Below are 54,255 nucleotides of genomic sequence, written 5' to 3'. Positions count from 1 at the left end.
CGGTGCCGCGGCGGATCAGGTCATACGCCTCGGCGATGAGCTGCATGTCGGCGTACTCGATGCCGTTGTGCACCATCTTCACGAAGTGACCGGCACCGTCGTGGCCGATGTGCGTCACGCACGGCTCGCCCTCGGCGACCGCCGCGATCGAGCGCAGGATCGGACCGAGCGTGACCCACGACTCGTCCGACCCGCCGGGCATGATCGACGGGCCCAGCAGCGCACCCTCCTCACCACCGGAGATCCCGGCGCCGACGAAGTTGATGCCCGTCTCACGCACCGCCTTCTCCCGGCGGATCGTGTCGGTGAACAGCGCGTTCCCGCCGTCGACGATGATGTCGCCCGGCTCGAACACATCCACCAGCGCATCGATCACCGCATCCGTGCCGCCACCGGCCTTCACCATGATGATCGCCGTCCGCGGCTTCACCAGCGACGCGGCGAACTCATCATACGAGAACGCGGGCACGAACCCCGCCTCCGGATGCTCCGCGAGCAGCGTGTCGGTCTTCTCGTGGCTGCGGTTATAGACCGCCACCGTGTTGCCCTCACGACTGGCGAGATTGCGGGCCAGGTTCGACCCCATCACCGCCAACCCCACCACACCGATATTCGCGGCAGGCGCAGCAGCCGCGTCGGGACCCGTCGGCTCCGGCGCCGGACGGGACACCTCCTCGGGGCGCGGGGCACCCTCGTGCTCACGCGTCGCGCCGGGCTGGTCATCGCGATCGGTCGAAATGTTCGTCTGCGCCGCGGGCTCGTTCGAAGACACACGCACTCCTGTGGGATCGGGGAGGGGAGGATTCCAGCCTAGAGTCTGGCGCACGCGTGTTACACGGGATGGGCGTGATCCTCACCGCGCCCCGACGTCCGTTGTGCGTCGGAGATCAGTCCTTGCGGTAGTTCGCGCGGCCCATCGACCAGAGCGCGCCCGCCGTGAGGAGTGCGCCGAGGGCGGCCATCGCGCCGATCAGCCAGAGCAGCGCGTGAGAAAGAAAGCCGTAGTCCATCGGGGTCCTCCGTGGGCGGAACAGGGTGCGGTCCTCATCGTAGCGGGAGTCGCAGGCCTCTCGCGGGGTGGTCGCGCGCGGGCATCCTGAGCCTCGGCTTCGGCGCCATCGTCCCGGCTGGTAGACTCGACCCTTGAACTTCGGCGAGGGATGCCTCGCACCCGCCTGACCGGCGGGATGCGGCATCCGTGATCGACGCGGTGGAGCAGGCCCATGGCTTTCCTCACGCGTGTGCGTTCGAGTCGAGAAACCCCCAAATACCTGGGCCCGCCACCTGAGCGGACCCGCGATCAGAACGGGCTCACGCCCGCGAGGAGAAACCATGTCGACCGAGACCGACACCAAGGTCCACGCCGAAGTCCGCGAGAACTTCGGAAAGGGCTTCGCCCGCCGCCTGCGCGCCGCCGGCAAGATCCCCGCCGTCATCTACGGCCACGGCACCGACCCGCTGCACGTCGCGCTGCCCGGTCACCAGATGGCGCTGCTTATCCGCCGTGCCAACGTCGTGCTCGAGCTCGACGTCAACGGCAAGGAGCAGCTCACACTGGTCAAGGACGTCCAGAAGGACCCGGTGCACCAGATCATCGAGCACATCGACCTCCTCGTCGTGAAGAAGGGCGAGAAGGTCCAGGTCGACGTTCCCGTCGTCGTTCTGGGCGAGCCCTTCGCCGGCACGATCGCCAACCTCGACGCGACGACCATCGCGCTCGAGGTCGAGGCGACCCACATCCCGCAGAACATCGAGGTCGACGTCGAGGGCCTCGAGGACGGCACGCACATCACCGCCGCCGACCTGAAGCTCCCGAAGGGCGCGACGCTGATCGCCGACCCCGAGACGCTCGTCGTCGCCGTCTCGGTCCCGGCCGCGACCCTCGCCGCCGAGGACGAGATCGCCGAGGCCGACGCCGAGGTCGCCGCCGAGCAGTCGGAGGAGGCCGAGCAGGCCGCCGAGGGCGCGGCCGCGTCCGAGTAAGGACTCACCGCAGCATCCGTCGAAGCCCGTCCCCGATAATCGAGGGGGCGGGCTTCGCCGTCGGAAGGGGAGACATGGCACAGGCGTGGCTGATCGTGGGACTGGGCAATCCCGGACCGCGGTACGAGCTGACCCGTCACAACGTCGGACAGCTCGTCCTCGACGAGCTGGCCGCCCGGCGCGGTGAGTCGTTCAAGGCCCACAAGGCGAACGCGCGCGTCGCCGAGACCTGGCTGCGCCCCGGGGGAGTGAAGCTCATCCTCGCCAAGCCGAACACCTTCATGAACGTCTCCGGCGGCCCGGTCGCGGGGCTCGCGAAGTTCTACGGCGTCGAACCCGGGCAGGTGGTCATCGTGCACGACGAGCTCGACATCCCGTTCGACACCATCAAGCTCAAGACCGGCGGCGGACACGGTGGGCACAACGGCGTCCGCGACGTCGCGAAGGCGCTCGACTCAGGCGACTTCGCGCGGGTGCGCGTCGGCATCGGCCGCCCTCCCGGCCGACAGGATCCCGCCGACTGGGTGCTCGATCCGTTCGGCGCCGCGGAGCGCAAGAACCTGCCGATCCTGCTCGGTGACGCCGCCGACGCCGTCGAGCAGCTCGTCGAAGAGGGACTGCTCGCCGCCCAGCAGAAGCACCACTCGCCGCGCTCCTGACGCGGCGCGCGGTCAGCCGCCGATACCCGTGCCGGCTCCGAGCCCGGCCGTGAGCAATCCCTGCAGCACCGCGAAGAACACGATCGGACCCAGCGCCGCCATGACGATCGCCGCGATCGCCCAGCCCCGGCCGCGATCCTTCACCAGCGCGATGATGCCTTGCACGAGCGCCCACACGCCGAGCGCCGTGCCGACCCAGAACGACACCTCGGCCAGCAGGACGTACTCGCGCACGGGTGCGAGCACCGACCAGTCGAAGTCGGCGGTGAACGGGCGCTCGGCGATCTCGCGCACGGCTCCGAGGCCGATGGCGAACGCGGAGATCCCCGCGCCGAGCGCGGCCCCCACAGTGGCCACGGTCGCGAGGACGAACGCGACGATGCCGAGCCCGCGCCCCGATGAACGGCGAGCGGATGCCGCGCCGGGCGCGCTCCATGCCGCGCCCGGGTGCACGCCGGGGGCGGGCGCCGGCGTGCCGTAGCCGGCCGGAAGTGCGTAGCCGGCCGGAGCGGCGTAGGCGCCGCCGGCGGGCGACGCCGTGCCGCCCGGCGCCGGGGCGGGCGCGACCGCCGATGGCGCACCGAACGGAGGAGCGGACGGCGCGGCCCACGCGGTCGGCGCTGCCGCCGGGGGAGCCACGGGGGGAGCCGGAGGGGCCGCGGGGGACGCCACGGGAGGGGTGGGCTCGGGTGTCGGCGGGGTCGTCTGCTCGGCGGGGTCGCTCACGCGCTCATCCTATGAGGCGCGGGCCGCGGCCCCCGACCGCTCTGCTGCGCCCGCCCGGTGTCGGCGCCCGCGCGTAGACTCGTCCGGTGACAGTTCCCGGGATCGTGCGCGCCCTCGAACAGGCTGAGTCGTTTCGGGATGCTGTCGCCGCAGCATCCGTCGACGCCGACTTCTCGCTGGTCGAAGGTCTCGACGCACCGCTGCTCTCCGCCCTCCTCGAGCGTCGCCGCGGCGCCGGCAAGCCGCCCGTCATCCTGCTCATCACACCGACGGGTCGGCGGTCCGAGTCGATCGGGCCGGCGCTGGGCGCGCTGCTGCCCGGTGCCGACGTGCTGCACTTCCCAGCCTGGGAGACGCTGCCGCACGAGCGGCTCAGCCCGAGCCCCGAGATCGTCGGCAACCGGCTCGACGTGCTGGGACGCATCGCGCGCTGGGACGGCGAGACGCCCCTCGTAGTGACGGCTTCGGTGCGCGGCGCGATCCAGCCGCTCGCGGCCGGCCTCACCGACGTGCCGCCGATCGACCTCGTCGTCGGCGGCCGCGGGCACGAGCTGGGCGGCGTCTCGCTGCGCCTCATCGAGCTGGCCTATCACCGCGTCGACATGGTGTCCCGTCGCGGCGAGTTCGCGGTGCGCGGCGGCATCCTCGACGTCTTCCCGCCGACAGCGGCCCACCCGTACCGCATCGAGTTCTTCGGCGACGAGGTCGACCAGATCCGCGCGTTCTCGGTCGCCGACCAGCGGTCGCTGCCCGGCGAGGTGCGTGAGGTGTCGCTCATCGCGAGCCGCGAACTGCTGCTGACCGACGCGGTTCGCGGCCGCGCGCGTCAGCTCAAGGATGAGTTTCCGGGGCTCGCCGGCATGCTCGAGAAGATGTCGGAGGGCATCCCGGTCGAGGGCATGGAGTCGCTGCTTCCCGCCGTCGTCGACCGGCTGGTCACCGTCGTCGACTACCTGCCCGAGGGCGCGGCCGTGGCCCTCGTCGACCCCGAGCGCGCCGTCACGCGCGCCATCACGCTCGGCGAGACCAACCGGGAGTTCCTCGAGGCCGCGTGGAGCGCCGCGACAGCCGGTGCCCAGACCCCCATCGACCTCGGGGCCGGCGACTTCCTCACACTCCCGGCGCTGCGCGAGGCCGCACACGCGCGCGACGACGTGTGGTGGACGCTGAGCGCGTTCGATTCCGGAGAAGCGGATGCCTCGGCCGAGGGCCTGCTCGACATCGACGTCGCCCTCGAGGCCGCCGCGGCGATCCGCGTCGCCGCTGCGCCGGTGCCCTCGTTCCAGGGCAACGTCGACGGCGCGACCGCGCACGTGGGGGAGCTGCTCGCCGACGGCTGGCGCGTCGTGGTCGCCGCCTCCGGTGCGGGTCTCGTCGAGCGTGCGCGCGATGTTCTCGCCGAGCGCGGGATCGCGGCCCGCAAGGTGGACGAGGTTCTCGCCGCACCCGAGCCCGGCGTCGCGCACCTGGTGGTGTCGGTGCTCGAGCGCGGCTTCGAGGTGCCCGATGCCAAGCTCGCCGTGCTCACCGAGACCGAGTTCTACGGCCGCACGATCGGCGGCGACCAGCGCGTCGTCAAGAAGCTCGCGTCGCGCCGCAAGAATGTCGTCGACCCACTGCAGCTCAAGCCCGGCGACCACGTCGTGCACGTGACCCACGGCATCGGCAAGTTCGTGGAGCTCACACAGCGCGAGGTGTCCAGCGGCGGCCGCAACCCCGTGAAGAGCGTGCGCGAGTATCTCGTGCTCGAATATGCGCCGTCCAAGCGCGGCTACCCGGGCGACAAGCTGTTCGTCCCCACCGACCAGCTCGACCTGCTCTCCCGGTACGTCGGCGGCGAGGCGCCGAGCCTGTCGAAGATGGGCGGCAGCGACTGGGCCGCGGCGAAGGGGCGCGCGCGCAAGGCTGTGCGCGACATCGCCGTCGAGCTCGTCAAGCTCTACTCCGCCCGCATGGCGGCGAAGGGCTACGCATTCGGGCCCGACACCCCGTGGCAGCGCGAGCTCGAGGAGGCGTTCCCGTTCGCCGAGACGCCCGATCAGCTCCAGACGATCGACGAGATCAAGGCCGACATGGAGAAGCCGATCCCGATGGACCGCCTGCTGTCGGGCGACGTCGGGTTCGGCAAGACCGAGGTCGCCGTGCGTGCAGCGTTCAAGGCGATCCAGGACGGTAAGCAGGTCGCGATGCTCGTGCCGACCACGCTTCTCGTGAAGCAGCACTTCGAGACGTTCACCGAGCGCTTCGCCGGATTCCCGGTCAAGGTCAAGGCGCTCTCCCGCTTCCAGACCGACAAGCAGGCGCGTGAGGTCGTCGACGGGCTCGCCGACGGCACGGTCGACATGGTCATCGGAACGCACCGCATCCTCACCGAGAAGGTGCTCTTCAAAGACCTCGGCCTCCTGATCGTCGACGAGGAGCAGCGGTTCGGCGTCGAGCACAAAGACCAGCTGAAGAAGCTCAAGACCAACGTCGACATCCTGGCGATGAGTGCGACGCCCATCCCGCGCACGCTCGAGATGGCGGTAACCGGCATCCGCGAGATGTCGACGCTGCAGACCCCTCCCGAGGACCGGCATCCGATCCTGTCGTATGTCGGCGCCCGCAACGACAAGCAGATCGCCGCGGCGATCCGTCGCGAGCTGCTGCGCGAGGGCCAGGTGTTCTTCGTCCACAACCGCGTGCAGTCGATCCAGCGGGTGGCCTCCGAGCTCGCCGAGCTCGTGCCGGAGGCGCGTATCGCCGTGGCGCACGGTCAGATGGGCGAGCACGCCCTGGAGGAGGTGGTCGACGCCTTCTGGGAGCGGCGGTTCGACGTGCTCGTGTGCACCACGATCGTCGAAACCGGTCTAGACATCTCCAACGCGAACACGATCATCATCGACCGTGCCGACAAGTACGGCCTGTCCCAGCTCCACCAGTTGCGGGGCCGGGTGGGCCGGGCGCGCGAGCGCGCGTACGCGTACTTCCTGTACGACGAGCTCAAGCCGCTGTCCGAGACGGCTGCCGACCGCCTCGAGACGATCGCCGTGAACAACGACCTCGGCAGCGGCATGCAGGTGGCGCTGAAAGACCTCGAGATCCGCGGTGCCGGCAACCTGCTGGGCGCGGAGCAGGCCGGCCACATCGCCGGGGTGGGTTTCGACCTGTACCTCCGGATGATCGGCGAGGCGGTTTCCGCATTCCGCGGCGATGACGTCGAGGGCCCCGCCGAGCTCCGGCTCGAGCTGCCAGTCCAGGCTCGCATCCCCGAGTCGTACATCGACAGCGAGCGGCTGCGCCTCGAGGCGTACCAGAAGCTGTCGGCCGCGGCATCCCTCTCCGCCAAAGACGATGCGATCGACCTCGTCGTCGAAGAGCTCACCGACCGCTACGGTGAGCCGCCCGCCGACGTCGAAGGACTCCTCGCCGTCGCGCGCCTGCGGCGCCGTGCCGCGCGGGCGGGTCTCGCCGACGTGGTCGCGATGGGTCCCAACCTGCGGATCGCACCGGCGAACCTGCCCGACTCGATGCGCGTACGGCTGCAGCGGCTCCACCCGAAGGCCAAGCTCCTGCAGGGCGGCGAGGCACTGGTCGTGCCCCTGCCGACCGCCGGAGGGGAGCGCGTCGCCGATGCCGACCTCATCGCGTGGGTGGGCCAGCTGCTCGAACAGCTGTGGCCGGTGCCGCAGGCTGCCGAGGCATCCGCCGCGGCGAAGTCATCCGGCTGACGCGGCAGCCGGCGTGCCGTGGTTCGCGGCGGTCGCCGTCGCCGTGCCGCGCGGCGGCGCCCACGAGCGAGCGCAGCGCGTCAGATGACGCCCTGGGCGAGCATCGCATGTGCCACGCGCGTGAATCCCGCCGCGTTCGCGCCCACGACGTAGTCGCCGGGGCGGTCATAGCGCTCCGAGGCGGCGAACGCGGCGTCGTGCACGTCGGCCATGATCGAGCGCAGCTTCTCCTCGCTGTGCGCGAAGCTCCAGCGCTGCCGCGCCGCGTTCTGGCTCATCTCGAGCGCCGACGTCGCCACACCGCCCGCGTTCGCGGCCTTTCCGGGACCGAACAGCACCCCTGACTCCCGGAACGCCGCAACGGCGCCGGGCGTAGACGGCATGTTCGCACCCTCCACGACGGCGCGCACGCCGTTGCCGATGAGTGCCGAGGCATCGAGCTCGTCGAGCTCGTTCTGGGTCGCCGAGGGCAGGGCGACGTCCATCGGGACCTCCCATGGCCGAGCGCCCTCGACGAATCGCGCGGTCGCGCGGCGCGCGGCGTACTCGGCGATCCGGCCGCGCTCGATCTCCTTGACCTGACGGAGCAGGTCGACGTCGATCCCGGCGTCGTCGACGACGTAGCCCGACGAGTCCGACGCGGTGACCGGGATGCCGCCGAGCTGGTGGACCTTGTCGATCGCGTAGATCGCGACGTTGCCCGAGCCCGACACCCCCACACGGCGGCCGGCGAGCTGCTGGCCGTGCACCGCCAGCATGTTCTGCACGAAGAACACCGCGCCGTAGCCGGTGGCCTCGGTGCGCACCTCCGCACCGCCCCACTGGACGCCCTTGCCGGTGAACATGCCCGACTCGTGGCGGTTGGTGATCTTGCGGTACTGGCCGAAGAGGTAGCCGATCTCGCGGGCGCCGACGCCGATGTCCCCGGCCGGCACGTCGGTGTGCTCGCCGAGGTGACGGTAGAGCTCATTCATGAACGACTGGCAGAAGCGCATGATCTCGCCGTCGGATCGGCCATGCGGGTCGAAGTCGCTGCCGCCCTTGGCGCCGCCGATGCCCTGGCCGGTGAGCGCGTTCTTGAAGATCTGCTCGAACCCGAGGAACTTGATGATCGACAGGTCCACGGTCGGGTGGAACCGCAGACCGCCCTTGTACGGCCCGAGCACCGACGAGAACTGCACGCGGAACCCGCGGTTGACCTGGAGCGTGCCCCGGTCGTCGATCCACGGGACGCGGAACATGATCTGGCGCTCCGGCTCGACCAGGCGCTCCACGATGCCGCCGGAGACGAACTCGGGATGCCGCTCCAGCACCGGCACGATCGAGTCGAGCACCTCGTGCACGGCCTGCTGGAACTCGAGCTCGTGGGGGTTGCGGGCCTGCACGGTGTCGAACACGGTGCGGACGGCGGACGGCAGGGCGACGAGAGTGTCGGTCACGGGTGGAGCTTTCTTCGGGACTGATCGGTGGCCGCGTCGCCGTGGGGGCCGTGCCCGCGGGTGGGCGGGCATCCGGGCGATCCGCGGGGTGACACGGGACGCCGGGGCAGGCGCGGGAGAGCGCGCCGGAGACGGGCGGTTCCAGCCTACGCCCGCCGGAGTGCCGGGTCTCGGCGTGTGACGTTCCGGGCCGCTACGCTGGCACCGATCGAGGAGGAACGATGCGGTTCGAGCACCTCGGGGCACAGCCCCGCATCCATCCCGACGCCGTGATCGCGGCGACCGCGGTGATCAGCGGAGACGTCGAGATCGGCGCCGACTGCCAGGTGCTGCACGGCGCCGTCATCACCGCCGAAGGCGGTGCGATCACGCTCGGCACGAACGTCATCGTCATGGAGAACGCCCTCATCCGCGCCACCTCGACGAATCCGGTGCACATCGCCGACCATGTCCTCGTGGGGCCGATGGCCAGCGTCTCGGGAGCCGTCGTCGAGGACGAGGTCTTCCTCGCCACCGGCACGCGCGTTTTCAACGGCGCGCGCATCGGAGCGCGCAGCGAGGTGCGGATCAACGGGGTCGTGCACCTGCGCACGACCCTGCCGGCGGAATCGACGGTGCCCATCGGCTGGGTCGCGATCGGAGACCCGGTGCAGATCCTCCCGCCGGACCGTCACGAGGAGATCTGGGCGGCGCAGCGCGAGCTCGACTTCCCCGGCTACGTCTTCGGCCTCGATCGAGAGACGCCCGACCTCATGGTGCAGCTCACCGAGCGCTACGGGCGCAGCCTCGCCCGGCACGTCGACGACCGCCGGCTCGACTGATCGCGCAGGGACGTTCGGGATGCCGCGGCCGCAGCATCCCTCGCAGATCGCTCTTCAGTCCCAGACCCCGCGGCAGTCGCGGCACTCGAATTCGAGGCGCTCGACCCAGCCGTCATCGAAGTCGCGGCGTCGTTCGAGCTCGATGCGGAACCACCGGGGCTCGCTCGCGCGCACATCCAGCGACCCGCAGTCGGGACATACTTCGGCTACGACGATCCGTGCCATGCGGCCACGGTAGCCCCGGCGGCCCGGATGCGCGGAAGCGACGCGCGTGTCAGCCGGTGTTCTGCAGTCCGGCCGCGACACCGCTCACCGAGAGCAGCAGCAGGCGCTGCTGCTCAGGATCGACCGGCGCGCCTTCGGGAGTGTCGCGCAGGGCGCGCAGCGCGCGCAGCTGCAGCAGCGACAGCGCGTCGACGTACGGGCTGCGCATCTTCACCGCACGCTGCAGCACGGGCTTGTTGCCGAGCAGCTCCGTGCCTCCGGTGACGCGGATGACCCACGAGCGGGTGAGCGACATCTCCTCGCGCACGAGGGCCGCGAGATCGTCGCGGTCGCCCAGCTCGAGGTAGTGGCGCGCGATGCGATCGTCGGCCTTGGCGAGGCTCATCGCGACGTTGTCGATCAGCGTGCGCAGCAGCGGCCACTCGTCGTACGCCCGCTGCAGCAGCTGCTCGTCGCCGACGGCCTCCAGCGCGGTGCCGAGCCCGAACCAGCCCGCAAGATTGATGCGCGCCTGCGTCCACGCGAAGACCCACGGGATGGCGCGCAGGTCCTCGAGCGACTCGACCGACAGGCCGCGTCGCGCCGGGCGCGAGCCGAGGGCGAGCAGGCCCACCTCCTCCATCGGCGTCACCCGGGCGAACCACGGCGCGAAGCCGGGCGCCTTCACGAGCGAGAAGAACCGTGCTCGGGATGCCTCGTCCAGCGTCGCCGCGACCGAGGCGTAGCGCTCTGCCGCGGCGCGGTTGCGCTCCTCGTTCGAGGGGGACGACGCGAGCAGGATGGCAGCGGCGACCTGGTCGATGTGCCGCATCGCGATGGCGGGGTCGCCGTAGCGGGCGAAGATGACCTCGCCCTGCTCGGTGAGCTTGAACCTGCCGTCGACGGAGTGCGGCGGCTGGGCGAGGATCGCCGAGTTCGCCGGACCGCCGCCGCGGCCGAGCGCGCCGCCGCGCCCATGGAAGAGCGTCAGCTCGATGCCCTGCTCCTGCGCCCAGGCGGCGATCGCGGCCTGCGCCTCGTACAGCGCGAGGTTCGCGGCGACCGGCCCGACGTCCTTCGACGAGTCGGAGTAACCGAGCATGACCTCGAGCCGTCGGCCGGTCGCCGTCAGGCGCTCGGCGAAGGCGGGGTGCTGCACGATCTCGGCGAGGATGCGCGGCGCCGCCTGCAGGTCGGCGAACGTCTCGAACAGCGGGACCACGTCGAGCACCGGCACGTCGCCGTCGGGTCCGGCCGCGTATCGCGCGAGACGATGGACCGCGGCGAGGTCGTCCGCGGACTGCGTGAACGACACGACGTAACGCCCGGCCGCGCGGGGGCCGTAGCGCTCTTGCAGGAAGGCGATCGACCGGAAGACGTCGAGCACCTCCTCGGTCTGCTCGGAGCGGGGCCCGGCGGCGTCGAGCTCGGCCAGAACCTTGGCGTGCACCGCGGAGTGCTGCCGCACCTCGAGCTCGGTCAGGTGGAAGCCGTACGTCTCGACCTGCCAGAGGAGCTGCTGCAGGTGGCCGTACGCCTGCCGGGCCGCCCCGGCCCGCACGAGGGAGTCCTGCACGATGCGCAGATCGGCGAGGAACTGCTCGGGGTCGCGGTAGGCGAGGTCGGCGTCGCGCTCGCGCGTGGCCGTCAGCTTGCGCGCGAGCAGCAGCATGATGCGGCGGTGCGGCTCGTTCGGGGAGCGCTTCGCGATCTCAGCCGCGGCCTCGTCGTCGGCCGCCGCCAGCCGCTGCCAGAGCGCGACGAGCGCGGCGCTGGGTGGGGTGGTGGTCGCGTCGAGGGTGAGCGTGCGGCCGATCCGGCTCGCCGCGCGCTCCAACCCCAGCAGCACGTGCTCGCTGGCGATCTTCGCCGCGGTGCGGGTGACGGATGCCGTCACGAACGGGTTTCCGTCGCGGTCGCCGCCGACCCATGAGCCCACCCGCACGAACGGGCGGACCACAGGAGCCCGGCCGCCGGCCGCCGGGCCCTGGAGCGCGTCGTCGACGCGCCGGTACACGTGCGGGATGGCGGTGAACAGCGTGTCGTCGAACACCGCCATGACAGCCCGCACCTCGTCGGTCGGTGACGGCTTCTCGGGCCGCAGCGGCGCCGTGCGCCACAGGGTGTCGATCTCTTCGAGCATGCGCCGCTCGGCGCGTCGCTGGTCGGCGCCGTTGCGGAGCGAGGCGTCGTGCTCCTCGAGGAGCGCGGCCAGTCGCCGGATGCTCGTCGACACCGCGCGGCGGCGGGCCTCGGTCGGGTGCGCCGTGAACACGGGGTGGAATCTCAGCGCTTGCAGTCGCGCGAGGGCGGTGTCGTCGCCCACCTCGGCGGCCAGTCGCATGAAGGCGGCGGCGACGGAGTCGGTCGCGCGCTCACGGTCGGGGCGACCGTCGCGCTCGCGAAGGACGCGGACGCGCTGGTGCTCCTCGGCGAGATTCACGAGGTGGAAGTAGGCCGTGAAGGCACGGGCGACTTCGTCGGCCCGCTCGACCGTGAAGGAGTCGGCGATGGCGGCGGCCCGTGCGAACGCCTCGGGCGTCTCGTCCGTGTACGCCTGGATCGTCGCGATGCGCAGTCGCTCCACGTCGTCGTAGAGGCCGGGCGACCCGCTCTCGCGCAGCACCTGCCCGAGGAGCGATCCGAGCATGCGCACATCCGCGCGCATCTGCTCCGGGATCTCCTGCTCGGCCTCGAAGCGTCCGACGAGGTCGATCGCTTCGGTCTGGGTGAGTTCGCGCATCCGTCCACGCTACTGGCGTCGGACCGGACCGCCGTCCGTGTGGGCGTTGTGTGACGTCCGCGGCGGCGTGGCGGGCCGCCGATAGACTGGCCGACGGTGTGCCGGGAAGTCTGGTCGGCGATGCGCCGCCGCGCCGACCGACCACTCCGATGAAAGGACCCGCGTGTCCCTGCTCCGCTCCGCCCGTTTTCCGGCCATCGTGCTCCTGGCCTCGGCGATTCTCGCCCTCGTGCTGGCGAATTCTCCCCTCGGCCCCGCGATCGCGGAGGTGAAAGGCGCCTACGTCGGCATTCCGGGCGTCTTCGAGATGTCGGTGGGCCACTGGGTGCAGGACGGCCTGCTCGCGATCTTCTTCTTCATCGTCGCCGTCGAACTGCAGTTCGAGCTCACCAACGGCGAATTGAACTCGGCGCGCAAGGCGATGCAGCCCGCGATCGCCGCAGCGGGCGGTGTGGTGGTGCCGATTGCGGTGTTCCTGCTGTTCGCGGGCGGATCGGAAGCGGTCGACGGCTGGCCGATCCCGACCGCGACCGACATCGCCTTCGCCCTGGGCGTGCTCGCCGTCTTCGGAAAGGGTCTGCCGTCCGGCATCCGGATCTTCCTCCTGGCCCTCGCGATCCTCGACGACATCGTCGGCATCATCTTCATCGCGGTGCTGTTCACCGACGACGTGAATGTGGGGCTGCTCGCGCTCGCTGCGGTGGCCGTGGCGATCGTCGGCGTCCTCAGTCGCCAGCTCGACAGGCGCAACCGGCTGCCGATCGCCATCGTCCTGGTGCTCCTGTCCGTCACGACCTGGGTCCTCGTGTATCTGTCCGGCGTGCACGCGACGATCGCGGGCGTCGCGCTCGGCCTTGCGATGGCGCAGCGGCCCGCCCTGCACGTGCGCCACGCGCTGGAGCCGTGGGTGAACGGCGTCGTCCTGCCGCTGTTCGCGTTCTCTGCCGCCTTCGTCGTGATTCCGTCGGTGAGCCCGTCGCAGCTGTCGCCGGCGTTCTGGGGTGTGCTCGTCGCGCTGCCGGTGGGCAAGATCATCGGCATCTCCGTGGCCGGCTGGATCTCGCTTCGGGTCGGCAATCGCGGCGCCGCGCCGCACCTGTCGCTGCTCGATCTCATCGCCGCCGGCTCCCTGGGCGGCATCGGCTTCACGGTGTCGCTGCTGCTGTCGGAGCTCGCGTTCGCGGACGACCCGCTCGTGCGAGACGAGGCCACACTCGGTGTGCTCGGCGGCTCGATGATCTCGATCGTGCTCGCGGCGATCCTGGTGGCTCAGCGCGCGCGTCACCATCGCCGCGCGGCGCCGACCGCCGACGACGAGCTGCCGCCGCCCTCCAGACACGAAGGACAGATCGCATGACCGACGCGACGCCCCTGACCGATCCGCTGCGGGAGGCGGCAGACACGATGCGCGCGGTTCGCGACCGGTGCGTCTGGACGCAGCAGATCGACCACCGTGCGCTGGTGCCGTACCTGGTCGAGGAGAGCGCCGAGCTGATCGACGCCGTCGAGGAGGACGACCGTGCCGAGCTCCGCGAGGAGCTGGGCGACCTGCTGTGGCAGGTGCTCTTCCACGCCGAGATCGCCTCGCGCGATCCCGCCGACCCGTTCGACATCGACGACGTCGCGCGCGGGCTGACCGAGAAGATGGTGCGGCGGCATCCGCACGTCTTCGGCGACGCCGTCGCGAACACGCCCGAAGAAGTGCTCGTGCACTGGAACGCCGCGAAGGCCGCCGAGAAGAGCGCGCGCACCAGCGTGCTCGACGGGGTCAGTGAGCGGATGCCGAGCCTGGCGCTCGCGCAGAAGCTCCTGGGCAAGGCGGCCCAGGTCGACGGCGCGCCGGCCCCGCCCGCCGGCGGGCAGGTTCCGTCGTCCGAGGCCGCGCTCGGCGACGCACTGCTCGCCCTCGTGGCGACGGCGCGCTCGAACGGCTGGGACGCCGAGCGGGCCCTGCGCGAGCGTCTGCGCGCGCTGTCGTCCGCCATCCGCGCCGCCGAGACCGACTGAGGCCGGGCCCCGGCGCGCCCGCCCCGCGCCCCCGCGCCCCGCGCCCCGCGCCCCGCGCCCCGCCGTTGTTCGCGAGACTGCATTCGTGCGCCGAGACTGCAGCCTCGGCGTGCGCTCTCGGTGCACGGATGCAGTCTCGCCGAATGCGGGCGGCGGACGCGGGGCCGGGGGGGGACAGAGAGAGAGGGAGAGAGAGGCGGACGACGGGCACGCCGCGGGACCTGGAAAGATAGAGCCGTGGCATCCGTGAACCCGCCGCGCGGTATGCGCGACTTCCTCCCCGCCGACAAGGCCCGCCGCGAGCGCGTGCTCGCCGTCATCCGTGACCGCTACCGGGTGCACGGGTTCGACGAGATCGAGACCCCCGTCATGGAGGAGTACGCCCGCCTCCACGCCGGCATCGGCGGCGACAACGAGAAGCTCGCCTACAACGTGCTCAAGCGCGGCCTCGACGCCGACGCCGTGCGCGCGGCCGCCGACGACCTGTCGCAGCTCACCGACCTGGGCCTGCGCTACGACCTCACGGTGCCTCTCGCGCGCTTCTACGCGAGTCACCGCGGCGAGCTGCCCACGGTGTTCCGCTCGATCCAGATCGCGCCGGTGTGGCGTGCCGAGCGCCCGCAGAAGGGCCGCTACCGGCAGTTCATGCAGTGCGACATCGACATCATGGGGGATGCCTCGGCCCGCGCCGAGGCGGAGCTCATCGTCGCCACCCTCGACACCCTCGACGCCCTGGGCCTCGAGGGCGGCAGCGTGCGCATCAACGACCGCCGAGTGCTCGACTGGATGCTCGACAGCTTCGGCTTCGTTCCCGACGAGCGTCCCGGGGTGCTCATCACGATCGACAAGCTCGACAAGATCGGCCCGGCCGGCGTGGCCGCCGAGCTGCGCCAGCGCGGGGCCACGGCATCCGCCGTCGACGCGTTCGAGGCATTCCTCAGCCGCCCAGTGACGCTCGAGCACAGCCCGTTCGGCGAGCGTCAGGTCCGCAAGCTCCTGCCCGCCGACGCGCCGGACCACGTCGTCGCGCACCTGGTGGGCATCGGAGACGCGGTCGCGGCAGCGCGGGGCGCGGCCACGACCGATGGGGCGGTGGCCGACATCCCGCTGGTGTTCGACCCGTTCCTCGTGCGCGGGATGGGGTACTACACGGGCACGATCTTCGAGCTCGCGCACCCGTCGGCCGACTACTCGCTCGGCGGCGGCGGGCGCTACGACGGCATGATCGGCCGCTTCCTCGGCCAGGACGTGCCGGCGGTCGGCTTCTCGATCGGGTTCGAGCGGATCGTCGACCTGGTCGACGCGGCCGCCGGCGACACCCGTCCCGCCGTCGTGCTCGTGCACGACCGCGACGTGCCCGAGGCGGAACTCCTCGCGCACAAGGCCGCGCTCGTCGGGGCGGGCTCGCGGGTGCGTCTGGAGCACCGCACGAAGAACCTCAAGGCGCTTCTCGAGCGCGCGACGGCCGACGGCTACACGGCGTTCGCGACGGTGTCGGCCGCGGCCGCGCCGGGATCGCTCGAGCTCAAGCCGCTCGGCTGACCCTGAGTCGCAGCATCCGGTAGAGGACTCCCGCGATCACGACGACGGCGCCGCCGACCACGCTCTGCCATGGCAGCGTGAGACCGAGGATGACGCATCCGGCGGCCCCGACGACCTGCAGCGCGCGAGGGTACCGGCGTGCACTCGCGCCCTGGCGGAACGCCGCGAGGTTGGCGACCAGGTAGTACAGCAGCACGCCGAACGACGAGAACCCGATCGCACCGCGGAGGTCGACGAGCGCGACGGCGACGATCACGATGCCGGCGATCGTCGCTTCGGCTCGGTGGGGCACATGCCAGCGCGGGTGGGCGGCAGCGAAGAACCGGGGGAGGTCGCCCTCGCGCGCCATGGCGAACGCGGTGCGTCCGATGCCCGCGATGAGGGCGAGGAGAGCGCCGAGGGATGCCGCGGCCGCCCCCACCCGGACGACCGGCGCCGCCCATGCCCAGCCCGACGCGGCTGCGGCCGCAGCGACCGGCTCGCTCGACGCGGCCGTGGCGTCGGGGCCGAGCGTCGAGAGCACGGTCACCGCGACGAGCGCGTAGACGACCAGCGCGCCCACGAAGGCGAGCACGATCGCGCGAGGGATGGTCCTGGCAGGATCGCGCACCTCCTCGCCCATCGTGGCGACGCGGGCGTAGCCGGCGAAGGCGAAGAACAGCAGCCCGGCGGACTGCAGGATCCCGTAGGCGCCGTCCGCCCACAGTGCCTGGGGGCTGAGCCAGTCCACGCTGTCGGGCGCCGCGCCGCCCGCGGCGACCGCCACGGCCAGCACGAGCAGCACCACGATGACGATCGCGCGCGTCGCCTGCGCCGTGCGCGTGACGCCGAACCAGTTCACCGTCGCGAGGGCCACGACCGCGGCGATCGCGATCGGCCGCTCCCATCCGGGTGGTGCGGCGTACGCCGCGAACGTCAGCGCCATGGCGGCGCAGCTGGCGGTCTTGCCGATGACGAATCCCCACCCGGCGATGAACCCCCACCACGGCCCGAGCTCCGCGCGCGCGTAGGCGTACGTGCCGCCCGAGGTCGGGTGCACGGCGGCCAGCTGCGCCGACGACGTCGCGTTGCCGAAGGCGACGACGGCGGCGATCGCGAGTCCGACGAGAAGGCCGCTCCCGGCGGCCGCGGCCGCAGGTGCGAAGGCGGCGAAGACCCCGGCGCCGATCATCGACCCGAGGCCGATGAACACGGCGTCGCCGAGACCGAGGCGGCGCTGCAGGGACGGGCTGGTCACGCCGGGCACCCTAGCGCACGCCCGTGAATGCGTGGCCCGCGTCAGCGCGCGGCCTGTGCGGTGACGCGCTTCTTCTCGCGCACATAGACCTCGCGCCGGACGCGCGCGACGACCTCGCCCGAGGCATCCGTGATCTCCGTCTCGAACCATTCGAGCACCTTCGCACCTCCGCGGGCTCGTTCGCGCAGTTCGTCGGCCTTCGCGCACGGCACCTCGAACCGGGCGGTGAGCACGCCGCGACCGGGCTTGACGAACTCGATCTCGCCGCGCGTGTCCCACACGACGTAGTCGCGTCCGAGCTGGTGCATGACGAGCATGAAGAAGTACGGGTCCGTCATCGCCGACATCGAGCCGCCGAACGCCGTCTTCACGTAGTTGCGGGTGATGAGGTTCACGTGGAGTTCGACGGTGGCGCTCGTCCAGTCGTCGGCGAACCTCTTCACGCGGATGCCGCTCCAGAGGTTCGGGGCCCACAGGCTCATGCCGAGGGCAAGGCGACGAGGAGTGATGCGCATGCCGGCCATGGTGCCAAAGCCACCGCAGGGATGCGGCATCCGTTGTCGCCCGGCGACAAACCTCGCCGCTGAGTCCCATCCACTGTTCTACTTGTTATAGAATAGTCGCGTGCTCATCCGAATCGATCCCAGCAGCGACGAGCCCATCTTCGCGCAGGTGGCCGCCTCGGTGCGGGCCGACGCCGCCACTGGACGGGTCCGTCCCGGCGACCGGTTGCCGTCCGCGCGCGATGTGGCCGACGCGCTCGGGGTCAACCTGCACACCGTGCTGCGTGCCTACCAGGATCTGCGCGACGAGGGCCTGGTCGACATGCGTCGCGGGAGAGGGGCTGTGGTGACGGATGCCGCGACCCCGCTCGCCCAGCTGTACGACGACATCGCCGCCCTCGCGCGCCGCGCCCGCGCCCTCGGGCTGTCGCCCGACACCCTCGCCTCTCTCATGAAGGAACACCGATGACCCCTCCCGCCGCCTCGGGCGATGTCCGCCGGGCTCGCCGCACCTACGCCGTCGTCGCGGTGTGGATTCCCGTCCTTCTGACGACCGTGGCGGTGACCCTCCTGCTGACCTGGCTGCCCCAGGTGCCGGCGACGGTTGCGACCCACTGGGGCCGCGGAGGCGAGCCCGATGGGTTCGCGCCCGCGTGGTCGGTGCCGCTGCTGACGGCCGCGGTCGGCTTCGGGCTCGCCGCGCTGTTCGGCGTGATCGCGCTCGGCACGCGCAGGTCGGGCGAATGGGGGCCGACGCTGCGGTTCCTCGGCGCGCTGTCCTGCGGCACCATCGCCTTCCTGCTCGTGCTGGTGACGGTGTCGTTCGCGATGCAGCGCGGCCTCACCGATGCGAACGACTCTCCGAGCATCGGTCTGCCGCTGATCGTCGGGCTGATCTCCGGTGCGGTCGCCGGCGCGACGGCATGGTTCGCCCAGCCTGCGGTCACCGTGAGCGGCGGCTCGGTCGACGCCCCCGCCTCAGCCGTCGCCCTTGCCGAGGGGGAGCGGGCCGCGTGGCTGCGCACCACGACGATGTCGCGTCCGGCGATGACCGCGATCGCGGGGGTCACCCTGCTGATGGCCGTCCTCGCCGCCGTGTTCGGCGTCTCCGGGGGAGAGCTGTGGTGGCTGTTCGCGGCGCTCGCACTCCTGTTCGCCGTGCTGGCCGCGACGACCTTCGTCCTCCGGGTGAGCGTGACCGAGTCGGGTCTGCGTGTGCGCTCCCTCGCCGGTGTGCCCCGATTCTCCGTTCCGCTGGCGGAGATCCGGTCCGTCTCGGTCGTGCGCGTCGACCCGGCCGCGGAGTTCGGCGGCTGGGGCTTCCGGCTGGGGCTCGACGGTCGATTCGGCATCGTCCTCCACGCCGGCGAAGCCATTCAGGTCGAGCGGCGACACGGGCGTCCGCTTGTGGTGACGGTCGACGACGCACACACCGGGGCGGGACTGCTGGCCGCGCTCATCACCCGCGCGCAGACCGCGCGCCCTTGACGCATGCCCCCGACCGCTTGTTGGCTGGGGGCATGAGCGACCCGACCCCCGAGCTGTGGCGCCGCGTCGACGCCTATCTGACCGAGACCCTGGTCGGGCACGATCCCGGCCTCGAGCACGCGGTCGCCGACCAGCGGGCGGCCGGTCTTCCTCCCATCGAGGTGGCGCCGGTCAACGGCAAGTTCCTCCATCTGATCGCCCGCATCAGCGGGGCCCGACGCGTGCTCGAGATCGGCACGCTCGGCGCGTACTCGACGATCTGGATGGCGCGGGGCATCCCGTCGGACGGCAAGGTCGTCACGATCGAGGCCGAGCCCCGCATCGCGGAGGTCGCGCGTGCGAATCTCGAGCGCGCCGGCGTGGCGGAGAAGGTCGAGGTGAGGCTCGGACGGGCAGCTGACGTGCTGCCGACCCTCGAGGGTGCTGAGCCCTTCGATCTGGTGTTCATCGACGCCGACAAGGAGTCCAACACGATCTACCTCGACTGGGCGGCGCGGCTCGGACGGCCTGGCACGGTCGTCGTGGTCGACAACACCGTGCGCGGGGGAGAGGTGGCCAATCCCGCCACCGAGAACCCGCAGATCATCGGCGTGCAGCGCGGCCTCGAGATGCTCGGCCGCGACCCCCGCTTCGACGCCACGGCGTTGCAGACCCTCGACCTCAAGGGATACGACGGGGTGGCGCTCGCCGTCGTGGTGTAGCCACCCGGGGTAGAACGGCGCCCCATGACGCCGGCGCCTGTGGCGCGGCATCCCGGTCACTAGACTCGGACGCGGACCGACGACGCTCCGAAGAACCACCCTCCACAAGCAAGGAGTCCCCCTGTGGCACTTATCGAGGCTGTAGGCGCGCGCGAGATCCTCGACTCGCGCGGTAACCCGACCGTCGAAGTGGAGGTGCTCCTCGACGACGGAATCGTCCAGCGTGCAGCCGTCCCCTCCGGCGCGTCCACCGGTGCCTTCGAGGCATACGAGCTGCGTGACGGCGACAAGAGCCGCTATGGCGGCAAGGGCGTGCTGAAGGCCGTCGCCGCCGTCATCGACGAGCTCGGCCCCGCGATCGAGGGCGTCGATGCGAGCGAGCAGCGCATCATCGACGAGATCCTCATCGAGGTCGACGGCACCGACAACAAGTCGCGCGTCGGCGCGAACGCCATCCTCGGCGTCTCGCTCGCCGTCGCCAAGGCCGCGGCCGATTCGGCCGACCTGCCCCTGTTCCGCTACCTCGGCGGACCGAACGCGCACATCCTGCCCGTCCCGCTGTTCAACGTCATCAACGGCGGCGAGCACGCCGACAACGGCATCGACATGCAGGAGTTCTTCCTCGCGCCCATCGGCGCCGAGACCTTCTCCGAGTCGCTGCGCTGGGGCACCGAGGTCTACCACGTGCTGAAGGGCGAGCTGAAGGCCGCCGGCTTCGCGACGGGCCTCGGCGACGAGGGAGGCTTCGCCCCCGACCTGCCCAGCAATCGGGAGGGCCTGGACTTCCTGGTCAAGGCGATCGAGAAGGCCGGCTTCACGCCGGGCTCCGACATCGCGCTCGGCCTGGACGTCGCCGCCACCGAGTTCTTCAACGACGGCGTGTACCGCCTCGACAACAAGGACTGGACGGCCGCCGAGCTCACCGAGTACTACGTCGGTCTGGTGAACGACTACCCGATCGTCACGATCGAGGATGCGCTCGCCGAGGACGACTGGGACAACTGGAAGGCCCTCACAGAGGCGCTCGGAACCAAGACCCAGCTCGTGGGCGACGACCTGTTCGTCACCAACCCGGCGCGCCTCGCCGACGGAATCGCGCGCGGCGTCGCGAACTCGCTGCTCGTCAAGGTCAACCAGATCGGCACGCTCTCCGAGACGCTCGACGCCGTCGACATGGCGCACCGCGCCGGCTACACGGCGATGCTCTCGCACCGCTCGGGTGAGACCGAAGACACCACGATCGCCGACCTCGTGGTGGCGACGGGTGCGGGTCAGATCAAGAGCGGCGCGCCCGCCCGCAGCGAGCGCGTCGCGAAATACAATCAGCTTCTGCGCATCGAGGAGGAGCTGGGCGACGCGGCGACGTTCATCGGCCGCGCAGCCTTCCCGCGCTTCCAGGGCTGACACGCTGACGAGAGGGGGAGCCGTGGCGAAGACGACGGCTCCCCCTTCCCATCCCTCGCGGCGCCGCCCCGATCGCGGCCCGGTCGACGTGCGGCAGTGGCTGGGCGGCATCCGCCTGTCCGGCTTCATGGTCATCATGCTCGGCCTCGTCGTCCTGGCGGCCTTCGTGCTCGTGCCGACGATCGGCACCTACGTCGACCAGCGACAGCAGATCGCGGCGCTCGAAGCGGCCGTCGAGGTGAGCCGTCAGGAGGTCGCCGACCTCGAGGCGCAGCGCGACCGCTGGGCCGATCCGGCGTACATCACGACGCAAGCGCGAGAGCGGCTCTACTACGTGCGTCCCGGCGAGGTCGTCTACCTCGTCGACAACGACCTCCCCGCCGAGCTCGTGCCGCAGGAAGAGGATCCGGTGAGCGACCAGGTGGAGCAGACGCGCACCGACTGGATGTCGCAGCTCGTGCGCTCGGTGACGTCGGCCGGACTCGCCCAGGCGGTGAAGGCGCCCACCGTGGGCGTGCCCGACGAGCAGCCGGCCCCGACGCCGACCGGCGCGCCCTGACGCCGATCGCAACTCTCCGCCCGGCCAGCCTCATCGACAGGCATCCCGATCAGCGCCTTGCCAGGAGCCCCCGCTAGCCTGTCGACGTGACGACCTCGCCGTACCCCCCTGCCACCGATGCCGACCTCGCCGTCCTGCGTGAGCAGCTCGGCCGGCCGGCCCGTGGCGTCGTCGGCATCGCTGCGCGGTGCGTGTGCGGCAACCCGACCGTCGTCGCCACGTCGCCACGGCTGCCCGACGGCACGCCGTTCCCCACGTTCTACTACCTGACCCACCCCGCGGCCACCGTCGCGATGTCGGTGCTCGAAGCCGAGCACACGATGCGCGAGCTGAACGATGCGCTCGTCGAGGACGAGGAGCTCGCCGCAGGCTACGCGCGCGCGCACGAGGCCTACCTGCGCGATCGCGCCGCCTACGGCGAGGTCGAGGAGATCGCGGGCATCTCGGCCGGCGGCATGCCGACCCGCGTCAAGTGCCTGCACGCCCTCGCCGGGCACGCCCTCGCAGCCGGACCCGGTGTCAACCCCATCGGCGACCGCGCCCTCGCCCTCTCGTCGTGGTCGCCCGACCGCTGCGTCTGCGCCCAGCCCGGGGCGGCCGGATGAGGCGTCGCCTCGTCGCGGCGGTGACCGCGGCCGCCGCGGCGCTGACGCTCGTCACTGCCGCGCCCGCGGCCGCCGTCGTCACGCCCGAGGTGCCGGAGGAGGATCCGGTGCGCGCCGCGGAGTACTGGCTCGAGGACTACGGCATCGACCAGGCGTGGGAGAAGACCCGCGGCCGGGGCGTCACGATCGCCATCATCGACACCGGCATCGGCAAGGGGCCGGTCGAGTTCGAGGGCGCGGTCGTCGACGGGACCGATGTCTCGGGGGTCGGAACGTCCGACGGACGCACGCCGGTGGGCGCGGTCGACTCCAACCACGGCTCGTGGGTGGCGTCACTCGCGGCCGGGCGCGGCACGGGCGAGGACACCGGCATGATCGGCGTGGCCCCCGAGGCGGAGCTGCTCTCGGTGTCGGTCGGGTTCGGGTCGTCGGCGACGAAGTCGTTCACCGAGCAGATCGCCGAGGCCATCCGCTGGTCCGTGGATCACGGCGCCGATGTCATCAACATGTCGCTCACCACGAACGTGCCCGACTGGGACGAGAGCTGGGACGACGCCTTCCTCTACGCGTTCCAGAACGACGTCGTGGTGGTGGTCGCAGCCGGCAACCGGGGGAGTGGCACCACCCGGGTGGGTGCCCCGGCCACCATCCCCGGCGTGCTGACGGTGGGCGGCGTCGATCCCGACGGCAAGGCCAGCGTCGACGCCTCGACTCAGGGGATCACGATCGGCGTCTCGGCGCCGAGCGAGGAGCTCGTCGGTGTCTCGGCCGACGGCCGTCTGGTGCTGTGGAACGGCACCAGCGGCGCCGCGCCCATCGTGGCGGGAATCGCCGCTCTGGTGCGGGCGGCCCACCCCGACCTCGACGCGAACAACGTGATCAACCGCATCGTCGAGACCGCCCGTCCGCCGGCCGGTTCTACGGCGAACCACGATCCGCTGTACGGCTATGGGCTGGTGGATGCCGCGGCCGCCGTGTCGGCGAAGGTGCCGGCCGTCGACGCGAACCCCATGGGCAGCCTCTCCGAGTGGATCCGCCTGTACCGCCGCGCGCAGAGCGATCCCGTCCCGCAGCAGCCCGTCGAGCCCGTCACAGTGCCGCCGTTGCCGCGTCCGGACAGTGCTGAGCGCGCCGCATCCCCCCTTCTGCCGTCGGGTCAGACCCTGCTCTACGGGACCCTCCCGCTCTCGGTGGCCACGGCGGCGGCTATACTGGTGGCGCTCGGCGTCACCGCAGCTGTCCGACGCATCCGATTAACGTCCCGCGCGCCGAGCCGCTGACACAGGAGGAGCCTCCAAACGTGACCAACACCGTGCCCAAGATCCTCATCGTCGGTGGCGGATACGCAGGCTTCTACACGGCCTGGAAGCTCGAGAAGCATCTGCGCAAGGGTGAAGCAGAGGTGACGATCGTCGACCCGCTGCCCTACATGACCTACCAGCCGTTCCTCCCGGAGGTCGCGGCCGGCTCGATCGAGGCCCGCCACTCGGTGGTGGCTCTGCGCCGCCACCTCAAGAAGACCACCGTGGTCGCTGCGAAGGTCACCGGCATCAACCACGCGAACAAGGTCGCCACGATCACGCCGATCGCGGGCGACCCGTACGAGTTCGAGTACGACCAGATCGTCGTGACCGCCGGCGCCGTCTCGCGCACGTTCCCCATCCCGGGCATCGCCGACAACGCCATCGGGCTCAAGACGATCGAAGAGGCCGTCGCGATCCGCGACCGCCTGATGTCGAACTTCGACAAGGCTTCGGTCCTGCCCCCCGGCCCGGAGCGCGACCGCCTGCTCACGGTCGTCGTGGTCGGCGGCGGCTTCGCCGGCATCGAGGTGTTCGCCGAGCTGCGCTCGCTCGCCTCGTCGCTGGTCAAGAGCTACCCGCAGCTCACTTTCGACGACACGCACTTCCACCTCATCGAGGCGATGGGCCGCATCATGCCCGAGGTGTCGCTGAAGACGAGCGAGTGGGTGCTGAAGGACCTCGCCAAGCGCGGTGCGTACGTGCACCTCGACACGCAGGTCACCGGCGCAGTGGACGGCAACATCGAGCTGTCGACCGGCGAGACGATCCCGAGCGACCTCATCATATGGACCGCGGGCGTCATGGCGAACCCGACGGTCGTGCGTGGCGGCGACCTCCCCATCGAGGAGCGCGGCCGCATCCGCACCCGCGCCGACCTGCGCGTCGGCTCCGACGAGGAGATCGTCGAGGGTGCCTGGGCGGCGGGCGACGTCTCCGCCGTGCCCGACCTGTCGGGTGGCGGCGTGGGCGGCTACTGCGTCCCCAACGCGCAGCACGCGGTGCGTCAGGCGAAGCTCCTCGCGAAGAACATCGTCGCGGTCCTCCGCGGAGAGGTTCCCCGCGAGTACTTCCACAAGAACCTCGGCGCCGTGGCCGGCCTCGGCCTCTACAACGGCGTCTTCCAGTCGGGCAACCTCGCCCTCAAGGGCATCATCGCGTGGGTCGCCCACCGCGGCTACCACGGCCTGGCGATGCCGACGTGGGAGCGCAAGTGGCGCGTGCTGTGGGGCTGGTGGAACAACCTCTGGCTCCGCCGCGACCTGGTCAACCTGTCGACGGTGCAGAACCCGCGCTACGTGTTCGAGGAGTTCGCTGCGCGCCCGCGCCCGCCGCAGCCTGCCGTCACACCGCCGGCTGAGCCGCGCGAGCAGGGGAAGCGCGCCGACCAGCCCGCGAAGGTGACGGCCGACAAGGCGGCCGCCGAGAAGGCGACCGCCGAGAAGGCGACCGCCACCCGCTGACGCCGCGCCCGGCACTGCCGGGCGGTAGCGTGGAGGCGTTCGCTCCGGCGGGCGCCCCCGTAGCCCAATCGGCAGAGGCAGGCGACTTAAAATCGCTTCAGTCTGGGTTCGAGTCCCAGCGGGGGTACGTGCTGCTCGACGCGTTGACCGACGACCCCTCGATCGGCCTGTGCTGGTCGGCCTGCGTCCTCGACGCCGGTTCGGGCGAGGTGCTCGCCGCGCATCGGTCCGACCGCGTCCTGTCTACGGCGAGCATCGGGAAGGTGCTGCTGCTGCTCGAGCTGTCGCGCCGCTTCCACGCCGGCGAGCTCGACCCGTCGGCTCCTGTCCGCCGCGGCGGCGAGACGATCGCCGACTCCGGGCTGTGGCACGTCATGGATGTCTCCTCCCTCGCCGCCGCGGACGCCGCCCGGCTCGTCGGCGCGGTGAGCGACAACCTCGCGACAAACGTTCTGCTCGACATCGTCGGGCTGGACGCCGTCGCCGACCTCGCCGGGACGCTCGGGCTCCGTCGGACAGCATTGCTCGACCGGGTGCGCGATGAGCGCGGGCCGCAGCATCCGCCCGCACTTTCGTACGGATCGGCCGCCGAGCTCGCCTCCCTCGTCGCGGCGATCGAACGCGGGGACGCCGTCTCTCCCGACGTGAGTGCCCAGGTGCGGGGCTGGCTGTCGCTGGGCACCGATCTGTCGATGGTCGCCTCGGCGTTCGGGCTCGATCCGCTCGCGCACCGCGACGTCGACCGCGGAGTCGCACTGTGGAACAAGACCGGCACCGACAGCGGCGTCCGCGCGGACGTGGGCGCGGTGCGATCGGGGGACCGCGCGATCGCGTACGCCGTGCTCGCCGAGTGGGAGTCCGGCGCAGACCCTTCGGTGCGCGACACCGTCCTCGACGCGATGCGCGAGATCGGACGGCGCCTGCGGTCGGGTCTGGCGCGCGACACATCCACAGGACGTCCGGCGCAGGCGAGCCCCGGGCCCTAGGCTGGTGCGCATGTGCGCGCACCCGAAGCGGGCCGTATGAGCCTCGACCTGCTGTCCTCAGCCACTGCGACGGAGCCGTGGAAGGAACCCGCGTCCTTCTGGGGCGGCCTGTCGCGTGCCGTCCGCGACGTCTCCGGTCCGGTCGCGACGCTCAGCCTGCCGGCCCTCCGCTACAACGCGCTCGACATGGTCGTGCGCGCCGGTGGCGTGCCGATCCGAGTGGCGAGCAAGTCCGTGCGCGTGCGCGAGGCGATCGACGCGACGCTCGCGATGGCGGGCTACCAGGGGATCCTGGCGTTCACCCTGCCGGAGGCGCTCTGGCTGGCAGAGGCGCACGACGACGTGGTGGTGGGATATCCGACCGCCGACCGGGCTGCCATCGCCTCCCTCGCGGCCGACGAGCGGGCAGCGCGTCGCGTGACGCTGATGGTCGACGACCTCGCGCAGCTCGATCTCATCGACGCCGTCGCCGCACCGGGAACGCGCCCCGAGCTGCGCGTCGCGATCGATGCCGACGCGTCGTGGCGGGCTCCGGGACTCGGCCACATCGGCGTCTTCCGGTCACCCGTGCATGAACCGGGAGAGGTTGCCGCGCTCGGCCGCGGCATCGCCGCCCGCCCGGGGTTCCGGCTCGTCGGACTCATGATGTACGAGGCGCAGATCGCCGGCCAGGGCGACGACACCGGCTCGGGCGACGGCGTGATCCGCTGGATGCAGCGCCGCTCGTCCCGTGAGCTGCTGGAGCGACGGGCCGAGATCGTGGCGGCATTGCGCGACGTCGCCCCGCTCGAGTTCGTCAACGGCGGCGGCACCGGCTCGCTCGAGTTCACGGCATCCGATCAGTCCGTCACCGAGCTCACTGCAGGGAGCGGGCTGCTCGCGGGCCACCTCTTCGACGGCTACCGGTCGTTCGAGCTCGCGCCGGCCGCCGCGTTCGCGCTCGAGGTCGTGCGCAAGCCCGCGCCCGACGTCGCGACCGTGCTCGGCGGCGGCTGGATCGCCTCGGGCCCGCCGGTCGCCTCGCGGCAGCCGCTGCCGGTGTGGCCGCAGGGCCTCACGACCCTGCCGCGCGAGGGAGCGGGCGAGGTGCAGACGCCGCTCAAGGGCGCTGCCGCCCGCGATCTGCGCGTGGGCGATCGCGTGTGGTTCCGTCACTCCAAGAGCGGCGAACTGGCAGAGCGGGTCGACCGGTATCACGTCGTCGACGGAGAGCACCTCATCGGCGAGGTGCCCACGTATCGCGGCGAGGGAAAGGCGTTCCTGTGACGCGTCCAGGCGGTAAGTGGCAGAACTGGGGCCGCTCCGAGTCGGTGCGCCCGCGCCGGGTGGAGTTCCCCCGCACGTCCGACGCGGTGCAGCGCGCGGTTGCGGCGGCGGCACGGCAGAGGCTGCCCGTGAAGGCGGTCGGCGCCGGCCACAGCTTCACTGGAATCGCCGTCGCGCCCGGGGTGCTGCTCGACCTCGCCGACCTGAGCGGCATGGTGGCGGTCGATGTGGACCGGTCCCGGGTCACGTTCCACGCAGGCACCCGCCTGCACCACATCCCGGAGCTCCTCGCCCCGTACGGCCTCGCGATGGAGAACCTGGGCGACATCGACCGCCAGTCGATCTCCGGCGCCATCTCCACCGGAACGCACGGCACCGGCGCGCGCTTCGGCGGGATCGCGGCCCAGATCGTCGGCGCCACCCTGGTGACGGCGTCCGGCGATCTGCTGGTCGTCAGCGACATCGAGAACGCCGATCTGCTGCCGGCGGTGGCCCTCGGCCTCGGGGCGCTCGGAATCCTGGTCGACGTGACCGTGCAGTGCGTGCCGGCGTTCGTCCTGCACGCCGTTGAACAGCCCGAAGATCTCGAGGTCGTGCTGAACGAGCTCGACACGCGCGTGGCCGAGGCCGACCACTTCGAGTTCTACTGGTTCCCGCACACGGATCGGGCCATGACCAAGACGAACACCCGCCTGCCTGCGAGCGCCCCGCGGCACCCGCTCCCGGCGGTGGGCAAGTGGGTCGACGACACACTCGTCGGCAGCGGGCTGCACCAGGTGGCCTGCAGCGTCGCGCGGGCCATCCCCGCGACCATTCCGCCGATCAATCGCCTGTCGGTCAAACTGTGGGGGGATCGCGAATTCACGGATGCCTCGTCCCGCGTCTTCGCGACCTCCCGGTCGGTGCGCTTCCGTGAGATGGAGTACGCGCTGCCCGTCGCGAATGTGCGACCGGCGTTCGACGCCCTCCGCGCGCTCTTCGACGAGCGCGGCTGGCGCATCTCGTTCCCTGTGGAGGTGCGCTTCGCCGCGGCAGACGAGCGGTGGATGTCGACCGCGCACGGCCGGGCATCGGGCTACATCGCCGTCCACCGCTACTGGCGAGAGGATCCGACGGAGTACTTCGAGGCCGTCGAGCAGGTCATGCTGGGCTTCGGCGGTCGTCCGCACTGGGGCAAGATGCACACGCTGGATGCCGCGATCCTGAAGGAGCGCTACCCGCACTTCGGCGACTTCGTGGCGCTGCGCGATCGCCTCGACCCGGAGCGCGTGTTCGCCAATCCCTACCTCCAGCGCGTCCTCGGTGAGTAACGGCTGAGAGTCCGAGGAACCGGGACAGACGGCGACGGCCGCCCTCGCTAGGATGAGGGAAACCTCGAACGGAGTATCCGGCTATGTGGGAATGGCTGATCCCGGTCCTGATCGTTGTGGCTCTCGCCGCGATCGTCGGGATCTACCTGTGGGCCACGTACAACTCGCTCGTTCAACTGAACGTGCGGGTCGATGAGGCGTGGAGCGACATCACCGTCCAGCTCAAGCGCCGCGCCGACCTGCTGCCGAACCTCATCGAGGCGGTGAAGGGCTACGCGGCGCACGAGAAGGCGGTCTTCGAGAACGTCACCCGTGCGCGGGCCGAGACGCTCTCGGCCGGCGGACCGGCCGAGGCGGGCGTGGCGGAGGGGCACATGCAGCAGGCGCTCAAGTCGCTGTTCGCCGTCGCCGAGGCATATCCGCAGCTGCAGGCGAGTCAGAACTTCCTGCACCTGCAGCAGTCGATCGTCGACACCGAAGACAAGATCCAGGCCTCGCGCCGGTTCTACAACGGCGGCGTGCGCGAGCTGAACACCAAGATCAAGGTGTTCCCGAACAACCTCTTCGCGCGCAACCTCGGCTTCCACGAGCGCGAGTTCTTCGAGGTCGTCGACGGCGCCGCCATCTCCGAGCCGCCGCGCGTCCAGTTCTGACGCGGTGCGGATCGGGCCGCGGAGTGTCCCCGACCCGCGCTAGCGTCTCTTCATGGCCCACCGGCTGACGCGCGAGCAGGCACGGCGCGTGGCTGTGCGCGCACAGCTGCTGTCGGCGGATCGGCCCGCCGGGATCGTCGAGACGATCGACGCGCTGACGGTCGTGAACATCGAGCCCACAGCGGCGATCGCCCCGAGCGCCGATCTCATCCTGTGGTCGCGCCTCGGGTGGCCTTACCAGCCCGCCGATCTGGTTCGTCTCGTCGAGGAGGATCGCGCCGTCTTCGAATGGGGCGGTTTCTATCGCACCATGGCCGACCTGCCGCTGCTGCGACCCGAGATGGCGAAGCGCCCGCGATCGCGCGAGGCGAGGGAGTGGCTGGCTGCCAACGACGTGTTCCGGCGCGAGGTGATGGCGAAGCTGCGGGCAGAGGGCCCGCTCCGTCCGGCCGAGATCGCCGACACCGCGCAGGTGTCCTGGCGCTCGTCCGGGTGGACGAACAACCGCAACACGCTGCAGCTGCTCGAGATGCTCGTGCTCCGCGGCGACGTCGCCATCTCGTCGCGTGACTTCGGCGGCCGGTCGTTCGACCTGGCCGAACGCGTCTATCCGGCCGGTCTTCCGGTGCTCTCACCCGAGGACGCGGCGCGGGAGCGCGCAGAGCGACGCCTCACGTCGTTCGGCGTCGCGCGCGCGAAGAGCCTGTCGCAGCCGATCGAGCCGATCGACGTCGGCGGGGTCGGCGAAGAAGCGGTGATCGATGACACCGCGGGCACGTGGCGACTCGATACCGATGCGCTCGCCGCACTCGACGACTTCGTGCCGCGCACGGCGCTGCTGTCGCCGTTCGACCGGCTCGTCTTCGACCGCAAGCGGCTGGAGGAGATCTTCGGGTACGAGTACCTGCTCGAGATGTACAAGCCTGCGCCGAAGCGACGCTGGGGCTACTTCGCGCTGCCGATCCTCCACGGCGACCGGTTCGTCGGCAAGCTCGATGCCAAGGCCGACCGCAAGGCCGGTGTGCTGCGGGTCTTCGCCGTGCACGAGGACACGCCTTTCGACGCCGCGACCACCGACGCGGTTCACCGCGAGATCCACGACCTCGCCCAGTGGCTCGGCCTCGAGGTGCAGGGGCTGCGCGAGGCGTGATCAGCGCACGGCGAGGATCATGTCATCGCCCGAGAAGCGGATCGATCCACGCAGCGCCCACTCGTCGGCGCGATAGGTGAAGCTCGCCGACTCGCCGCCGCGGGTCGTGCCGGAGGCGGTCGCGACGATCACGCCGCCGGTGGCGTCGAAGCCGGCGGCGTTGTCATGCAGGGAGACGGCCGGGCGCTTGTCGATCCGGAACGCGATCGAGTCGAGGGCGGCGAGGTCCGCCGCCCAGGGAACCCGCAGACCGCAGTTGTCCGGGACGCTCGCCGTCGCGGCCGCACACGCCTCCGCATACGCGTCGACCTGCGCTTGCGCGAGCGCGGTCGCCCCGGGGGACAGCGCGGCGTCCATCGTGACGGCGATCGGCTCATCGGTGCCCACGGCCGCCGTCGCCGTCCCTGCCAGGATGCCGCGCGGTGCCGCCTGCACCTCGTAGACGGCGGGCAGCAGCCTCAGTTCCGCTGCTGCGGGGGCGAGGGCCCCACCGACCCACACCGAGTCGCCGGCGGGCGCGGACGCGAGCATCGTCTCCGCCTGGAGCACACCCAGGTGGTCTCCGGTGAGCTCCCACCCGTCGCCGCCGTCGCGCATCGTGAAGTTCAGCGTGCGCCGGTCGTCGCCGAGCAGTGCTTCCGCGTGCACCGCGGCCAGGCTGTCGTCGTCGATGCGCACCTCGAGGATCTCCGGGTCGGAGACATAGGAGGCCGCACCCGCGAAGGCGTCGCGGAGGAGGGACTCCGCGTCTGCTCCGAGTTCGCCGCCACGCAGGCCGGCGATCACCGCGAAGTCGCCCGTCTCGAGGGCGCGCAGGTAGGTCTCGGCGGCGGCCTGAGCCGTGGGCGGGCGGCTGGTGAACCACCACACCCCGGTCGCTGCGAGCGCGAGCACCGCAATGCCGCCGACGATGCCGACGACCACTACGCGCTTCACCTCTCCACGCTAGCCCCCGGGCTCGTCGGCGGCGAGCGCGACAGGCTCGCCGGGCCCCGCGACGTGGCGCTCTGCCTCGGGCAGCACATCGGCGAGGTCGTCGACGGCGTCGCCCCACCGCGAGATCGAGATGTGCTCCAGCGACTGCCAGCGCGCCGCGTCCCGCAGCTCGTCGGCGACGCGGGCCGCGGCATCCGGCGGCCTTCCGTGCTCCCACCACGCCGACTGCACGCGCAGCGTCGATGCTGCCCGATCGGCCTTGAGGTCGATGCGGCCGACGAGGTCGTCGCCGACGAGGAGGGGCAGGGAGTAGTAGCCGTACCGGCGCTTCGGCGCGGGTGTGTAGATCTCGATGCGGTACTCGAAGTCGAACAGGCGCTCCGCGCGGTCGCGGAACCACACCACGGGATCGAAAGGCGTCAGCAGCGCCGTCGCATCGACGCGACGGGGGAGGGCGGCGTCGCGGTGCACCCATGCCTTGGCCGGTCGTCCGGCGGTCGTCCACCCCTCGACGGTCACCGGGAGCAGCTCGCCCGTGTCGGTGAGATCGGCGATCGCATGCAGGATCGCGGGGCGGTCGGCGATCCGCCAGTAGTCGGCGAGATCGGCGGCCGTCGCCACTCCGTACGCGGTCGCCGCACGGCGGACGAGCTCGCGGATCGCGTCTTGGCGCGCGACCGGCGCAGCGAGCACCTCGGCGGGGATCACATCGGCCGCCAGACCGTACCGGCGCTCGAAACCGCGCCGACCGGCGATGGCGACCTCACCGAACATGAACAGGTACTCCAGCGCGTTCTTCACGTCGTCCCAGTCCCACCACTGGCCGCGGGCGCCCATCGGCGCGTCGCGCTCGATCTGCGCCGGGCGCAGGGGGCCGCGGTCGACCAGCTCGGCGCGCACCCAGTCCACCGTCTTGCGGTGGGTCTGGAACCAGCCGTCGGGCTTCGTGCCGTACTTGGCCCGCAGATCGTCCATGCGGAAGCGGAACAGTGCCCAGTCGGCAGCGGGGATGAACGCCGCGACGTGCGCCCAGTACTCCACGTACGGCGGGCGCCGGGCGAAGAGCAGGCGGTCGAGTGCCGCAGGATCATAGGAACCCAGTCGAGAGAAGAGCGGCATGTAGTGCGAGCGCGCGAAGACGTTCACCGAGTCGATCTGCAGCGTCGCCATGCGCGCCAGAGCAAGATTGAGCTGCCGCGTTCCCGCCACCGCCGGCCGCGGCCGCGCGAAGCCCTGGGCCGCCAGGGCGATGCGGCGCGCCTCCGCCGCACTGAGGGTCGACTTCACGCGCGAGAGCTTAGCCGGGAGTCCGGACACCGGCGTCGTGGCACCTTCACGCACCGACGGGGCACATGACTCGCGCGGCATGCGACGCGCCTAGACTGGCGGAATGAGCGGCTCCGACGACAAGCCACGCGGCTCGCTGTTCGACGCGTTCCGCGACCGGAACCGGGTCGTCTCGACCGAGCTGTCGGGGACGATCCCGCGCGGTCTGCGCATCGCCACCGCCTACTCGTGGCGCTTCCTCGTCGTCGCCGCCGCCATCGGCGTTGCCGTGTGGCTCGTCATCCAGCTGAAGCTGCTGGTGATCCCGCTCCTGGTCGGCATCCTGGTGACGGCACTGCTGTGGCCGGTCTTCAGCTGGATGCTGCGGCATCGGGTCCCTCGATGGCTTGCGATCGTCATCTCGGTCGTCGGCACGCTCGCTGTGGTGGGCGGCCTGCTGTGGCTGGTGGCCTGGCAGATCACCCGCCAGTGGTCGGATGTGCAGGCGAGCACCGTCGAGGCCGTCGACAATTTCCGCACCTACCTGGTCCAAGGGCCGATGCACCTCACCGAGGAGCAGATCGACGGCCTGCTCGCGCAGGGGTGGGGCTTCCTGCAGGAGCAGGCCGAGCTCGTCTGGTCGGGCGCGCTCGCCCTCGGCAGCACCCTGGGCCACGTGCTCACCGGCGGCATCCTGGCGTTCTTCATCCTGCTGTGCCTGCTCGCCGACGGCGCCGGCATCTGGCGGTGGACGCTTCGGCTCTTCCCGCGCAAGGCGCGCCGCGCCGCCGACGGCGCCGGGCGTGCCGGCTGGGTGACGGTCGTCAACTACGCGCGCACACAGCTCCTCGTCGCCACGATCGATGCGGTCGGCATCGGCCTGGGCGCGTTCCTCCTCGGCGTTCCGCTGGCGATCCCGGTCGCCGTCCTCGTCTTCCTGGGCGCGTTCGTGCCGATCGTCGGTGCCGTCGTCACGGGAGCCATCGCCGTCTTCCTCGCCCTCGTCTACAACGGTCCCTGGATCGCGCTGTGGATGCTGATCGTCGTGCTCGGAGTCCAGCAGCTCGAAGGCCATGTCCTTCAGCCGCTCCTGATGGGCTCGGCTGTCAAGGTCCACCCGCTCGCCGTCGTCCTGGTGGTGGCCGGCGGCGCCATGATCGCCGGCATCCCCGGCGCCCTGTTCGCGGTTCCCCTCGCGGCGTTCGTGAACGTCGTGGCGGTCTACATCGGCCAGCGGTCGTGGGAGACGGGGGTCAGACCCACGGGCGACCTCATCTGGAGCACCGTCCCGCGCCCGAGCAGGAGACCTACGTGAGCACGACCTCGCCCGCTGCGCGCCACCTGGCCGCGCCGACCCCCGCCGATTTCGCGGATGCCGCGGCCACGCTCGACGGCGTGATCGCGCACACGCCGCTCGACGAGTCGCTGCACCTCTCCGAGCTCATGGGCGTTCCGGTGCACCTCAAGCTCGAGAACCTCCAGCGCACCGGGTCGTTCAAGATCCGCGGCGCGACCTATCGCCTGTCGCGCCTGACCGAGAAGGAGCGTGCGCGCGGTGTCGTCGCCGCCTCCGCGGGCAACCATGCTCAGGGCGTCGCTCTCGCCGCGAAGTCGCTCGGCATCCCCGCGACGATCTTCATGCCGCTGGGCGTTCCGGTGCCCAAGCTGCTCGCCACCCGTGGCTACGGGGCGGACGTCGTGCTCGAGGGAGCCACCGTCGAGACGCCGCTGCGCCTGGCCGCGGAGTTCGCCGAGCGCACCGGCGCGGTGTTCATCCACCCGTTCGATCATCCCGACGTGATCGCGGGTCAGGGCACCCTCGGGCTCGAGCTCATGGACGAACTCCCCGACCTCGACACGATCGTGCTGGGAATCGGCGGGGGCGGCCTGATCGCCGGCGTCGCGGCGGCCGTCAAGGCCCGCGCCGCGGCGGAGGGACGCACGGTGCGGGTGATCGGCGTCCAGGCCGAGAACTCGGCGGCCTACCCGGAGTCGCTCGCGGCAGGGCATCCGGTCGACGTCGCGACCCGCCCCACGATCGCCGACGGCATCGCTGTGGCCCGCCCGGGCGACCTGCCGTTCGCGATCATCCGCGACCTCGTGGACGACGTCGTCACCGTCTCGGAGGACGACATCGCGCGCGCCCTCCTGGTGCTGCTGGAGCGGGCGAAGCAGGTCGTCGAGCCCGCCGGCGCGGTCGGCGTCGCCGCGATCCTCGCCGGGAAGGTGCAGGCCGCCGGACCCGTCGTCAGCGTGCTGTCGGGAGGCAACATCGATCCCCTGCTGCTGCAACGGGTCGTCGCACACGGGCTGTCGGCCTCGGGCCGCTACATGACGCTGCAGATCCCGCTGCCCGACCGCCCGGGCCAGCTCGCCCGAGTCTCGGAGCTGCTCGCGCAGGCGGGCGCCAACGTGATCGAGGTGCTCCACACCCGCCACGGGCAGGGGCTGCAGATCAGCGAGGTCATCCTGCAGCTGAGTGTCGAGACGCGCGGCGAAGAGCATCGAGCCCACGTGATCTCGGTGCTCGAGCAGGCCGGCTATCTGCCGACCGTCATGCCGGACTGACCGGACGGCTACTGGCCGGTGTAGGTCTCGACCTTGACGATCTCGACCGTGATCTCGCGGCCGTTGGGCGCCGTGTACGCCGTCGTCTCGCCTTCCTTGCGCCCGAGGATCGCGGCTCCGAGAGGAGAGGCTTCGCTGTAGACGTCGAGCTCGGACCCCACCGCGATCTCGCGGTTGCCGAGCAGGAAGACCTCCTCGCCGCCGGCGACGATCGCCGTGATGACGGTGCCGGGCTCGACGACGCCGGTCGACTGAGGAGCCTCCGACACGGTGGCGGTCTTCAGCAGGTGCTGGAGTGTGCGGATGCGCGCCTCCTGCTTCCCCTGCTCGTCCTTCGCCGCGTGGTAGCCGCCGTTCTCCTTGAGGTCGCCCTCTTCGCGCGCGGCTTCGATGCGCTTCGCGATCTCCTCCCGGCCGGTGGTCGAGAGGTGCTCGAGCTCGGCGGCGAGGCGGTCGTAGGCATCCTGTGTGAGGAAGGTCACCGGGGCATCGCTGGACACGTCTGACTCCTTCGGTCTGCGGGGAGGGTCGATATGTCAAACGCCCCGGCTCTCGGCCAGGGCGCGTATCGACTGCGGTCGGCCCAGACTACGTCACCCAGCAGGAGTTGACAAAACCTGTCGTCGCCTCGGCCGTCGTGCGGATGACCTCGCGCAGCGCCCGGGAGTGGCTCTGTCCGGCAGGGATCTCGACCACGCGCCACCCCACGACGCCGTGCTCCTGGTCCTGCGCCTCGATCGCGCAGGCGACCGAGCGTCCGGGGGGAGCGGTGATCTGGAAGCTGAGCACCACTGAGTGCGCGTCGACGACCTCGAACCCGGTCGCGTCGGAATCGACGGCGTCGAGCGACCCCGAGACGGTCATCCAGCCGAAGAGTGCGACCAGCGCGACGGCCACGGCGATCCCGGCGCCGACGATCCAGCGCCGCGCGGGGGAGCGCGTGCGCCCGTAGCGCTCATCGAGCATCTGCTGTGTCGTCATGGCCGGTCCGTCAGGAAGATTAGGCTGGACTTCCAGGCTATGCGCTTCCGACCGCGGTCGCGGCCACCCGCACCGCCCGATCGGGGCAGAACGAGGGAATCCCCATGCACGACGCACTCGCCGCCCTCGCACTCGCGGCAGCGACCGCGACCCCGACGCCCACGCCGTCGATGATCGACCCCGCCAAGGTGACGCCGGGCGCGTGGGGCTTCGTGATCACGGCGTTGGTGGCGGTCGTCACGATCGTTCTGGTCTGGGACATGATCCGTCGCATCCGGCGCGGTCGCGTGCGGGCCGACCTCCTCGACGAACTCGAGGCCGAGCGTCAGGCGGACGGTGCGGTCGAGGCGACCGAGACCGACGACGCGAGCGTCGACCCCGACGAGCCGACCGGCGGCGCGCAGCGCTGAGCCCGGCATCCCACCGTCCGATCGGTTCGGGATGCCGCGCCCCGGCCCGCTCGGGTCAGCCGGGCAGCCCGAGCGAAGGCGAGAACGGGTCGACGGCGATGATGAGGCACGCAGCCCAGTGGCAAAGGAACGCCAGGACCGTGCACACGTGGAAGATCTCGTGGAAGCCGAAGTGGCCGGGCCACGGATTCGGGCGCTTCATCGCGTAGACGACCGCGCCGCCGGTGTAGAGCAGGCCGCCGACGGCGACGAGGATCATCATCGTCGCGTTGGCGCGCAGCAGATCGGGCAGGTACATCACCGCCGCCCAGCCGAGCGCGAGGTAGAGCGCGACATAGAGCCAGCGCGGAGCGTTGATCCAGAAGACCCGGAACAGGATGCCCAGCAGGGCCCCTGACCATACGACGATCAGCAGGATGGACCCCTGCTGCGGGGGGAGCGCGAGCACGGCGATCGGCGCGTACGTGCCCGCGATGAGGAGCACGATGTTCGCGTGGTCGATGCGCTTGAGCACCGCCTTGGTCGACGGGCTCCAGTTGAAGCGGTGGTAGAGCGCGGAGTTGCCGAACAGCAGCAGCGATGTCGCCATGAAGACCGCGCAGGCCCACTTCGCCGGACCGCCCTGGGCGACCGCGATGAGGATGATGCCCGCGACGATCGCCACAGGGAAGGTGGCGGCGTGGATCCATCCGCGCCAGGAGGGCTTGATCTCAGGGTTCGCGGCGTCGACAGCTGCGGCGTCCATCAGCGGAAGCTCGGGGACCTCTGGGCCCCGGGGGAGGCGGCTGCGACGGATCATCCATCAAGATTAGGCCGGGCGGCATGCCGTGAGCGGAACATACGCGGTCTCGCGGCGCCCGGCACCGAGTGCCACGCTAGGGCGGCGTCCGGGTGGAAGGTAGCGTAGGCGTGTGGCGCGCACACGGTCGAACGAGGGCAGGGGGCCTCTCTACCGTCTCTACATCAACCGCCTGCGCCGCCGGCTCGAACCCGGCTCCGTGCCGCGTCACGTCGCGATGATGATCGACGGCAACCGCCGCTGGGCGAAGCAGCTCGGCTTCGACTCCGCCGCCCACGGCCATCGCGCCGGCGCCGCGAAGATGCACGAGTTCCTCGGGTGGTGCGACGACGTCGGCGTCAAAGTCGTGTCGCTGTACCTGCTGTCGACCGACAACCTGCGCAAGCGGGACTCCCGCGAACTCGCCGATCTCGTCGAGATCATCGCGGAGCTCGCGCACGAGCTGTCGCTCGAGCCCGACTGGCGCGTCCAGCCCGTCGGGCGCCTGGACCTCCTGCCTGCCGAGCTCACCCGCGTGCTCGCCGAGGCGGATGAGCGCACGAGGGACCAAACCGGCCTCCACGTCAACCTCGCCGTCGGGTACGGCGGCCGCGGCGAGATCGTCGACGCCGTGCGCAGCATCATCGCCCAGCATGACGAGGAAGGCGGTTCGCTCGAGGAGCTCGCGGCGAGCCTCACACCGGAGCAGATCGGCGAGCACCTCTACACCGGCGGTCAGCCCGACCCCGACCTCGTCATCCGCACCTCGGGGGAGCAGCGGCTGAGCGACTTCCTGCTGTGGCAGTCCGCGCACTCCGAGTTCTATTTCGTCGAGGCGCTCGGCCCCGACCTCCGCGAGGTCGACTTCCTGCGGGCGATCCGCGACTACTCCAGCCGCGATCGTCGCTACGGCAGCTGATCCCGCCCGCACCGGCGCGACCCCGCGTGCGGGCACCGCGTGCCATGATGTGTCAGTGACGGATCTGGATACGTATCTGGCGTCGTTCGATGGGGAACCGGGGTATCTCGACTGGGCTGCGTTCGGACCGCTCTCTCCGGTCGTGCGCGCGGAAGCGCAAGCCGACACCGAGCTCCTCGGCTCGGGGCGCCGCACCAGCATCCAGCTGGTGAACGACCACGCGCGCGAGGCGCAGGAGCTCGTCGCCGGTCTGATCGGCACGGATGCCTCGCAGGTGGTCCTGCAGCCATCGACCACCTACGGCCTGATGCAGGCCATCTACGGCCTCGCCGGCGGACTCATGGTCGGACGCGGCGAGTTCCCCAGCCTCACCGTTGCCGCCACGCGGGCCGCAGCTTCCCTCGGCTCGATCGCCGTGCAATGGCTCGATCCCGTCGACGGCTGCATCACGCCCGACCTCGTGCGCTCCTCGCTCAGCGACGACACGCGCGCGCTCGCCGTGAGCCTCATCGACTTCCGCACCGGCTATCGCGCCGACCTGCCCGCCCTCCGCGACGTTCTCGGCGACCGGCTGCTCATCGTCGACGCGATCCAGGGCTTCGGCACGATCGACGTCGACTACACGGCGGCCGATGTCGTCTGCTCGAACGGGTACAAGTGGCTGCGCGCGGGGCGGGGCACCGGCTTCGCGTGGTTCGGCGAGCGGGCGCTCGAGCGCATCGCACCGGTCCTCTCGGGGTTCGCGGGGATCGACGGCGACCTGCCGCTCGACGTCGTGCCCCCGCCGTCGGCCTCCGCCCGGGCATTCAGCGTCAGCGGGATCGACACGCTGGCGGCTGCCCGCCTCGCCACGTCGCTGCAGGAGCTGACCGAGGTCGGCGTCGCAACCGTCGAGGCCGAGCTCATGGAACGCACGCGCACCGTCATGTACTACGCCGACCGCTACGAGGTGCCCGTGATCACGCCGCGCGAGCCCGAACGCCGCGGCGGGATCGTCACCCTCGCGCCCGCGCCGCAGGACGCGGCTCCTCTCGCGGCGTCGCTCGCCAACCACGGCCTCACCGTCACGGTGCGCTCCGGGCTCGTCCGCGTCTCGCCGCACGTCGGCACCGGCGCCGACACGCTGCGACTGTTCGGCGACGCGCTGGCCGCGTTCTCGTCCGCACGCGTGTGGTGATGCCGGGATGCTGCGACCCGCGGCATCCCGGAAATTCACCTGCTCGACACGTTCGTGCGCGTGTCGTGCACGGGTCCGGACATGGCGCGGACGTACGTTCATCACATCGGGCAAGGCGCCCGTTCGAGTCGGCCTTTCGGACCACGACTCGTGACCCATGGTCGACTCGTGACTGCCGGGTTCTCCACCCGGGGCGGGAGTGGGTTGTGACCACACGAGCACCACACGAGCAGTACCGTCAGGACGTCGCACAGGCCGCGGATCTGGAACAGGATCTCCGCACCTACGTGCTCGACACCTCCGTGCTGCTGAGCGATCCGCGGGCTTTCTTCCGCTTCGCCGAGCACAACGTCGTGATCCCCGTGGTGGTGATCACCGAGCTCGAGGGCAAGCGGCACGATCCCGAGATCGGGTACTTCGCGCGTCAGGCGCTCCGTCATCTCGACGAGCTGCGTGTCGAGCACGGTCGCCTCGACTTCCCCGTTCCCGTCGGCGAGGGCGGCACGCTGCGCGTTGAGCTCAACAACACCGACGCCGGCGTCCTGCCGTCGGGCATGCGCCTCGGAGACAACGACAGTCGCATCCTCGCCGTCGCGATGCACCTCGCGTCCGACGGGCAGGAGGTGACGGTCGTCTCGAAGGACCTCCCGATGCGCGTCAAGGCCGCATCGCTCGGCGTGACCGCCGAGGAGTACCTCGCCGAGCAGGCGGTGGACTCGGGGTGGACCGGCATCGCGACGATCGACGTCTCGGGCGACGACATCAGCGATCTGTACGAGAGCGAGGTCGCCAGCAGCGACCAGGTCCGCGGGCTGCCCGTCAACACCGGTCTCATCATCCACTCCGAGCGCGGATCGGCGCTCGGCCGCGTGACGAGCGCGGGGGCGTACAAACTGGTGCGAGGCGACCGCGAGGTGTTCGGTCTGCACGGCCGTTCGGCCGAGCAGCGGATCGCCATCGATCTGCTGACCGACCCTGAGGTGGGGATCGTGTCGCTCGGCGGTCGCGCCGGCACCGGCAAGTCGGCCCTCGCTCTGTGTGCGGGGCTCGAGGCGGTGCTCGAACGGCAGCAGCAGCGCAAGATCATCGTCTTCCGCCCGCTCTTCGCGGTGGGCGGGCAGGAGCTCGGCTACCTGCCCGGCGATCAGCAGGAGAAGATGAACCCGTGGGGCCAGGCGGTCTTCGACACCCTCGGCTCGGTCGTCTCGTCGAACGTGCTGGAGGAGGTCGTCGAGCGCGGGCTGCTCGAGGTGCTCCCGCTCACGCACATCCGCGGGCGGTCGCTGCACGACGCATTCGTGATCGTCGACGAGGCGCAGTCGCTCGAGCGCAACGTGCTGCTCACCGTGCTCAGCCGCATCGGCCAGAACTCGCGGGTCGTGCTCACCCACGACGTCGGGCAGCGCGACAACCTCCGGGTCGGCCGGCACGACGGCGTCGCATCGGTCATCGAGACGCTCAAGGGGCACGGCCTGTTCGGCCACGTCACCCTCGTGCGATCGGAGCGCTCCGCCATCGCGGCCCTGGTGACCGACCTGCTCGAAGCGGGTGAACTCGCCTGACGATTCGGAAGGGGCCGGGATGCTGCATCCCGGCCCCTTCCGCATGTCCGGACTGGTCGGCCATGCCTTCCCATCATGAGAAGAGTCTCATTCCCCACGTGGATCCTGCGCAGGGCGTTCTGTCAGCATGGAAGAGGTGCATTCGTGGCACCGGGAGGGAAGGCGCACGCGTGGAGAGTCTGACGCGGCTGGCTGTCGGCGGCATGACCGTCGTCGCTGCGAGCGTCGCCGTGATCTGCGCCGTCGCCCTCACCCACAGTGTGGCGCTCTCGGATGCCGCCGGTTCGACGATCGACGCGGCTCCCGTGGTGGTCCCGGCGTCGACCGCTGACTCTGAGGGCGCAGGCGCGGGCGAAGAGTCCGTGCCGGCCACCACCACCGATCCCGTCGCCGAGACCCGCGGCGCGCGCGCCGCCGAGGTCGTGCCTGCGCCGGCGCCCGAGGTGGTGCCGGCCGCTCCTCCAGCCTCGACCCCCGAGGTGACGGATTCCGCTCGACCCACGCCGCCGCCGACCGAAGACGAGGTGGTCGCCGAGGCCGAGGCATCGCGCTCGTGGGACGCGGCCCGCAAGTGGGCCGAGCGACTCGGCTGGTCGCCGGCTCGCATCGACGCCTGGATCGACCGGCTCGAGAAGTCCCGCGGCCCGCTGCCCGGAGGCCGCGCCCCGGGGGGACGGGGCGATGCCCGCCCCGGCGGCGAGGAGACGACTGACGGCGGGCGCCAGGGCCTGGTCGGATCCGGCAGCTCCCACGGCCAGGTCGGGAGTCCCGGTCGTGGCCTCGGTGCCGTGAAGGGCAGCGGACCCAGCTCGAAGGACCGGCGCGCCGAGGCCGGGTCTTCCCACAAGCGCCCCGCGCACGCGGGAGCGAACGCCGACGACCGGTCGACGAATGCCGGTGTCGGCGCGAAGAAGCATCGATCGCGCGATTCCCCAGACCGACGCGATTGATATACGGCCGGATCCCCCAGTCCGGCCTTCCCAGCCCCCGGCGCCCCCCAGCGCCGGGGGCTTCTTCGCGCGCCCGGAGTCACTCCCAGCGGTAGCCGGCGCCGCGCACCGTGATGATGTGGTCGGGCCCCAGCTTGCCGCGCAGGTAGCGCACGTACACGTCGACGACGTTCGAGCCGGGATCGAAGTCGAGGCCCCACACGCGGCTCAGCAGCAGCTCTCGGCTGAGCACGCGGCCCGGGTTGCGCAGGAACTGCTCGGCGAGGGCGAACTCGCGCGCCGAGAGGTCGACGTCGCGTCCGCCGACGGTCGCGCGCCGGGCCAGGATGTCGAGCACGACGTCGCCGTGCGAAACCGCGACCCCGACCTGGGGAGTGGTCTCGCGCAGGCGCGAGCGGACGCGCGCGAGCAGCTCTTCGAAGGTGAACGGCTTCGGCACGTAGTCATTGGCGCCGGCATCCAGCCCTTCGACCGTGTCTCGGGTGCTGGAGCGGGCGGTGAGCATGATCACCGGCACGACCGATCCCCGGGAGCGCAGCTCGCGAAGCACCTCGAAGCCGTCCATCGTGGGCAGGCCCACGTCGAGCAGCACGAGGTCGGCGTCGCCGCGGAGCGCAACCGTGAGAGCTTCCTCGCCGTCCTCGACGACGGTCGTCTCATAGCCCGCAGACTCGAGACCGCGGCTGACGAACGACGCGATGCGCGGCTCGTCCTCGACGATGAGGATCCGTGTCATGCCGATGTCTCCCGCTGCAGAACGTCGCCCGCCCGCACCGGCGCCGGAAGCTCGGCGGCGGCGGGAGGAAGGTGGATGGTGAAGGTGGCGCCGCCACCGGGGGTGTCGGTCACCGCGCAGGAGCCGCCGTGGCCCTTCGTGATCGCGTCGACGATTGCGAGGCCGAGTCCCGAGCCGCCCACGGTGCGCTTGCCGTGGGCGCGGTCGAAGCGCCGGAAGATGCGACTGCGTGATGCCGGGGGGATGCCCGCTCCGTGATCGCGGACCCACAGACGAGCCCCGGTGTCGTCGAGCGAGCTGCCGATCTCGATGGACGTGCCCGCGGGGGTGTACTTCGCGGCGTTGTCGGCGAGCTGGAGCCACGCCTGGAGGAGGCGGTCCTGGTCGCCCTGCACGACACCCTCGGCGTGCGCCTCGATCGTCCAGGCGTGCTGGGGGATCACGGCGACGAGCTCGCCCACGCGCGCGGTGAGCGCGGAGAGGTCGACGTCGCGCATGACGTACGAGTCGCCCTCTGCGGCGGCGAGCAGGTCGATGTCCTCTACGAGGCGGGCGAGGCGGTCGAGCTCGGCGATGCCGATCTCGCGCGCCGCCGCGGCGTCTCCGGCGTCGCCGGGGTTCATGAGCTCGAGGTGCCCGCGCACGATGGTGATGGGGGTCTTCAGCTCGTGGCGCACGTCGTCGAGCAGCTGACGCTGCACGTCGACGGATCCTTCGATGCGGTCGAGCATCGAGTTGACGGTGCGCGAGAGGTCGGAGATGTCGTCGTTGCCCTGCGTCGACAGCCGCGGGGACAGGTCGGCGATCGTTATCGCGTCGGCGGTCTCGCGCATGAGGCGGATCGGGGAGAGCAGGCGGCCCGTGACGAACCAGCCGACGACGCCGATCGCAGCCAGCACCGCGAGGGCCGCGATCACGTAGGTCCCCATCGCCGCGGTGACGGGCTCGAGTTCGGCGCCCATGTCGACCGCCCGGATGTACAGGCCTTCGCCATCGTCGCCCGCCATCGTCACAGGGATGGCGATGTACCGGAGCGAGCCGTCCGCGGTGGCGATGGTGCCGGTCTTGGTGTCCCCGTTGGCCGTCTCCGCGATCGCCCGATCGATGAGCTCGGTGTTCCTGGAGATGTCGAAGCCCGAGAACGTGCCCGGCCGATAGCGTGCGACACCGTCGATCACCGCGACCGATCCCTCGTTGCGAGCGGGCACGAAGCTGGCCACGACATCTCGGAGGTAGGGGTCGATCGAGGTGTACTCGCGGATGTCGAAGATCTCACTCGCGGTGGTCGCACCGTCGTCCGAGGCGGGCTCGTCATCCCGGTCCGCCGGAGGGCTCGCCAGTGTCCGCAGGCCGTCTACCTGTGCCTCGAGCCGGTGGTCCACCTCCTGGACGACGCGCTCGCGCTGCACGAGGAAGGTGACGCTCCCGACGACGGCCAGTCCGACACAGGCCACGGCGAGGATCGCGGCGAGGATCCTCACACGGGCCGGGATCGGCCTGGGCGTCGAGCGGGTCACCCCCTGATTATCGCCCGCGGGAGGCTCCTGCGGCACGAATCGGATGCTCAGCCCGGGTGCGTCATCGACAGCAGGTCGAGCTTCTCGTCGAGCTGCTCCAGTGTGAGCTCTCCGCGCTCGACGTAGCCGAGGTCGATGACGGCCTCGCGGACGGTGATGCCCTTCGCGACCGAGTGCTTGGCGATCTTCGCGGCGGCCTCGTAGCCGATGAGCTTGTTGAGCGGCGTCACGATCGACGGCGACATGCCCGCATAGGCGGCCGCACGGTCGACGTTGGCCTCGAGGCCGTCGATGGTCTTGTCGGCGAGCAGGCGCGAGGCGTTCGCGAGCAGGCTGATCGACTCGAGCACCGCGGTGCCCATGACAGGGATCGCGACGTTGAGCTCGAACGAACCGGAGGCGCCTGCCCAGGCGACGGTCGCGTCGTTCCCGATCACGCGTGCGCACACCATGAGCGTCGCCTCGGGAACCACCGGGTTGACCTTGCCGGGCATGATCGACGATCCGGGCTGCAGATCGGGGATGTGCAGCTCGCCGATTCCGGTGTTCGGCCCCGAGCCCATCCACCGGATGTCGTTGTTGATCTTGGTGAGCGAGACGGCGATGGTGCGGAGGGCGCCGGATGCCTCTACCAGCCCGTCGCGGTTCGCCTGAGCCTCGAAGTGGTCCTTCGCCTCGGTGATCGGCAGCTCGGTGTCGGCGACGATGAATTCGATCACCTTCTGCGGGAAGCCGAGCGGGGTGTTGATGCCCGTGCCGACCGCGGTGCCGCCGAGCGGGACCTCCGCGACGCGGGGGAGAACGGCCTGCACACGCTCGATGCCGAGCCGCATCTGACGGGCGTAGCCGCCGAACTCCTGGCCGAGGGTTACGGGCGTCGCGTCCATCAGGTGGGTGCGGCCCGACTTAACGACGGACTTCCAGGCCTCGGCCTTGGCCTCGAGCGCGACCGCGAGGTGGTCGAGGGCCGGGATGAGGTCGTCGATGAGCTCCTGGGTGACGGCGATGTGCACCGAGGTGGGGAACACGTCGTTCGAGGACTGCGACGCGTTGACATGGTCGTTGGGGTGCACGGCCGAGCCGAGGTCCTGCGTCGCGAGAGTCGCGAGGACTTCGTTCATGTTCATATTCGACGAGGTGCCGCTGCCCGTCTGGTAGACGTCGATCGGGAACTGGTCGGCGTACTCGCCGGAGATGATGCGGTCGGCGGCGCGCGCGATCGCATCGGCGATCGCGCCGTCGAGCGTGCCGAGCTCCTTGTTCGCAAGCGCGGCCGCCTTCTTGATACGGGCGAGCGCCACGATCTGCGCGGGTTCGAGCGGGTCGCCGGAGATGGGGAAGTTCTCGACCGCGCGCTGGGTCTGCGCGGCGTAGAGGGCGTCCTTGGGGACGCGGACCTCGCCCATGGTGTCGTGCTCGATGCGGTATTCGATGTCGGTCACTTCGTCGTTCCTCCGTTGGTGGCGAGAGTGCGTCAGGCTTCTTCGTCGACGCGCCCGACGATGACGTCGGGGACGGCGGTGCCTTCGGCGAGTCGGTAGTTGGCGCCCACGATGGCCAGGCGGCCTTCGGCGACGGCGTCGCTGATGAGCTCGGATGAGTGCAGCAGTTCGCCGCACGTGTCGCGAAGGTGCTCGCGACCGACCTGCTCTGCGTCGATGGCCGCGGGCGGGACGCCGTCGACGGTGCCCGCGCGGACGACGCGGTGGACCGCGGGGACGATGGGCGCGATCTGGCGCCAGATGTGCGGCGGGAGCTCGGGGGCATCCGGCCGGGTGCTGTCGATGGCCGCGCCCACGGCGCCGCACTCGTCGTGCCCGAGCACGATGATGAGCGGCACCTCGAGGACGGCGACGGCGTACTCGAGGCTGCCGACGACCGAGTCGGAGATGACCTGGCCGGCGTTGCGGACGACGAACAGGTCGCCCAGCCCCTTGTCGAAGATGATCTCGGCGGCGAGACGCGAGTCGGAGCAGCCGAAGAGGGCCGCGCGCGGACGCTGGCCGGCGGCGAGATCGTGCCGCCGTTCGACATCCTGGCGGGGATGGCGCGGCTCGCCCGCGACGAAGCGGTCGTTGCCGCGCCGCATCTCGTTCCAGACCTTGCTCGGCGACGGTTCGCTCACTCGGTTTCCTCCTGCAACTCGCGGACCTCGGGGGAGACGGCGGCCGCGACCTCTTCGAGCGTCGCGTCGTCCGCCTTGCCGTAGATCAGGACGGTGTCGGGGCCGACCTGCGTCGACAGCGCGCCCGTGATGTTCCCGGCGCGCGAGGGATCGGCGATGTCGTAGCGGTCCCACGTCACGCCGTCGACCTCGACCGTGCCGTCGGGGCCCGCCCCGGACAGCACGCGCGCCGGCCAGGCGGGGTCTGCGTCCAAGCCCTGCGCCACCCGCACGAACCACGTCTCGTCGACGTAGACGATCGTCCACGCGCGTGGAACGTCGCCCTCGATGGACGCGGCGTTGACCTGCCACGAGGGAGGTGCGTCGGGCACGATCAGGGTGCGGCCCTCGGCGGCGCCGACGCGCTCGGCCACGGCGGAAACGTCGATCGGCTCGCGGGCCGGCGGCTCACCGCGGGGGACCGCCAGCACGATGACGAGCACGACGCCGATGGTGACGATGAGCGCCGCGATCAGGTTGCGGGTGTTCTGCGCCTCGCGGTGGACACGCGAGGACTCGGCCTTGCGGGCGGCGGTCTCATCGGGAGTCTCGGGGCGGCCGAGCTCGGCGACGATGCGTGGTCCCTTCGCCATCACGCACGCTCCGATCCGGCGGACTCGGCCGATGAGCGTGCCGCGTCGAGGCGGCGTTTGGCGCCCAGGAGCCACTCGTCGCACCGGGCGGCGAGGGCTTCGCCGCGCTCCCACAGGGCGAGCGAGTGCTCGAGCGTCGGGGCGCCCTGCTCGAGTTCGGCGACCACGCGCACGAGTTCGTCGCGGGCCTGCTCGAAGGAGAGGGAGGCGACGTCGGACGGTGCACCGGTCGACTCGGTCATGCGTCCCATCCTAGTTCGGCGCCGGACCGTCTCCTGCGGCCGCCGGATCCGACGGCGCACCCGCCGACTCTGCGACCTCGCCGTCGGACCTCGCCGCGAACGAGCCTCGGCCGACGGTGACCACGACGGGGGTGGATGCCGGCGCCTGGGACGCGTCGCGCACGATGACGCCGTCGGCCAGGTGCGCGATGGCATAGCCCCGCGCGAGGGTGGATGCCGGCGACAGGGCGCGCAGCGTGGCCCGGAGTTCGGCGGTGCGGCGCGTGTGCGACTCGAGGGCGCGGTCGACCCGATCGCGGCCGCGCGCCGCGAGCAGCTCGACCTCCTGCGCGCGCGACGCGATCATCGACTCGGGGGCGCGAAGCGCCGGCCGGGAGCGCAGCTGCTCGAGCTGAGCGATGTCGTGCGACACGCGCTGTGTCAGCCGGGACGTCAGTCGCGAGCGCAGCTGCGCCACGAGCGCACGCTGCTCCGCGACATCCGGCACCACTCGCTTGGCCGCGTCGGTGGGCGTCGACGCCCGCAGATCGGCGACGTCGTCGAGGAGCGGATGGTCGTTCTCGTGGCCGATGGCGCTGACGACGGGAGTGGATGCCGCGGCGACGGCGCGCACGAGACGCTCGTCGCTGAAGCCGAGCAGCGTCTGCGGGTCGCCCCCGCCGCGCGCGATGATGATGACATCGACGTCGGGGGCGGCGTCGAGCGCCTTGAGCGCCGCGATCGTCTCGGGCACACAGCGCTCACCCTGCGACGCGGCGTACTTCGTGCGGAAGCGCACCTGCGGCCAGCGCAGCTCGGCGTTGCGGTGGACGTCTTTCTCGGCGTCCGAGTTCTCGCCCGTGATGAGGCCGATGGTCTGGGGGAGGAAGGGGAGCGGTTTGCGGCGCGACGGGTCGAACAGGCCCTCGGCCCGCAGCTGAGCCCGCAGGCGCTCCAGCCGCTCGAGCTGGTCGCCGAGGCCGACGTGGCGCATCGCCGACACGCTGAAGCTGAAGTCACCCGACTTGGCGAAGAAGTCGGCCTTCACGCACGTGACGACATGGTCGCCGACCTTGAGGTCGTCGGGAAGGCGCTCGCGCGTCGACGACCAGATGCGGAACGAGATGGTCGCGTCGGCGGCGTTGTCTTTGAGGCGGCCGAACACGTTGCCGCCGCGCACGTTCCACGACGTGATCTCGCCCTCCACCCACACCGAGCCCCACGTCTGGATGAAGCCGCGGATCGTCTCGTTGAGCCGCGACACCGAAGTCGGCGCCTGCGGCGTGGAGTCCTTCGGGCGCACCGAGTCGGGAGGCGGCGCCTCGCCCGCGACGGGCTCGGGCTGGAAGGTCGTCATGCGGTCCTCTCGTGCGGCGGGCGGGTCGCTCTTCGGCCCGCGCACAGGGGCCGCCCATAGAATCGAGGGGTGAGCACCAGCACCGTGGGCAGTACCCCTGTGAGCATGCCCGTCCCCCGCGTCCCGCGGCGGCGCGAACGCCTTCAGGATATCCCCGTGCAAGGACAGAAGCGGGTGCTGCTGGCGTCGCCCCGCGGATACTGCGCCGGCGTCGATCGTGCCGTGATCGCCGTCGAGAAGGCGCTCGACCGCTTCGGTGCGCCGGTCTACGTGCGCAAGCAGATCGTCCACAACATCCACGTGGTCACCGAGCTCGAGGCCAAGGGCGCGATCTTCGTCGAGGAGGTCGACGAGGTGCCCGAGGGTGCTCACGTCGTGTTCAGCGCGCATGGAGTGTCGCCGGCCGTCGTGAACGCGGCATCCGATCGCGGTCTTCTCGCCATCGACGCCACGTGCCCGCTCGTCACCAAGGTGCACCGCGAGGCGGTGCGCTTCGCGCGCGACGACTTCGAGATCCTGCTCATCGGCCATCAGGGCCACGAAGAGGTCGAGGGCACCGCGGGCGAGGCGCCCGACCATGTCACGATCGTGAACTCGCCCGAAGAGGCCGACACCATCGAGGTGCGCGACCCGTCGAAGGTCGTGTGGCTGTCGCAGACGACCCTTTCCGTCGACGAGACGATGGAGACCGTGCGGCGACTGCGCACGCGGTTCCCGCAGCTGCAGGACCCGCCGTCCGACGATATCTGCTACGCCACCCAGAACCGCCAGGTCGCAATCAAGAAGGTCGCGAAGGGCGCCGACCTCGTGATCGTCGTGGGGTCGGCGAACTCGTCCAACAGCGTGCGGCTCGTCGAGGTCGCGCTCGAGTACGGCGCGAAGGCGGCGTACCGGGTCGACTACGCCGACGAGGTCGAGCAGGCGTGGCTCGAGGGTGTCGAGACCGTCGGCGTCACGAGCGGTGCGTCGGTGCCCGAGGTGCTCGTGCAGCAGGTGCTCGAAGACCTCGCCGGCGCCGGCTACCGCGACGTGGAAGAGGTGCGCACGGCCGAGGAGGACCTGCAGTTCTCGCTGCCGAAGGAGCTCCGCACGAACGCTGCGGGCACGCGCGACGACCGCGCGCTCGGCGGCCGGAGCCGCGCGTGACCGAGGCCGGCGACGCCGTCCCGGCGCCCGAGCCGCGACCGCGGCCGCAATTCGGCGAGTACGCCACCCCCGAGGAGCAGCGGGCGCGCATCGCGCAGCCCGACGCGAGCCTGGTGTACGAGCCGGCGCCCGTGGCCGAATCCGCCCCGGTCGTCGCGACGCAGCCGGCGGGTGCGCCTGCCGCCACCGCGCGGACCCGCACCCGGCCGGTCGACCGGATCGTGACGTTCGCCCTCCTGGCGTACGGGCTCATCAACGTCATCGCCACCTTCCCGGCGCTCGCCGACTTCAGCGACTACGCGCAGCGCATGTTCGACCTGCTGGGCGTCGATGCGACGCTCACGGATCCCGCCGCAGGACGGCCGTGGGGCGTCGCGGCCGCGATCGTGCTCGCGGTGGGATGGCTGATCACCGCGGCGCTGTCCTGGGTCAGCGTGCGGCGCGGACGCCTCTCGTGGTGGATCCCGCTCGTCGGAGGCGTCGTGTTCACGTTCGCGTCGGCGTCGCTGGTGCTCGTGCCTCTGATGAACGACCCCGCGGTGTGGGAGGCGATGGTCGGCAGCCTCCGCTGACCGAGTCCGGCGCGGAGGCCGGTGAACCTGGGCCTGCGACATTTCGTGACTCCTACGGGAGGTGAGGATGCCGGACGACGACGCCACGCGACTGGCCGCGCTCTACGACGCCCATGCGGCGCCGGTGTGGCGATACGTCGTGCACCTCACCGGCGATCGCGCCGGTGCGGACGACGTCGTGCAGGAGACCCTCCTGCGCGCGTGGCGCACCCCGCGGATCATGGCGCAGGCCCCGGAGTCCACGCGCTCGTGGATGTTCACCGTCGCACGGCATCTGGTGGTCGACGACGTGCGCTCCGCGCGCCGCCGGCGCGAAGTCGGGGTCGCCGAACCACCCGAGACCGCGAGCCCCGACGCCACGGACGCCCTGTTCGAGGCGATCCTCATCGAGGAGGCGCTCGCCGCGCTGTCGGCCGACCATCGGGCCGTCGTCATCCGCGCGTACTTCGGCGCGCTGACGGTGGCGGAGATCGCCGACGAGCTCGACATCCCGCAGGGCACGGTCAAGTCCCGCCTGCACTACGGCCTGCGCGCGCTGCGACTCGCGCTGCAGGAGAAGGGAGTGACGCGATGAGCCCCGACCACGCTCGCTTCGCCGAATGGGACGCCGCCTACGTCCTCGGTGCGCTCGGCCCGGCCGACCGCCGGCTGTTCGAGGAGCACATCGAGCGCTGCGACGTCTGCCGTGCCGCGCTCGCCGACCTCGCGTCGACGCCGGGCCTTCTCTCACGCGTGCCGCCTGACCGCGCGATGTCGCTCCTCGCGGCTGCGGCGGGGGAGGCGGGGCCGGATGCCGCGTCCCGCACGCGCCTGATCGAGCGAGGGACCCGCGAGGCGCAGCGCCGTCGTCGGGGACGGTGGGCGGGCGGGCTCGCCGCAGCGGCGGCGATCGTCATCGCGGTCGTGCTCGCCGTGACGACGGCGATCGGGCCGGCGTTGCGCGGCATCCAGGTGATCGCCCTCGAGCCGCTCGTGGACCTGCCGCTCTCGGCGACGGTCGAGCTCGCGGATGCGCCGTGGGGCACGCGGATCGAGATGACCTGCCGCTACACCGAGCCTGCGGGCGACGACGCCCCCGCAGAGGGCTGGCCGTATTCGCTCGTGCTGACCGGCGTCGACGGCACGACGAGCGAGGTCTCCACGTGGCGAGCCCTGCCGGGTTCGACGGCCCGCCTCAGCGCCTCGACGGCGCTCGACGTCGATGAGATCGCGGCCGTCGAGATCCGCTCGCTCCGGACGGGCAAGGTGCTGATGCGCACCGAGCTCGATCCGCCGGACGTGGAGGCGGCCCCGCATTGACAGCCCGGGAACGCCGGATGCCCCGGACCCGCCCCGGCGAAGGGGCGGAGCCGAGGCATCCGCTCGTCTGTCCTGCGCGCCTCAGGCGGCGAGGCTCTTGCCCGCCGACCCCAGCTGCTGCGTGGCGCTGACGACGCGCGCCGCCATCGCCGACTCGGCGATCTTGCCCCACGCGCGGGGGTCGTAGGCCTTCTTGTTGCCCACTTCGCCGTCGACCTTGAGGACGCCGTCGTAGTTCTGGAACATGAAGCCGGCGACCGAGCGCGTGAACGCGTACTGGGTGTCGGTGTCGATGTTCATCTTGACGACGCCGTTGGCGACCGCCTCGGCGATCTCGGCGTCGGTCGAGCCGCTGCCGCCGTGGAAGACCAGGTCGAGCGGCTTCGGTCCGGTGCCGAACTTCGCGGCGATGCCCTCCTGGATCTCGCCGAGCAGCTCGGGCTTGAGCTTCACGTTGCCCGGCTTGTACACGCCGTGGACGTTGCCGAAGGTGAGGGCCGAGATGTAGCGGCCGTTCTCGCCGAGGCCGAGCGCCTCGACGGCCTTGGTCACGTCGGCGACCGTCGTGTAGAGCGCGTCATTCGAGCCCTCGTGCTGCACGCCGTCCTCTTCGCCGCCCACGACGCCGATCTCGACCTCGAGGATCGCGTTGATGTTGCGGAGGCGGGGGAGAAGGTCCTTCGCGATCTCGATGTTCTCGTCGAGCGGCACGGCCGAGCCGTCCCACATGTGCGACTGGAAGATCGGGTTGCGGCCCGCCTTGACCTCTTCCTCGGAAGCCTCGATGAGCGGCAGCACGAAGTCGGCCAGCGCGGGCTTCGGGCAGTGGTCGGTGTGCAGTGCGACCGTGATCGGGTAGGCCTTGGCGACCTCGGTGGCGAACTTCGCGAATGCCAGTGCACCGGCCGCACGGGCCTTGACGGTGTGGCCGGCGAAGTAGTCCGCGCCGCCCGTCGTGACCTGGATGATGCCGTCGGAGCCGGCCTCGGTGAGACCCTGCAGCACGGCGTTGATCGACTGCGAGCTGGCGACGTTGATGGCGGGATACGCGAAACCGCCGGCCTTCGCGCGGTCCAGCATGTCGGCGTATTGCTCCGGGGTGGCGACGGGCATGGGTGCTCCTTGGTCGGTTGGGGGCGTCCCTCGACTTTAGCGCCGAGAGATCGGGAGGGTGGATGCCGTACCGCTGCGTGACGGGTGCACGGACGCGTTCTGAGCCAGTGTGAAAGAATCGCAATTCCTTCGACACTCGCGGTGTGAAATTCTGCGGTTCACGCAACCCCGCTGGCTACGCTGGGGGTCATGGTGAGTCTGACCGCTGACATGAGCCCGCTCCACCCCGACCGCAACCTTGCACTCGAACTGGTGCGTGCCACAGAGGCGGCGGCGATCCGGGCGGTGCCGTTCATCGGTCGCGGAGCGAAGGAGGACGCCGACGGCGCCGCGGTCGACGCCATGCGTGCCTTCTTCACCACCGTGAACTTCGACGGCACGATCGTCATCGGCGAGGGCGAGAAGGACGAAGCGCCCATGCTCTACAACGGCGAGCGGGTCGGCAACGGCCGAGGACCGAAGGCCGACGTCGCCGTGGACCCGATCGACGGCACGTCGCTCACCGCCGCCGGTCGCAACAACGCGCTGTCGGTCATCGCCGTCTCCGATCAGGGCACGATGCTCGACGCCTCGAGCGTCTTCTACATGGACAAACTGGTGACGGGCCCGGCCGGAGTCGGCGTGGTGGACATCCGCCTTCCGACCGGTGAGAACATCCGGCGGCTGGCGAAGGCGCTCGGGAAGCCGGTCGACGAGATCGTCGTCTCGGTGCTGCACCGCCCCCGCCACGACCAGCTCATCGACGAGATCCGCGCCGCCGGTGCCGGCACGCGCCTGATGAGCGACGGTGACGTCGCCGGCGGCATCAACGCCGCGCGCCACGATGCCCGCACCGATATGTGCGTCGGCGTCGGCGGCAGCCCGGAGGGGATCGTCACGGCCTGCGCCATCAAGGCGCTCGGCGGACACATCCAGGGCCGGCTCTGGCCACGCGACGACGACGAGAAGCAGCGGGGCATCGACGCCGGGCTGAAGCTCGACGGCCACGTGTACGAGGCAGATGACCTCGTGAAGGGAAGCAACACGATCTTCGTCGCCACCGGCGTCACCGACGGCCAGCTCGTCGCGGGTGTGCGCCGCGAGGGCGGCTACGTGTACACCGAGAGCGTCGTGCTGCGTGGCGCCTCAGGAACCCTCCGTCGCATCAGCTCGGAGCACCTCGTCTCGAAGTGGCTGTAGGAACACACCGCGTCTGAGGACGTCTGCTACTGGTGTGACAGATGTTACTGGCGTGACTGGATCGTGACGTCATCGAAGGGGAACTCTGGCAGAATCGGACGTGGGTCGACGCCGACTCGTGTTTCCATGCGAGGGAGTTTTCGATGTCCGGACAGGTAGGCGGTCCATCGCCGCAGACCGGCGCACAGGCGGTTGTGGCCAACGCCGTGGCGAACACGGCCGATCCGTCACGTCGCCCCGACGTGCTCCTGCGTGTGCGCCGGGAAGAGGGCCATGAGATCAGCGCGTGGTGGATGGTCGGCGCGTTCGTCGGTGTCTCCGCCGCGGTGATCGCACTGCTGAGCTTCGTGC

Annotated in this window: 54 protein-coding genes and 1 tRNA gene (1 of these 55 only partly in view); 34 read left to right on the top strand and 21 right to left on the bottom strand. The window is 71.0% G+C overall.

Annotation, left to right across the window (positions count from 1 at the left end; translation table 11 throughout):
* Together MK786_RS16070 and MK786_RS16405 are read right to left on the bottom strand one after the other, a co-directional pair.
* Window positions 1–586: NAD(P)-binding domain-containing protein (locus MK786_RS16070; RefSeq protein ID WP_241113245.1), on the bottom strand; the 586-nt coding region annotated here is incomplete at its 3' end.
* 301 nt (window positions 587–887) lie between these two features.
* A complete protein-coding gene (locus MK786_RS16405) occupies window positions 888–1,010 on the bottom strand; it encodes a hypothetical protein (RefSeq protein WP_263598689.1) in 123 nt (40 codons plus the stop codon).
* Between the two features lie 322 nt (window positions 1,011–1,332).
* On the opposite strand from MK786_RS16405, the gene MK786_RS16065 reads away from it, so the two are divergent.
* The gene (locus MK786_RS16065; RefSeq protein WP_241113230.1) at window positions 1,333–1,983 is read left to right on the top strand and encodes a 50S ribosomal protein L25/general stress protein Ctc; all 651 of its coding nucleotides are present in this window, start codon (window positions 1,333–1,335) and stop codon (window positions 1,981–1,983) included.
* 74 nt (window positions 1,984–2,057) lie between these two features.
* Window positions 2,058–2,642, top strand: a complete 585-nt coding sequence (pth, locus tag MK786_RS16060) for an aminoacyl-tRNA hydrolase (protein ID WP_241113229.1) — start codon at window positions 2,058–2,060, stop codon at window positions 2,640–2,642.
* 12 nt (window positions 2,643–2,654) lie between these two features.
* Here the strand turns inward: pth and MK786_RS16055 are convergent, their stop codons facing one another.
* A complete protein-coding gene (locus tag MK786_RS16055; protein ID WP_241113228.1) occupies window positions 2,655–3,368 on the bottom strand; it encodes a hypothetical protein in 714 nt (237 codons plus the stop codon).
* 86 nt (window positions 3,369–3,454) lie between these two features.
* On the opposite strand from MK786_RS16055, the gene mfd reads away from it, so the two are divergent.
* Window positions 3,455–7,078 carry a transcription-repair coupling factor gene (mfd, locus tag MK786_RS16050; protein WP_241113227.1) on the top strand — a complete coding sequence of 1,208 codons (3,624 nt, stop codon included), beginning with the start codon at window positions 3,455–3,457 and terminating at the stop codon, window positions 7,076–7,078.
* A gap of 80 nt (window positions 7,079–7,158) precedes the next feature.
* Here the strand turns inward: mfd and gdhA are convergent, their stop codons facing one another.
* Window positions 7,159–8,517: an NADP-specific glutamate dehydrogenase gene (gene gdhA, locus MK786_RS16045; protein WP_241113226.1), complete on the bottom strand. Its 1,359-nt coding sequence runs from the start codon at window positions 8,515–8,517 to the stop codon at window positions 7,159–7,161.
* A 221-nt stretch (window positions 8,518–8,738) separates the two neighbouring features.
* On the opposite strand from gdhA, the gene MK786_RS16040 reads away from it, so the two are divergent.
* Window positions 8,739–9,338 (top strand): gamma carbonic anhydrase family protein, encoded by a 600-nt coding sequence (locus MK786_RS16040; protein ID WP_241113225.1) that lies wholly within the window; start codon window positions 8,739–8,741, stop codon window positions 9,336–9,338.
* A gap of 54 nt (window positions 9,339–9,392) precedes the next feature.
* Here the strand turns inward: MK786_RS16040 and MK786_RS16035 are convergent, their stop codons facing one another.
* Together MK786_RS16035 and MK786_RS16030 are read right to left on the bottom strand one after the other, a co-directional pair.
* On the bottom strand, window positions 9,393–9,563 hold the full coding sequence (locus MK786_RS16035; RefSeq protein WP_241113224.1) for a hypothetical protein: 171 nt from the start codon (window positions 9,561–9,563) through the stop codon (window positions 9,393–9,395).
* 49 nt (window positions 9,564–9,612) lie between these two features.
* A complete protein-coding gene (locus MK786_RS16030) occupies window positions 9,613–12,285 on the bottom strand; it encodes a phosphoenolpyruvate carboxylase (RefSeq protein ID WP_241113223.1) in 2,673 nt (890 codons plus the stop codon).
* A gap of 163 nt (window positions 12,286–12,448) precedes the next feature.
* Here MK786_RS16030 and MK786_RS16025 point away from each other — a divergent pair, with 163 nt between their 5' ends.
* From MK786_RS16025 to hisS, 3 genes are all read left to right on the top strand, one after another.
* Window positions 12,449–13,642, top strand: coding sequence for a Na+/H+ antiporter NhaA (locus MK786_RS16025; protein ID WP_241113222.1), 1,194 nt, complete (start codon window positions 12,449–12,451; stop codon window positions 13,640–13,642).
* Window positions 13,639–14,292, top strand: coding sequence for a MazG family protein (locus MK786_RS16020; RefSeq protein WP_241113221.1), 654 nt, complete (start codon window positions 13,639–13,641; stop codon window positions 14,290–14,292). The genes MK786_RS16025 and MK786_RS16020 overlap by 4 nt, the downstream gene beginning before the upstream one ends.
* 264 nt (window positions 14,293–14,556) lie before the next feature.
* Window positions 14,557–15,834 (top strand): histidine--tRNA ligase, encoded by a 1,278-nt coding sequence (gene hisS, locus MK786_RS16015; protein ID WP_241113244.1) that lies wholly within the window; start codon window positions 14,557–14,559, stop codon window positions 15,832–15,834.
* Here the strand turns inward: hisS and MK786_RS16010 are convergent.
* A complete protein-coding gene (locus MK786_RS16010) occupies window positions 15,818–17,071 on the bottom strand; it encodes an APC family permease (protein WP_241113220.1) in 1,254 nt (417 codons plus the stop codon). The two genes, hisS and MK786_RS16010, sit on opposite strands and share 17 nt — an antisense overlap.
* Before the next feature lie 41 nt (window positions 17,072–17,112).
* Window positions 17,113–17,586 (bottom strand): PaaI family thioesterase, encoded by a 474-nt coding sequence (locus MK786_RS16005; RefSeq protein WP_241113219.1) that lies wholly within the window; start codon window positions 17,584–17,586, stop codon window positions 17,113–17,115.
* 109 nt (window positions 17,587–17,695) lie between these two features.
* Here MK786_RS16005 and MK786_RS16000 point away from each other — a divergent pair, with 109 nt between their 5' ends.
* The 14 genes from MK786_RS16000 to MK786_RS15935 all read left to right on the top strand — a co-directional run bounded on the left by MK786_RS16000 (window position 17,696) and on the right by MK786_RS15935 (window position 30,460).
* Entirely contained in the window at window positions 17,696–18,043 is a 348-nt protein-coding gene (locus MK786_RS16000) for a GntR family transcriptional regulator (RefSeq protein WP_241113218.1), read from the top strand.
* Window positions 18,040–19,062: a DUF1648 domain-containing protein gene (locus MK786_RS15995; protein ID WP_241113217.1), complete on the top strand. Its 1,023-nt coding sequence runs from the start codon at window positions 18,040–18,042 to the stop codon at window positions 19,060–19,062. The genes MK786_RS16000 and MK786_RS15995 overlap by 4 nt, the downstream gene beginning before the upstream one ends.
* Before the next feature lie 32 nt (window positions 19,063–19,094).
* Window positions 19,095–19,763: an O-methyltransferase gene (locus MK786_RS15990; RefSeq protein WP_241113216.1), complete on the top strand. Its 669-nt coding sequence runs from the start codon at window positions 19,095–19,097 to the stop codon at window positions 19,761–19,763.
* A gap of 123 nt (window positions 19,764–19,886) precedes the next feature.
* Window positions 19,887–21,167 carry a phosphopyruvate hydratase gene (gene eno, locus MK786_RS15985; protein ID WP_241113215.1) on the top strand — a complete coding sequence of 427 codons (1,281 nt, stop codon included), beginning with the start codon at window positions 19,887–19,889 and terminating at the stop codon, window positions 21,165–21,167.
* A 22-nt stretch (window positions 21,168–21,189) separates the two neighbouring features.
* Window positions 21,190–21,726, top strand: coding sequence for a septum formation initiator family protein (locus MK786_RS15980; protein ID WP_241113214.1), 537 nt, complete (start codon window positions 21,190–21,192; stop codon window positions 21,724–21,726).
* 86 nt (window positions 21,727–21,812) lie between these two features.
* Entirely contained in the window at window positions 21,813–22,331 is a 519-nt protein-coding gene (locus MK786_RS15975; RefSeq protein ID WP_241113213.1) for a DUF501 domain-containing protein, read from the top strand.
* A complete protein-coding gene (locus tag MK786_RS15970; RefSeq protein WP_241113212.1) occupies window positions 22,328–23,611 on the top strand; it encodes a S8 family serine peptidase in 1,284 nt (427 codons plus the stop codon). Before MK786_RS15975 ends, MK786_RS15970 begins: the two co-directional genes overlap by 4 nt.
* A gap of 32 nt (window positions 23,612–23,643) precedes the next feature.
* Complete coding sequence (locus MK786_RS15965) at window positions 23,644–25,095, top strand: FAD-dependent oxidoreductase (protein ID WP_241113243.1); 1,452 nt, start codon at window positions 23,644–23,646, stop codon at window positions 25,093–25,095.
* Window positions 25,096–25,148: 53 nt separating this feature from the next.
* Window positions 25,149–25,222 (top strand) — tRNA-Leu (locus tag MK786_RS15960).
* A 1-nt stretch (window position 25,223) separates the two neighbouring features.
* Window positions 25,224–26,081: a serine hydrolase gene (locus tag MK786_RS15955; protein ID WP_241113211.1), complete on the top strand. Its 858-nt coding sequence runs from the start codon at window positions 25,224–25,226 to the stop codon at window positions 26,079–26,081.
* Between the two features lie 36 nt (window positions 26,082–26,117).
* Window positions 26,118–27,347 (top strand): alanine racemase, encoded by a 1,230-nt coding sequence (locus tag MK786_RS15950; RefSeq protein WP_241113242.1) that lies wholly within the window; start codon window positions 26,118–26,120, stop codon window positions 27,345–27,347.
* Complete coding sequence (locus MK786_RS15945) at window positions 27,344–28,657, top strand: D-arabinono-1,4-lactone oxidase (RefSeq protein WP_241113210.1); 1,314 nt, start codon at window positions 27,344–27,346, stop codon at window positions 28,655–28,657. The genes MK786_RS15950 and MK786_RS15945 overlap by 4 nt, the downstream gene beginning before the upstream one ends.
* Before the next feature lie 83 nt (window positions 28,658–28,740).
* Window positions 28,741–29,310, top strand: coding sequence for a LemA family protein (locus MK786_RS15940; protein WP_191767297.1), 570 nt, complete (start codon window positions 28,741–28,743; stop codon window positions 29,308–29,310).
* A gap of 52 nt (window positions 29,311–29,362) precedes the next feature.
* On the top strand, window positions 29,363–30,460 hold the full coding sequence (locus tag MK786_RS15935) for a DNA glycosylase AlkZ-like family protein (RefSeq protein ID WP_241113209.1): 1,098 nt from the start codon (window positions 29,363–29,365) through the stop codon (window positions 30,458–30,460).
* On the opposite strand, the gene MK786_RS15930 is transcribed toward MK786_RS15935, so the two are convergent.
* Together MK786_RS15930 and MK786_RS15925 are read right to left on the bottom strand one after the other, a co-directional pair.
* On the bottom strand, window positions 30,461–31,396 hold the full coding sequence (locus tag MK786_RS15930; protein WP_241113208.1) for a hypothetical protein: 936 nt from the start codon (window positions 31,394–31,396) through the stop codon (window positions 30,461–30,463). It lies immediately after the preceding gene.
* A gap of 9 nt (window positions 31,397–31,405) precedes the next feature.
* Window positions 31,406–32,683, bottom strand: coding sequence for a winged helix-turn-helix domain-containing protein (locus MK786_RS15925; RefSeq protein WP_241113207.1), 1,278 nt, complete (start codon window positions 32,681–32,683; stop codon window positions 31,406–31,408).
* A gap of 103 nt (window positions 32,684–32,786) precedes the next feature.
* Here MK786_RS15925 and MK786_RS15920 point away from each other — a divergent pair, with 103 nt between their 5' ends.
* Both MK786_RS15920 and ilvA read left to right on the top strand, forming a co-directional pair.
* Window positions 32,787–33,977 carry an AI-2E family transporter gene (locus MK786_RS15920; RefSeq protein ID WP_241113206.1) on the top strand — a complete coding sequence of 397 codons (1,191 nt, stop codon included), beginning with the start codon at window positions 32,787–32,789 and terminating at the stop codon, window positions 33,975–33,977.
* Window positions 33,974–35,230, top strand: coding sequence for a threonine ammonia-lyase (gene ilvA / locus MK786_RS15915; protein WP_374200497.1), 1,257 nt, complete (start codon window positions 33,974–33,976; stop codon window positions 35,228–35,230). The genes MK786_RS15920 and ilvA overlap by 4 nt, the downstream gene beginning before the upstream one ends.
* An 8-nt stretch (window positions 35,231–35,238) precedes the next feature.
* On the opposite strand, the gene greA is transcribed toward ilvA, so the two are convergent.
* Both greA and MK786_RS15905 read right to left on the bottom strand, forming a co-directional pair.
* Window positions 35,239–35,730: a transcription elongation factor GreA gene (gene greA / locus MK786_RS15910; protein WP_241113205.1), complete on the bottom strand. Its 492-nt coding sequence runs from the start codon at window positions 35,728–35,730 to the stop codon at window positions 35,239–35,241.
* Between the two features lie 88 nt (window positions 35,731–35,818).
* Window positions 35,819–36,211 carry a DUF4307 domain-containing protein gene (locus MK786_RS15905; RefSeq protein WP_241113204.1) on the bottom strand — a complete coding sequence of 131 codons (393 nt, stop codon included), beginning with the start codon at window positions 36,209–36,211 and terminating at the stop codon, window positions 35,819–35,821.
* 104 nt (window positions 36,212–36,315) lie between these two features.
* Between MK786_RS15905 and MK786_RS15900 the strand changes: the two genes are divergently transcribed.
* The gene (locus tag MK786_RS15900; RefSeq protein WP_241113203.1) at window positions 36,316–36,621 is read left to right on the top strand and encodes a hypothetical protein; all 306 of its coding nucleotides are present in this window, start codon (window positions 36,316–36,318) and stop codon (window positions 36,619–36,621) included.
* Between the two features lie 55 nt (window positions 36,622–36,676).
* Here the strand turns inward: MK786_RS15900 and MK786_RS15895 are convergent, their stop codons facing one another.
* Window positions 36,677–37,420, bottom strand: a complete 744-nt coding sequence (locus MK786_RS15895) for a hemolysin III family protein (RefSeq protein ID WP_241113202.1) — start codon at window positions 37,418–37,420, stop codon at window positions 36,677–36,679.
* A gap of 112 nt (window positions 37,421–37,532) precedes the next feature.
* Here MK786_RS15895 and MK786_RS15890 point away from each other — a divergent pair, with 112 nt between their 5' ends.
* The 4 genes from MK786_RS15890 to MK786_RS15875 all read left to right on the top strand — a co-directional run bounded on the left by MK786_RS15890 (window position 37,533) and on the right by MK786_RS15875 (window position 42,007).
* Window positions 37,533–38,318 (top strand): isoprenyl transferase, encoded by a 786-nt coding sequence (locus tag MK786_RS15890; protein ID WP_241113201.1) that lies wholly within the window; start codon window positions 37,533–37,535, stop codon window positions 38,316–38,318.
* A 55-nt stretch (window positions 38,319–38,373) separates the two neighbouring features.
* Window positions 38,374–39,495 carry an aminotransferase class V-fold PLP-dependent enzyme gene (locus tag MK786_RS15885; RefSeq protein ID WP_241113200.1) on the top strand — a complete coding sequence of 374 codons (1,122 nt, stop codon included), beginning with the start codon at window positions 38,374–38,376 and terminating at the stop codon, window positions 39,493–39,495.
* A 206-nt stretch (window positions 39,496–39,701) separates the two neighbouring features.
* Window positions 39,702–41,057 (top strand): PhoH family protein, encoded by a 1,356-nt coding sequence (locus MK786_RS15880; protein WP_241113199.1) that lies wholly within the window; start codon window positions 39,702–39,704, stop codon window positions 41,055–41,057.
* A 170-nt stretch (window positions 41,058–41,227) separates the two neighbouring features.
* Window positions 41,228–42,007 carry a hypothetical protein gene (locus MK786_RS15875; protein WP_241113198.1) on the top strand — a complete coding sequence of 260 codons (780 nt, stop codon included), beginning with the start codon at window positions 41,228–41,230 and terminating at the stop codon, window positions 42,005–42,007.
* A 79-nt stretch (window positions 42,008–42,086) separates the two neighbouring features.
* Here the strand turns inward: MK786_RS15875 and MK786_RS15870 are convergent, their stop codons facing one another.
* Genes MK786_RS15870 through xseA form a run of 7 tightly spaced genes read right to left on the bottom strand, consistent with a single transcriptional unit; the run spans window position 42,087 to window position 48,595 of the window.
* Window positions 42,087–42,743, bottom strand: a complete 657-nt coding sequence (locus tag MK786_RS15870) for a response regulator transcription factor (RefSeq protein WP_241113197.1) — start codon at window positions 42,741–42,743, stop codon at window positions 42,087–42,089.
* Complete coding sequence (locus MK786_RS15865) at window positions 42,740–44,260, bottom strand: HAMP domain-containing sensor histidine kinase (protein ID WP_241113196.1); 1,521 nt, start codon at window positions 44,258–44,260, stop codon at window positions 42,740–42,742. Before MK786_RS15865 ends, MK786_RS15870 begins: the two co-directional genes overlap by 4 nt.
* Before the next feature lie 47 nt (window positions 44,261–44,307).
* The gene (locus MK786_RS15860; RefSeq protein ID WP_241113195.1) at window positions 44,308–45,702 is read right to left on the bottom strand and encodes an aspartate ammonia-lyase; all 1,395 of its coding nucleotides are present in this window, start codon (window positions 45,700–45,702) and stop codon (window positions 44,308–44,310) included.
* A 32-nt stretch (window positions 45,703–45,734) separates the two neighbouring features.
* Window positions 45,735–46,349: a carbonic anhydrase gene (locus MK786_RS15855; protein ID WP_241113240.1), complete on the bottom strand. Its 615-nt coding sequence runs from the start codon at window positions 46,347–46,349 to the stop codon at window positions 45,735–45,737.
* 32 nt (window positions 46,350–46,381) lie between these two features.
* Window positions 46,382–47,017, bottom strand: coding sequence for a DUF4245 family protein (locus MK786_RS15850; RefSeq protein ID WP_241113194.1), 636 nt, complete (start codon window positions 47,015–47,017; stop codon window positions 46,382–46,384).
* Entirely contained in the window at window positions 47,017–47,259 is a 243-nt protein-coding gene (locus MK786_RS15845; protein WP_241113193.1) for an exodeoxyribonuclease VII small subunit, read from the bottom strand. Before MK786_RS15845 ends, MK786_RS15850 begins: the two co-directional genes overlap by 1 nt.
* A gap of 10 nt (window positions 47,260–47,269) precedes the next feature.
* A complete protein-coding gene (gene xseA / locus MK786_RS15840; RefSeq protein WP_241113192.1) occupies window positions 47,270–48,595 on the bottom strand; it encodes an exodeoxyribonuclease VII large subunit in 1,326 nt (441 codons plus the stop codon).
* Window positions 48,596–48,700: 105 nt separating this feature from the next.
* Between xseA and MK786_RS15835 the strand changes: the two genes are divergently transcribed.
* The 4 genes from MK786_RS15835 (at window position 48,701) to MK786_RS15820 (ending at window position 51,612) form a co-directional block, all read left to right on the top strand.
* Window positions 48,701–49,741 (top strand): 4-hydroxy-3-methylbut-2-enyl diphosphate reductase, encoded by a 1,041-nt coding sequence (locus MK786_RS15835; protein WP_241113239.1) that lies wholly within the window; start codon window positions 48,701–48,703, stop codon window positions 49,739–49,741.
* A complete protein-coding gene (locus tag MK786_RS15830; protein WP_241113191.1) occupies window positions 49,738–50,313 on the top strand; it encodes a DUF6264 family protein in 576 nt (191 codons plus the stop codon). The genes MK786_RS15835 and MK786_RS15830 overlap by 4 nt, the downstream gene beginning before the upstream one ends.
* A gap of 67 nt (window positions 50,314–50,380) precedes the next feature.
* Window positions 50,381–50,887: a sigma-70 family RNA polymerase sigma factor gene (locus tag MK786_RS15825; RefSeq protein WP_241113190.1), complete on the top strand. Its 507-nt coding sequence runs from the start codon at window positions 50,381–50,383 to the stop codon at window positions 50,885–50,887.
* Window positions 50,884–51,612 carry an anti-sigma factor gene (locus tag MK786_RS15820; RefSeq protein WP_241113189.1) on the top strand — a complete coding sequence of 243 codons (729 nt, stop codon included), beginning with the start codon at window positions 50,884–50,886 and terminating at the stop codon, window positions 51,610–51,612. Before MK786_RS15825 ends, MK786_RS15820 begins: the two co-directional genes overlap by 4 nt.
* An 81-nt stretch (window positions 51,613–51,693) precedes the next feature.
* Here the strand turns inward: MK786_RS15820 and fbaA are convergent, their stop codons facing one another.
* On the bottom strand, window positions 51,694–52,725 hold the full coding sequence (fbaA, locus tag MK786_RS15815) for a class II fructose-bisphosphate aldolase (protein WP_241113188.1): 1,032 nt from the start codon (window positions 52,723–52,725) through the stop codon (window positions 51,694–51,696).
* A gap of 189 nt (window positions 52,726–52,914) precedes the next feature.
* Between fbaA and glpX the strand changes: the two genes are divergently transcribed.
* Both glpX and MK786_RS15805 read left to right on the top strand, forming a co-directional pair.
* Window positions 52,915–53,904, top strand: coding sequence for a class II fructose-bisphosphatase (gene glpX, locus MK786_RS15810; protein ID WP_241113187.1), 990 nt, complete (start codon window positions 52,915–52,917; stop codon window positions 53,902–53,904).
* Between the two features lie 143 nt (window positions 53,905–54,047).
* A protein-coding gene (locus tag MK786_RS15805) for a UDP-N-acetylmuramyl pentapeptide phosphotransferase (protein ID WP_191767272.1) crosses the window boundary here: on the top strand, window positions 54,048–54,255 show its 5' portion. 14 nt of this gene lie beyond the right edge of the window; 208 of the gene's 222 nt are visible here — the first part of the coding sequence; its start codon is at window positions 54,048–54,050; its stop codon lies beyond the right edge, outside the window.

It is taken from the genome of Microbacterium sp. CFH 31415 (genome assembly GCF_022538185.1).
In the GTDB taxonomy this organism is placed as follows: domain Bacteria; phylum Actinomycetota; class Actinomycetes; order Actinomycetales; family Microbacteriaceae; genus Microbacterium.
The sequence above is the reverse complement of the archived record's forward strand: the minus strand, read 5'-3'. Positions and strand labels throughout refer to the sequence as shown.

Coding starts and splice junctions, on each gene's coding strand:
- MK786_RS16405 (WP_263598689.1), bottom strand. CDS start 1,010: ATGGACTACGGCTTTCTTTCTCACGCGCTGCTCTGGCTGATCGGCGCG.
- MK786_RS16065 (WP_241113230.1), top strand. CDS start 1,333: ATGTCGACCGAGACCGACACCAAGGTCCACGCCGAAGTCCGCGAGAAC.
- pth (WP_241113229.1), top strand. CDS start 2,058: ATGGCACAGGCGTGGCTGATCGTGGGACTGGGCAATCCCGGACCGCGG.
- MK786_RS16040 (WP_241113225.1), top strand. CDS start 8,739: ATGCGGTTCGAGCACCTCGGGGCACAGCCCCGCATCCATCCCGACGCC.
- MK786_RS16035 (WP_241113224.1), bottom strand. CDS start 9,563: ATGGCACGGATCGTCGTAGCCGAAGTATGTCCCGACTGCGGGTCGCTG.
- MK786_RS16030 (WP_241113223.1), bottom strand. CDS start 12,285: ATGCGCGAACTCACCCAGACCGAAGCGATCGACCTCGTCGGACGCTTC.
- MK786_RS16020 (WP_241113221.1), top strand. CDS start 13,639: ATGACCGACGCGACGCCCCTGACCGATCCGCTGCGGGAGGCGGCAGAC.
- hisS (WP_241113244.1), top strand. CDS start 14,557: ATGCGCGACTTCCTCCCCGCCGACAAGGCCCGCCGCGAGCGCGTGCTC.
- MK786_RS16005 (WP_241113219.1), bottom strand. CDS start 17,586: ATGCGCATCACTCCTCGTCGCCTTGCCCTCGGCATGAGCCTGTGGGCC.
- MK786_RS15995 (WP_241113217.1), top strand. CDS start 18,040: ATGACCCCTCCCGCCGCCTCGGGCGATGTCCGCCGGGCTCGCCGCACC.
- MK786_RS15990 (WP_241113216.1), top strand. CDS start 19,095: ATGAGCGACCCGACCCCCGAGCTGTGGCGCCGCGTCGACGCCTATCTG.
- MK786_RS15970 (WP_241113212.1), top strand. CDS start 22,328: ATGAGGCGTCGCCTCGTCGCGGCGGTGACCGCGGCCGCCGCGGCGCTG.
- MK786_RS15950 (WP_241113242.1), top strand. CDS start 26,118: ATGAGCCTCGACCTGCTGTCCTCAGCCACTGCGACGGAGCCGTGGAAG.
- MK786_RS15940 (WP_191767297.1), top strand. CDS start 28,741: ATGTGGGAATGGCTGATCCCGGTCCTGATCGTTGTGGCTCTCGCCGCG.
- MK786_RS15935 (WP_241113209.1), top strand. CDS start 29,363: ATGGCCCACCGGCTGACGCGCGAGCAGGCACGGCGCGTGGCTGTGCGC.
- MK786_RS15920 (WP_241113206.1), top strand. CDS start 32,787: ATGAGCGGCTCCGACGACAAGCCACGCGGCTCGCTGTTCGACGCGTTC.
- MK786_RS15905 (WP_241113204.1), bottom strand. CDS start 36,211: ATGACGACACAGCAGATGCTCGATGAGCGCTACGGGCGCACGCGCTCC.
- MK786_RS15900 (WP_241113203.1), top strand. CDS start 36,316: ATGCACGACGCACTCGCCGCCCTCGCACTCGCGGCAGCGACCGCGACC.
- MK786_RS15895 (WP_241113202.1), bottom strand. CDS start 37,420: ATGATCCGTCGCAGCCGCCTCCCCCGGGGCCCAGAGGTCCCCGAGCTT.
- MK786_RS15870 (WP_241113197.1), bottom strand. CDS start 42,743: ATGACACGGATCCTCATCGTCGAGGACGAGCCGCGCATCGCGTCGTTC.
- MK786_RS15855 (WP_241113240.1), bottom strand. CDS start 46,349: ATGCGGCGCGGCAACGACCGCTTCGTCGCGGGCGAGCCGCGCCATCCC.
- MK786_RS15850 (WP_241113194.1), bottom strand. CDS start 47,017: ATGGCGAAGGGACCACGCATCGTCGCCGAGCTCGGCCGCCCCGAGACT.
- MK786_RS15845 (WP_241113193.1), bottom strand. CDS start 47,259: ATGACCGAGTCGACCGGTGCACCGTCCGACGTCGCCTCCCTCTCCTTC.
- xseA (WP_241113192.1), bottom strand. CDS start 48,595: ATGACGACCTTCCAGCCCGAGCCCGTCGCGGGCGAGGCGCCGCCTCCC.
- MK786_RS15835 (WP_241113239.1), top strand. CDS start 48,701: ATGCCCGTCCCCCGCGTCCCGCGGCGGCGCGAACGCCTTCAGGATATC.
- MK786_RS15825 (WP_241113190.1), top strand. CDS start 50,381: ATGCCGGACGACGACGCCACGCGACTGGCCGCGCTCTACGACGCCCAT.
- MK786_RS15820 (WP_241113189.1), top strand. CDS start 50,884: ATGAGCCCCGACCACGCTCGCTTCGCCGAATGGGACGCCGCCTACGTC.
- fbaA (WP_241113188.1), bottom strand. CDS start 52,725: ATGCCCGTCGCCACCCCGGAGCAATACGCCGACATGCTGGACCGCGCG.
- glpX (WP_241113187.1), top strand. CDS start 52,915: ATGGTGAGTCTGACCGCTGACATGAGCCCGCTCCACCCCGACCGCAAC.